The following is a 55,395-nucleotide window of genomic DNA, read 5'->3' as shown; positions in this document are numbered from 1 at the left end:
TCTGCCGCTGCCCTGCTCAACGCCCTGAAGAAGCTCTCCGGCACCGGCGGACACGGGGTCCACCTCATCGCCCAGTCGGCCATCGAGCCCATCCAGACGGTGAAGGTGAAGTATCTGGGCTCCAACAACCCCCGCCTGCACAGCGACGAGGTGCTCATCGCCCTGGCCTCCTCCGCCAACGCGGAGCCCAAGGCCGCCGAGGCCCTGCGCGCCCTGGCCGATCTAAAGGGCTGCCAGGCCCACTGCTCCGTCATCCTGTCTCCGGCGGACGAGATCACCTATCGCAAGCTGGGACTTCAGCTCACCTGCGAGCCCCAGTATCAGACCAACAAACTCTATCACAGATAAGCGCAATGGGGCGCCCGTTGGGAGAAGGATCTCCCAGGGGCGTCCCTCCCCTTTTTTAGGGGGTAAGATTTTCATTGTTTGTCATTCCGAGGAGCGCAGCGACGTGGGAATCCGCAACCCCCGTCCCTTGGCCCCCTTGTGAAAGGGGGCTGGCATCGCCGCAGGCGATGACTGAGGGATTCCGTTTTCAGGACAGCTTTCCTGTGGTCGGAATCCTTCCGTCACGGGCTGCGCCCGTGCCACCTCCCTTTGACAAGGGAGGCTGATGGACGAGAATTGCGGATTGCCGCGTCGGGCTTTGCCCTCCTCGCAATGACAAAATTCCCACCAAGCAATACCAATGTTTCCAATATTCCAATTCTAAAACGGAGGAATCTATATGGCAGTAAAGTATATTTTCGTCACCGGCGGCGTGGTGTCCGGTCTGGGCAAGGGCATCACGGCGGCCAGCCTGGGCCGTCTGCTGAAGCAGCGGGGCCTGCGGGTCAAGGTCCAGAAGCTGGACCCCTATCTCAACGTGGACCCCGGCACCATGAGCCCCTATCAGCACGGCGAGGTGTTCGTCACCGACGACGGGGCGGAGACCGACCTGGACCTGGGCCACTACGAGCGGTTCATTGACGAGAACCTGACCTTCAACTCCTCCGTCTCCTCCGGCAAGGTCTATTGGAACGTGCTCAACCGGGAGCGCCGGGGGGACTATCTGGGTGGCACCGTGCAGATCATCCCCCACATCACCAACGAGATCAAGCGGAACATCTACTCCCTGGACACCCCCGACACCGACGTGGCCATTGTGGAGATCGGCGGCACCGTGGGCGACATCGAGTCCCAGCCCTTCTTAGAGTCCATCCGCCAGGTGGCCGCCGAGCGGGGCCGCCAGAACGTGATGTTCATCCACGTCTCCCTCATCGTCTCCATTCCCGGCACCGGCGAACTGAAGAGCAAGCCCACCCAGCACTCGGCCAAGGAGCTGCTGTCCCTGGGCATCCAGCCCGACGTGATCATCTGCCGCAGCGACGCCCCCGTGCCCCAGGACATCCTGGAGAAGATCTCCCTCTTCTGCAACATCCCCGTGGAGAACGCCATCCCCAACCTGACGGCGGACATCCTCTACGAGGTGCCCCTGATGCTGGAGCGGGAGGGTCTGGCCGATGTGGTGGTCCGCCGCCTGGGACTCATCTGTCACATGCCCGACCTGACTGAATGGGCCACCATGGTCCACCGGGCCAAGCACCCCACCGGCACGGTGGAGATCGCCCTGGTGGGCAAGTATGTGGCCCTTCACGACGCCTATCTCTCCGTGGTGGAGGCCCTGACCCACGGCGGCATCGAGAACCAGCAGAAGGTGAAGATCCGCTGGGTGGACTCCGAGACCGTCACCGACGAGAACGCCGCCCAGCTGCTGGCTGGGGTCGACGGCGTGCTGGTCCCCGGCGGCTTTGGCGACCGGGGCATCGAGGGCAAGATCTCCGCCGTGCGCTTTGCCCGTGAAAACAAGGTCCCCTTCCTGGGCATCTGCCTTGGCATGCAGATGGCCGTGGTGGAGTTTGCCCGCCACGTGTGCGGCATGGCCGACGCCCACTCCAGCGAGCTGTCCCAGACCACCACCCACCCGGTCATCGACCTGATGCCCGACCAGCGCGGGGTCACGGAGAAGGGCGGCACCATGCGCCTGGGTGCCTATCCCTGCCGCATCACCGACCACGACAGCTTTACCTATCGGGCCTACGGCGCCGACGAGATCGCCGAGCGCCACCGCCACCGCTATGAGTTCAACAACGACTACCGCCAGGAGCTGACCCAGGCGGGCCTGAAGCTGGCCGGTCTCTCCCCCGACGAGCGCCTGGTGGAGATCGTGGAGCTGCCCGACCACCCCTGGTTCGTGGGCGTCCAGTTCCACCCGGAGCTGAAGAGCCGCCCCAACAAGGCCCACCCCCTGTTCCGGGAGTTCATCGCCGCCGCCAAGCAGTACCACGGCCAGGAATAACAGACAGCAAAAAGCTCCGCCACCCGGCGGAGCTTTTCGGTTCTACGTCAATAGTTGGGGTAGAGAAAAAGGAAATCGTCTCAAGCAGTGCCAGGAGTACTCTCGGCACTGCTTTTATGTGTGGCAAAACAGGATACGTCTTCTGAAATTATGGAAATTACGCATGCCGAAGCATACACGTTTCAGGACTTTCGTTTTGTTGTTGCAGCCTTCGATGAAGCCGTTTGACCAGGGTACATCCATAGAGTTCAAAATCTCGCGGAACCAGTTGCGATATGCTTTGATACAATCAGAAAATTCTGGTAGGCCCATTGTCTCAGCAGACCGCAGCCAATCGATCAGTTTCGGTTTTCCTGCCGCAGATGATTTGGCGCGTATCACGTCAAGAAACTCATTTTTTAGTCGATATGCGTCCGCAAGTCTGGGCGCGATCTCAAACATAAGAGCCAGCCGCTCCATTTCTTCGTTCGAGAGTTTTGCCATTGGTTTCATCAGAAGACATCTGGATCTCTTGAAGTATTTTCGGAATCTGGCGGAGAGTTTCTTCTGCTCCTTCTTTCTGACACGTTTCATCGCCCAATAGACCTGGCGGATCACATGATACCTGTCCGCGACAATGGCAGCGCCGGGAAAACAGGTTTTGGATACCGCTCGAAAATGAGGATTCATGTCACAGACAAAGTATTTTACACCGGTTTTGGATGGGAATTGTGAGAAATATTTGATAAGATCGTTCTCAAAGCGATTTGGTAAAATATCGACCACTTTGTGCTTTTCAGCATCCACGATAATGCTGTTGTACTTTTCTCCCCCGGAGTTGCCCTTGAATTCGTCGATGGAGAGGACTTCCGGCAATTGGGTCGGCTTAAAGGCGACGTATTTGAAATATCGCGCTGCGGTCGCCCCAGAGACGTTGTAGCGTGCGCCAATTTCTGAAGCGGGTACCAGTTCATGAAACGCACCGATGATCGCAGCGACCAATCGGCTGGTGACTCGGTGGTATCTTGGGAGAAAGAAATTTTTCTCAAAGAAGCGCTTGCCGCATATGCAGCGATAACGCCGCTTACGCAGGTGCAGCAGCGTTTTCCTGCCAAAGGGAACATCCTTGACCGTCTGCATTCGGTAGTCGTGTACACGGTCAGTGAGCGCGCCGCAGGCTGGGCACGGGTGCTTTGTTCTGGGTAATTCGAGGAAAATGTGTACCTCTCCAGAAATGTTTTCAACATTTGTAATAATCGCGTCTTCCAAGTTCAGCAGTTTTGCGGTATAATCTTTGTTGAGCATAGAGATCTTTCCTTTGTTGTGATTGGTGGTACTTTTATGATAAGGGATTTTTCCTCTATGCTCAACTTTTTTCATAATTAAGGGGTCAGGTTCTTCACCTGACCCCAACATTTATTATAGAACCCTTTTTCTGTGCCCGAAGCCTTCCCCTGGGGGAAGGTGGCGCGGCGCAGCCGTGACGGATGAGGGGGACCACGTGGGTGCATCCGTTGTCGACGGGCGGACACGGAGGTCCGCCCCTACACCAGGTTACGATGGCTCTCGTAGGGGCGGACCTCTGTGTCCGCCCACGATGACCACCGCACCCACGATACCCACCCTTATCCGGTCCCTTCGGGACCACCTTCCCCCTGGGAGGGGGAAGGCTCTACTCGTTCTAACGCGAGAACTCACTGCCCTTCGGCGTTCCCCTCATCCGCCCCAGTGTGCGCACTGGGGCACCTTCCCCCAGGGGAAGGCTTATTTTTTACCCCTTGGCGTTCAACCGGTATCCCGCGCCCCACACGGTCTCGATGATGCGGGGCTTGGAGGGGTCATCCTCGATCTTATCCCGGATGCGGCCCACGTGGACGGTGACGGTGGCGCTGTCGCCCACATAGTCAAAGCCCCAGATGGTCTCGAACAGCCGGTCCTTGGAGAAGACGATGTTGGGGTGCTCGGCCAGGAACTTTAAAAGCTCAAACTCCCGGTTGGGCATCTTGATCTCCCGTCCGGCCTTGTACACCTTCCAGCTCTGGGGGTAAATTTCGAGGTCGGCCACCCGGATGACCTGGCCGTTTTCCGCCTTTTGCCCCCCCTGGGTCAGGCGCTGATACCGGGCCAGGTGGGCCTTCACCCGGGCCACCAGCTCCGCCGGGTCAAAGGGCTTGGCCACATAGTCATCCGCCCCCAGGCCAAGGCCCCGGATCTTGTCCACCGACTCCGTCCGGGCGGTGACCATCAGAATGGGCACGTCTATCTTGTCCCGGATGACCCGGCACACGTCATAGCCGCTGCACCCTGGCAGCATCAGGTCCAGCAAAATCAGGTCATAGTCCCCGGTCACCGCCTGGGTGATGGCCATCTGGCCGTTGTCGGTCACCTGGGTCTCAAAGCCCTCGATCTCCAGATAGTCCCGCTCCAGCATGGCGATCTCCGGGTCGTCCTCAACGATCAATATCTTGCTCATGGCCGTTATCCTCCTTCTCTTCTGATTCGGCACGCAGGGGCAGGGAGATGGTGAACACCAGCCCGCCGTCGTTCTGGGCCGTCACGGCGCCCCCGTGGGCCTCCACCACATATTTCACGATATACAGCCCCAGGCCGCTGCCCTCGCCCCCCTGGCTGCGCCTGGCCTGGTCCCCCCGCCAGAACTGCTGGAACAGGTGGGGCAGCTGATCCTCCGGCACGCCCTGGCCGTTGTCGGCAAAGCGGACACAGGCGCGCTCCCCTTCCCGCTTTACCGAAATGTCCAGGACCAGCGGCTCCGCCCCCGCATAGCGCTGGGCGTTCTCCTTCAGGTTGTTCAGCACCCGCAGCAGCTGCTCCTGGTCCAGGCGCACGGGCAGGGGCTCCTCCGCCGGGTGGAAGTTCACCTGACCGCCGGAAGCGGCCAGCTCCTCCCCCGCCTCCCGGGCAAAGCGCCCGGCGAAGGTGCCCAGGTCGTCCTCCACGGGGAACATGGGCAGGTTGCCCGTCTCCAGCCGGGAGAAATACAGCAGCCGCTGGAGCAGCCGCTCCATGTCGCAGGACTTGCGATAGGCGATGTCCAGATACCGCTCTTGCTTCTCCGGCGTGTTGGCCACCCCGTCCCGCATCCCCTTGATATAGCCCTTCACGGAGGTGAGGGGGGTGCGCAGATCGTGGGAGATGCCCGCCACCAGATCGGTGCGGGCCCGCTCATAGGCGGCGTTCTTTTCCCGCTCCTCCAGCAGGTGGCGCTGCATCTGGTCAAAGGCGGCACACACCGAGGTAAACTCGTCCCGGCCCTGATAGGCCACCGGCGTGGACAGGTCCCCCTGCTCCACCCGCTTGGCCCCGGCGGTGAGGGCGTTTACCGGGCGCATGATCTGCCGCAGCTGATACCGGGCAAAGACCACGCTGAACAGCCAGATGACCCCGATGGCCGCCAGGCCGCTGACAAAGACGGAGATAAGCATCACCTCCGCCTGGGGGCGGCGGCCCGCAAAGCCCCCGGGGCCGTCGGGCTGGCCGAAGTGAGGCATGGCCACCAGCAGATAGTCCCCCATCTGGCGGCCCACCAGCACCACGCCGCTGTCCTGGACCACTAAAGTCCCGTCCGCCGGCCAGGAGGCGTTCTCCGTCAGGCGGCTGAAAAAGTCCTGCTGACCCTGGTCCAGACTGGTGGAGACGATCTCCCCGTCCTGGCAGACAACTAAGTCATAGTCCGCCGCCCGCAGCCGCTCCTCCAGAGTGTCCCAGTCCCGGCTGTTCTCGTCCCAGCCGTCCAGAACGCTCTGGACCTGCTGTGAGCGCTCGTCGGCGGCGGGGATGGCCCGCTTCTGATAATAGCCCATCACCACATGGAGCACCCCGCTGTTCACCGCCAGCAGAATGGCCATGGCCGTGACCAGGGCAAAGGTATGAAAGAAAAACAGCTTCTTCTGCATCGTATCCCACCGTTTCGCCCATTACCGGGCCTTGTCTTCTCGTTCTGCCCATATTGTAATGCAAAAGTATAAACGGCGAAACCACAAATTCTAAAATTTCTGAAAACTTCCCACATTCCCGGCGCAAAATGTGGAAAACCCCCGCCCGTTGTTCACAGGCGGGGGTGGGGATATATATAACAAAACGGTTATGTCTGGTGCTCCTGCGCCCCCGGCCCGAAGCGGGCGAAGAACTCCTGGGGGGGCATGGGGCGGCCAAAGTAATAGCCCTGAAGGCGGTCACAGCCCAGGCTTTTCAGCAGCTCGCCCTGCTCTTTTGTCTCGATGCCCTCGGCGATGCAGCCCAGGCCCAGCTTGTGGCACAGGTCGATAAGGGAGCCGATGACGGCCTGCTCCCTGGGGCCGTGGCCCGTTTTCGAGATCAGGCTCCGGTCAATTTTCACCAGGTCCAGCTGGGGCAGATAGAGCATCTCCAAGCAGGAGCACTCCGTGCCCATGTCATCCACGGCCACGGCGATGCCCCGGGCTTTCAGGGCGTTCAGGCGGTCCTCGATGCTCTCCAACTGTAGTCCCCGGGAGGACTCGGTCACCTCGAAAATGAGCTGGCTGTGGTCCACGCCGGTGCGCGTTAAGATGTCATCGATGCGGTCTAAGTAGTCCAGCTCCGCCAGGGTGTTCCGAGACATGTTGCAGGAGAGTTGGAAGCCGGGCCAGTGCTCCCCCACCTCCTTCAGCAGGCGGCAGGACTGCTCCAGCATCTCATAGTCCACCACGGAGATCAGGTTCTCCTCCTCCATCATGTGGACAAATTCAAAGGGGGCGTGGACATTGCCCTCCTCGTCGATCTTCCGCACCAGGGCCTCCGCCCCGATGACCGCCCCCTGCTCCACCCCATACAGGGGCTGGAGATAGACCACGAAATTGCTCTGGCGGAACTCCCGCAGCAGCCCGTCCAGATAGTCCGGGCGGCCCGGACGGCGGGGCCTGCCGTCTCCCCGCATGGCGTATTTCCGCCGCTGGGCATACATCACCTGCTCGGCCTTGTGGATCAGCTCGTTTAAGTCCTCCGTCTCCGACCCCCAGGCGTAGCCAAAGGCGGCCAGGTCCTCCTGGCTGTTCTTCAGTTCCTTTTCCATGGCCCGGCAGGCGGACAGGAAGGAGCGATAGCCCATACCGGGGCAGATCATCACAAATTCGTCCCCGCTGACCCGATAGATCTGCTTTTGGGGGAAGAACCGGCACATGACCTGGCAGGCTTTCAGGATCACCTGGTTGCCATAGGCGTGGCCCAGGTGGTCGTTCACCCACTTCAGGCCGTTGATGTCCAGATAGCCCACGCCGGTGGGCTGCTCCTTGCCCTGTAAGCTGTCGATGGTCTCGTCATAAGACAGGCGGTTGGGCAGGCCGGTGAGGGCGTCGGTATAGCTGTTGGCCAGCAGCCGGGCGTGGAGTTCCCGCTTCTGCACCTCGTCCGAGACGAAATAGGCGATGTGGGTCAGCAGCTCGGTGGACTCCATTCCTCCCTCCGGGTCATCCACCCCAAGAAAGCCATAGAGCTTGTCCTTGCAGAAGATGGGCACCTCGGCCACCGCCCGGATGCCCTGGGCGGAGAGACATTCGTATTCCTCCTGCCGCCCGGGCACGTCCTTCAGGGCCTCGATGCTGTCGATGGTCATCAGCTTGCCCTTCCGGTCCTTCAGCACCTCCAGCCACTGGTGCATGGCCCGCAGGGGCACGGCCTGCAGATTTTGAATTTCTGACGTGACCCCCGGCGCGCACACCTCATAGGTGTTGGTGGCCGTTCCCTTGTCCCAGTCGATGCGGAACACATAGGCCCGGGCCGCCTGATACTGCTGGCGGATGATCTCCAGCACCTGGTCCATGGCGGCGTCAAAGTCGTCAGACAGCACCAGCTTGTCGATGCACTCCACCAGCTTCTGCTCCGTGGCCAGACTCAGCTCCGCCTCGAAGATGTGGGCATAGCGGGACACGTTCACCGCCAGCTCCATGCGGCAGGGGCGGCCATTCACCGTGACGATGCTGTCGTGGAGCAGCAGGTGGCCCGTGCCGGGCAGCTTCCGGTGCCAGGTATAGCGGTGGTCCGGGTCCTCCCGCAGGCGCTGGTTGGTGCAGAAGGCGCATGGCGCGTCAAAGCCCTGAAGATACTCATAGCACTTCACCCCAGGCGTCACCGGGCCATACTGCTTCTTTCCATACCGGTTCACAAATATGATCTCGTGGGTGTCGAGATCGCTGAGATAGACCACCTGGTCGATCTGGTCCAACACATCGTACAGTTCCATGCTTTGCGCTCCCCGCCGCGTTTAAAATTTTTACACGCGCACAGTAATTATAGCACTCAAGGCCAGTGAGTGCAACATTTTTCACCAGGCGCGTATATTTATCCCTAATATCCGGGAATTTTCGCACAAATATGAAAAAATACAAAATAAAAGCCTTCCCCTGGGGGGAAGGTGGCGCGGCGAAGCCATGACGGATGGGGGGGGACCACGGGGGTGCATACGCTGTCGAACGGGCGGACACGGAGGTCCGCCCCTACGGCGTGTTACGATAGCTCTTGTAGGGGCGGACCTCCGTGTCCGCCCGCGATGACCTCCGCACCCAACGAGACCCACCCTCATCCGCCCCCTGCGGGGGCACCTTCCCCCTGGGAGGGGGAAGGCTAGGGGACGAGGGAACGGAATCCTTCCGTCACGGCTTCGCCGTGCCACCTCCCTTTCACAAGGGAGGCTGATGTCCTACACCATTAGGCCCCCTTGTCAAAGGGGGCTGGCATCGCCGCTAGGCGATGACTGGAGGATTCCCACGCAACAGCTCCCAGCCCTTCGGCGTTCCCCTCATCCGCCCCTGCGGGGCACCTTCCCCCAGGGGAAGGCTTTCGGCACAGAAAAACCCCCGAGGCAAACACCTCGGGGGTTTAAAGCTCGTATGGGGAAGAAACTTACTTCAGCTCGACCTTGGCGCCGGCCTCTTCCAGCTTCTTCTTCATCTCCTCGGCCTCGTCCTTGGACACGGCCTCCTTCAGGGTCTTGGGAGCGCCCTCGACCACGCCCTTGGCCTCAGCCAGGCCCAGGCCGGTGATCTCGCGGACAGCCTTGATGACCTTGATCTTGGCAGCGGCGTCGAAGCCAGCCAGGACAACGTCAAACTCGGTCTTCTCCTCAGCGGCCTCAGCGGCAGCGCCGCCGGCGGCGGGAGCGGCCATAGCGGCGGCGGAAACGCCGAACTCCTCCTCCAGAGCCTTAACCAGCTCGGACAGCTCCAGAACGGTCAGGGCCTTCACTTCCTCGATCATAGCGGTGATTTTCTCGCTAGCCATGGTGAAATACCTCCTAAAATTGGTTTTTTTAAAATTTAATGTGCGCTTTTATAAAGCGCCGTGTGCCGGGATAGATTACTCGGCAGCGGGGGCCTCGGCCTCGGCGGGCTCGCCGTTCTTCTCGGCGATGGCCTTCAGGACGATAGCCAGGCTGGTAATGGGAGCCAGCATCATGCCCAGAGCCTGAGCCTGCAGGACCTCCTTGGAGGGCAGCTCGGCCAGAGCCTGGATCTCCTCCAGGGAGATCACCTTGCCGTCCATAAAGCCGCCCTTGATGACGAACTTGTCATTGAGCTGCTTGACGTACTTGTTGACCACGCGCATGGGGGCGATGGGATCGCCGGCGCTGGTGGCCAGAGAAGTGGTGCCGTTGAGCACGTCGTCCAGACCCTCCAGGCCCACGTTGTTCAGAGCAAAACGGACCAGGGTGTTCTTCACCACGCCGTACTGCACCTCGTTCTGGCGCAGCTCGGTACGAAGGGCGGTGTCCTCGGCCACGGTGATACCCTTATAGTCCACCAGCACGCCGCTGGAAGCGTTCTTCAGCTGCTCGGTCAGCGCGGCCACGATGGCCTGCTTCTCGGAAAGAACCTTTGCGTTAGGCATTTTGGATTCACCTCCAACAAAATAAAAATCCTCCGCGTCAAAAGACAGGAGGACAGTACCATTCAAACTATGTCGTTGAATGCACTCTCGGCAGGGATTTACGCCCGGTTAAAGGCACCTGCTGTCTTTGAACGCTAGAATATTCTATCATCCGGGACAGGCTTTGTCAAGCAAAACCTGTCCCGGTGAGAGAAACAAATTTCTGCTCCTGACGCTGTGTCAGGGGCGCTGCTTTATCAAGCTCAGACCAGCTTGGCGCCGTTGATCTTGATGCCGGGGCCCATGGTGGCGGCCACGGTGCAGCTTCTCACATACTGGCCCTTGGAAGCGGAGGGCTTGGCCTTGATGATAGCGCCCATGATGGCGTTAAAGTTCTCAGCCAGCTTCTCAGCACCGAAGGACACCTTGCCGATGGGGCAGTGGATGATGTTGGTCTTATCCAGACGATACTCGACCTTACCGGCCTTGATCTCGTGGATGGCCTTGGTCACATCCATGGTCACGGTGCCGGCCTTGGGGGAGGGCATCAGGCCCTTGGGGCCCAGGACCTTACCCAGACGGCCCACAACGCCCATCATGTCGGGGGTAGCCACGACCACGTCGAAGTCGAACCAGTTCTCCTTCTGGATCTTCTCCACCAGGTCCATCTCGCCAACATAGTCAGCGCCGGCGGCACGGGCCTCGTCAGCCTTGGCGGCCTTGGCGAACACCAGCACGCGCTGGGTCTTGCCGGTGCCGTGGGGCAGGACGATGGCGCCGCGGACCTGCTGGTCAGCGTGGCGGGAGTCAACACCCAGCTTCACGTGCAGCTCGACGGTCTCGTCGAACTTAGCGGTAGCGGTCTCCACGACCAGGCCCATGGCCTCGTTGGCGTCATACTGCGCGTTCTTGTCGATCTTCTTGGCGCTATCCTGATACTTCTTGCCTCTAAACATCTCTAACCCCTCCTTACTCGCCCACGACAACGCCCATGGAGCGGGCAGTACCGGCGATCATGCTCATGGCGGCCTCGATGCTGGCGGCGTTCAGGTCGGGCATCTTGGTCTCAGCGATCTTGCGCACATCTTCCTTGCTGATGGTGGCAACCTTGGTCTTGTTGGGCACACCAGAGCCAGACTCGATGTTGCAGGCCTTCTTGATGAGGACGGCCGCAGGGGGGGTCTTGGTCACAAAGGTGAAGGAGCGGTCGGCGTACACGGTGATGATGACGGGGATGATCATGCCCACGTCGTTCTTGGTGCGCTCGTTAAACTCCTTGGTAAAAGCGGCAATGTTCACGCCGTGCTGGCCCAGGGCAGGACCAACAGGGGGGGCGGGAGTCGCCTTGCCGGCGGGGATCTGAAGCTTTACATATCCAGTTACTTTCTGTGCCACGAAAGAGCACCTCCATTGAAAAAATGTGGTTGGGTTGGGCGTTCTGTGCCCAGTTTGGCGGGACGTTCCTAGCGTCCCTCCCACGTTTCGGCGGGGCATTTACGGCTGCCGCGCCTGTCCTCTTTCTGAAAGAGGACTGCCGGGAAAATCACTCGTTGGCGGGTTCCACCTGGTCCAGCTCCAGCTCCACGGGGGTCTCGCGTCCAAACATAGACACCACCACGCGGACCTTGCTGCGGTCCAGGTCGATCTCCTCCACCGTGCCCAGGAAGGACTCCAGGGCGCCGTCGGTGATCCGAACGGTGTCGCCCTCCTGATAGCTGACCACCACTTCGCGCTTTTCCACGCCCAGGGCGGCCACGTCGGCCTCGGACAGGGGGATGGCCTTGTTGCCCTCGCCCAAAAATCCGGTGACGCCGCGGATGTTCCGCACCACGTGCCAGGTCTCGTCGTTCATGACCATCTTCACCAGCACATAGCCGGGGAACACCTTGCGCTCCACTTCCTTGGGGCCGTTGTCCGTGATCTCGGTCACGGTCTCCAGGGGGATGCTGATCTCGTGGATGAGACTTTGCATCCCGCGGTTTTCCACGTACTTCTCGATGGTCGCCTTCACCGTATTCTCATAGCCGGAATAGGTGTGGACCACATACCAATTCGCATTGTCAGCCATTCCGATTACCTCAGGAGAGTGAGGAGCACGTCGATGGCGCTGCCGGCGATATAATCAAAGATCCAGATGAAGACGCCGACCACGATGACGCAGGCGATGACGATCAGCGTGTTGTTGATGGTCTGCTTGCGGGTGGGCCACTGGACCTTCTTCAGCTCGCTCTTCATATCCTTCAGCCACTTGCCGACGCGGGCGAACAGACCGGGCTTGGCCTTTTTATCGGCCTTCTTGTCCTTCTTCGCCTTGTCGGAACCGGCCTGGGCAGCCTGCTCCAGCTTTTCGTTTTCAGCCATTTGCGTTACCCTTCTTTCCTTACATCCTGAAAGACGCAATTACTTGGTCTCATTGTGGACAGTGTGCTTTCTGCAGAAGGGGCAATACTTGTTCAGCTCAAGACGATCGGGGGTATTCTTCTTGTTCTTCATGGTGTTGTAGTTTCTCTGCTTGCACTCAGAGCACCGAAGGGTGATCTTGATGCGCGCGCCTGCCTTTGCCATTTGTCGGCACCTCCTTTTGGTGTGGCGGTCCCGGGGAACCGCTTCGTTTGGACCGCACACGAACGCCGCCTGAAAAAGCAAAACGCCGGGTCCGGCTCATTGGCCGGACCCAGCGAAACAAACGCAAAAATTGCGTCAGCGCAATACGGTGGGCTCCGGCGATCTGCCTCCCTGTGTCCGTCAAATGCGGGAGGGGGTCATGCGTCAAACACCGTAAAAATGCGCACGACAAAAAAGCCCCTTTCACAGGTACTAAAACTATATCACGCCAAGCCCTTGCCCGTCAAGGGTTTTTTCAATTTTTTTGCGGTTTGCCTTCCCCTGGGGGAAGGTGCCCCCGCAGGGGGCGGATGAGGGGAACGCCGAAGGGCTCCGAGGCCTTACAACGGAATCCCCCCGCCACTTCGTGGCCCTCCCCCCTTTCACAAGGGGGGCTGATGTTACGCTTCATTAGGCCCCCTTGTCAAAGGGGGCTGGCATCGCCGTAAGGCGATGACTGGAGGATTCCGTCGAAAGCACACGGGCTTCGAAAGCCTTCCCCTCATCCGTCACGGGCTTCGCCCGCGCCACCTTCCCCCAGGGGAAGGCTTTTTATATCACTGCGGCAGGGTCAGGTCCCCCTCGCCGATCCAGCCCATTTTACGGAACATCTGGCCGAACAGCCAGCACAGCACGGCGGGCAGGATGAAGCAGATCAGGGCCATGCCCGCCCAGTCCATGGGGGTGATGGCGGCCTTCACGCCGGTGGCCACGTCGTTGACCCACCCGGCGTACACGCCGATCTGGCCCACCAGGCCGCAGGTGCCCATGCCGGAGGCCACGCCGCCGGAGGGGTCGTTCATCTGCAGGTGGAACAGGCAGGTGGCCATGGGCCCGGTGATGGCGGAGGTGAGGATGGCGGGCAGCCAGATGCGGGGGTTCTTCACGATGTTGGGCATCTGGAGCATAGAGGTGCCGATGCCCTGGCTCACCAGGCCGCCCCAGCCGTTCTCCTTAAAGGACAGCACGGCAAAGCCCACCATGTTGGCACAGCAGCCGGCCACCGCCGCGCCCCCGGCCAGACCGGTGAGGGTCAGGGCGGCGCAGATGGCGGCGGAGGAGATGGGCAGGGTCAGGGCGATGCCGATGACCACGGAGACGATGATGCCCATCCAGAAGGGCTGAAGCTCGGTGGCCCAGCGGATCAGCGCGCCGATCTGAGAGGCCGCCTTGCCGATGGCCGGGGCCCACCAGGCAGCCAGGGCCACACCGGCGAAGATGGTCACCAGGGGGGTGACCAGGATGTCTACCTTGGTCTCCTTGGACACCGCCTTGCCCAGCTCAGCGGCGATGATGGCGATGAACAGCACGGCCAGGGGGCCGCCCGCGCCGCCCAGGGTGTTAGAGGCAAAGCCCACCGTGGCCAGGGAGAACAGCACCAGGGGCGGGGCCTGAAGGGCATAGCCGATGGCCACCGCCATGGCCGGGCCGCTCATGGCCGAGGCCAGGCCGCCCACGGTATAGCTGATGGTGTGGTCCCCACTGCCCAGCGTGGCCACCACCTGGGTCAGGAAGGGGATGTGGAACTGGGTGCCGATGGTGTTGATGATGGTCCCGATGAGCAGGGAGCAGAACAGGCCCTGGGCCATGGCCCCCAGGGCATCGATGCCATAGCGCTTGGCGGAGATGACAATGTTTTTTCGCTTGAGAAAGGCTTTCAGCTTCTCCATTTACACACACTCATTTCAAAACATGGTAGACACGTGTCAAGACACATGTCTACCACATTTTACACGCCTATGAAAATTTGTCAAGAGTTTTATTTTGGGGGCGAGGCCCTCTCCGCCCAGTGTGCGCACTGGGCACCTCCCCCACAGGGGGAGGCAAGGGAGACGTTGGGAACGGATTGCCGCGTCGCGTCGCTTCTCGCAATGACAGTAGGGGCCGCTGTCCCCAGCGGCCCTTGGCTATCGGGCGGATGGGGACATCCGCCCCTACTTGGCTCTCCCTGTGGGAGAGCTGGCGCGGCGCAGCCGCGACTGAGAGGGCTGCCCCAGGGGTTTACTTCTCCTCCAGCAAAAACCCCAGCTTACTCAAACTCTCCCGCACCCGGTCATAGGCCTCCTGGCTGGGGCAGGCCACGGTGTGGAGGTGGATGCCCTCGGTGAGCTGGGACAGGGGGGCGGCCTCCTGGCGGCGGCAGCGCTGGACGAACTGGCCCACGTCATAGCGGCTGGAAATTTGCAGCTGGCCGGTGAGCTGGCCATAGATGGGATGCTCCACGATCACGTCCAGCACGGTGCAGCCCTGGTCCACCATGGCGTTCAGCTCCTCCTCCATCTGGTCGGCCCGGTGGCGGCAGGCCAGGGTGCGCACCAGTCCGGCGGCGGGGGCGGGCAGCACATAGCCCCTGGGGGTGGCGGCGATGTCCATCCCCCCCGCCCGCAGCAGGGCGATGTCCCCCACGATGATCTGGCGGCTGACGGAGTGCTCCCGGGCCAAAACGGCGGCGCTCACCGGCCCGCTGGCCTCCTCCAGTCGCCGGGCGATGGCCTGTCTTCTCTCCTGCGCGTCCATATGCGCTCCCCCTTTTGGTGTCAAATGAGATGTCATGACCGAAGTATACCACGCCTCTCCCCCTCAAACAAGAGGGAAAATCCCCGCCGAACTTGTCCCAAGCGCTTGACTTTTTCCACCTGAATCCATACAATAAAGGACACGAGTTTTTTCGATCATTCTTATTTATAAAGGACTGAAATATTTATGGCTCAGAACTCCAACAAGAAGCAGGTGGAGCAGATCACCGACATGGAGGTGGACTTTGCCCAGTGGTACACCGACGTGTGCAAGAAGGCAGAGCTCATCGACTACTCCTCCATCAAGGGTATGTTCATCTATCGCCCCTATGGCTACGCCATCTGGGAGAACATCCAGCACGCCCTGGACCAGAAGTTCAAGGAGACCGGGCACGAGAACGTATACCTGCCCATGCTCATCCCCGAGTCCCTGCTCCAGAAGGAGAAGGACCATGTGGAGGGCTTTGCCCCCGAGTGCGCCTGGGTCACCATGGGCGGCAGCGAAAAGCTGGAGGAGCGCTACTGCATCCGTCCCACCAGCGAGACCCTGTTCTGCGAGCACTATAAAAACGTCATCCACTCCCACCGGGACCTGCCCAAGCTGTATAACCAGTGGTGCTCCGTCCTGCGCTGGGAGAAGACCAGCCGCCCCTTCCTGCGCCACCGGGAGTTCCTGTGGCAGGAGGGCCACACCATGCACGCCACCGCCGAGGAGGCCCGGGAAGAGACCATGCGGATGCTGAACGTCTATGCCGATTTCCTGGAGAACGTGCTGGCCATGCCCGTGGTCCGGGGCCGCAAGACGGATAAGGAGAAGTTCAACGGCGCTGAGGAGACCTATACCGTGGAGTGCATGATGCACGACCGCAAGGCCCTCCAGTCCGGCACCAGCCACTATTTCGGCGACGGCTTTGCCAAGGCTTTTGACATCACCTTCACCGGCAAGGACAACCAGCTCCACCACCCCCACCAGACCAGCTGGGGCGTGTCCACCCGCATGATCGGCGGCATCATCATGACCCACGGCGACAACAACGGCCTGGTCCTGCCCCCCCGCATCGCCCCCATCCAGGCCATGGTCATCCCCGTGGCCATGCACAAGCCCGGCGTGCTGGACGCCGCCGCCGCCCTGCTAAGCCGCCTGAAGGCCGCCGGCGTCCGGGCCCAGATGGATGACAGCGACCAGTCCATGGGCTGGAAGGCCGCCCAGTACGAGATGAAGGGCGTGCCCCTGCGTGTGGAGATCGGCCCCAAGGACATGGAGAAGAACCAGTGCTGCATCTGCCGCCGTGACTCCGGCGAGAAGGTCTTCGTCAGCCTGGACGAGTTGGAGACCAAGGTCCAGGAGCTGTTGGACTCCGTCCACAACGGCCTGTACGAGCGGGCCAAGAAGAACCTGGAGGACCACACCAAGGTGTGCCACACCCTGGACGAGGTGAAGCAGTTCATGGACACCGAGGGCGGCTTTGCCAAGACCATGTGGTGCGGCGAGCTGGACTGCGAGCTGAAGATGAAGGAGCAGGCCGGTGTCACCTCCCGCTGCATGCCCCTGAAGCAGGAGAAGGTGGACGACGTCTGCGTCTGCTGCGGCAAGCCCGCCAAGCACATGATCTACTGGGGCGTGGCCTACTAAGCCTCCCCCTCCCCAACATACGACACACCCCCGGCCCATGTTTGTGAAGTGGGCTGGGCCGCCGCCGCCCTGGCAGCTCTGGCCGTGGCCCTGGCCACCGGCGTCGGCTGGGTGCTGGTGAACCTGTTCTGGTCGGTAATCTATCGCCGCAGCGCGAAACCTACAAAAATCTAAAAGACAGCGGCGCTCCCGTGTGTGGGAACGCCGCTGTTTGTCTTGGTTCAACGCTTAAAGCTGTTCGCCGGGCATCTTCCAGCCCTCGTGGTCGGTGTGGAGCAACTCCTCCGCTTTCTCGCTGAGGGGCGCGCCCAGATACTCCCGGTACAGGGCCTGCACCTGGGGGTTCTCGTGGGAGAAGCGCACAGGGGCGCTCTTGTCCAGGGCGTACAGCCGCTGGCCCCGCTCGCCGTAGAGCTCCTTGTCCTCGCAGCTGATGGGCTGGCCGCCGCCGCCCACGCAGCCGCCGGGGCAGGCCATCACCTCCACAAAGTCATAGTGGACCTTGCCCGCCTTCAGCTGCTCCATCAGGGCCCGGGCATTGCCCAGTCCGCTGACTACGGCGCAGCGCACGGGGATGCCAGCCACCTCGTAGGTGGCCTCCCGCAGGCCGGGGCCGGTACGCACCTGGGCAAAGGCATCGGGGGCCGGGTTCTCCCCGGTGAGGAGATAGGCGGCGGTGCGCAGGGCGGCCTCCATCACGCCGCCGGTGGCCCCGAAGATCACGCCCGCGCCGGTGGCCACGCCCATGGGGCTGTCCAGGGGCTCCTCGGGCAGATATTTGGGGTCCAGCTGGTCGGCCCGGAGCATCCGCACAAACTCCCGGGTGGTCAGCACCCAGTCCACGTCGGGGCCGTGCTGGGTGGCCATGGTGGGCAGCTCGCACTCCGCCTTTTTGGCCACGCAGGGCATGATGGACACGCAGCAGATCTTCTCCGGCTCCACCCCCAGCTTTTGGGCAAACCAGCTCTTGGCCACGCTGCCGAACATCTGCTGGGGGGACTTGGCGCTGGACAGCTGGCCCACCAGCTCGGGGTACTGGCCCTTTAAGAACCGCACCCAGCCGGGGCAGCAGCTGGTGAACATGGGCCACCGGGTCAGGCCGCCGGACTTCAGGCGGTGGAGGAACTCGCTGCCCTCCTCCATAATGGTCAGGTCGGCGGTGAAGTCGGTGTCGAACACATAGTCAAAGCCCAGCCGGCGCAGGGCGGCGGCCATGCGCTCCATGGTGGCCTGCTCCCGGGGCAGACCGAAGGCCTCGCCCCAGGCGGTGCGCACGGCGGGGGCCACCTGGACCACGGTGATCTTGTCCGGGTCGGCCAGGGCGGAGAACACCTCCATGGTGTCGTCCCGCTCCCGCAGGCCGCCGGTGGGGCAGTGGGTGATGCACTGGCCGCACAGGGCGCAGTCCGAGTCCTTCATGACCCGGTTTCCAGACACGTCGATCATGGTGCGTCCGCCGGTGCCGGATACGTCCCAGATGCTCAGCGTCTGCACCTTGTCGCACACCTGGATGCAGCGCATACACTTGATGCACTTGTTATAGTCGTGATACAGGGGGAAGGTGGTGGTCCAGGCCCCCCGCAGGCCCCGGGGCAGCTGGGTCTCATAGTGGACCTTCACGATGCCCAGATCGTTGGCGATGGTCTGCAGCTGGCAGTTGCCGCTGCGCACGCAGGTGGCACACTTGCAGTCGTGCTGGGACAGGATGAGCTCCACGTTGATGCGCCGGGTGGTGCGCACCCGGGGGGAGTTGGTGTGGACCACCATGCCCTCCTTCACCGGGTTGTTGCAGGCGGTCACCATGGCCCGCTCGCCCTCCACCTCCACGCAGCACACGCGGCAGGCGGCGATCTCGTTGATGCCCTTTAAGTAACACAGGTGGGGGATGTGGATGTTGGCCTGGGCGGCCGCCTCCAGAATGGTGGCCCCCTCCTGGGCCTGGACGGTGCGTCCGTCGATGGTCAGCGTTACCATTCCGTGTTCCTCCCTCCCTTAAAGATGCCATAGCCGAAGTGGTCGCAGCGCAGGCAGCGGCCCGCCTCCTGCTGGGCCTCCTCCAGGGTCATGCCCTCCTTCAGCAGGGTAAAGTCACCGCAGTAGCAGTCCAGATGGCGGTTTTTCAGGTTCACCCGGCCGCAGGGGGGCGAGTTGGTCAGGTGGGCGGGAGGGATCTCCACGTCGGTGCGGATCTTGTGGTCAAAGCCCAGATAGGCGTCGATGTTGTCAGCGGCCACTTTACCGGCGGCCACGGCGCGGATCACGGTGGCGGGGCCGGAGACGGCGTCGCCGCCGGCGAACACGTTGTCCAGTCCGGGCACGGCGCTGGTCAGGTCGGCCTGGATGGCCCCCCGCTGGGTGGTCACGCCCACGGCCTCAAAGGGCTTGGCCTCGATGGCCTGGCCGATGGCCACGATGACATAGTCGCAGGGGATGCGGAACTCCGGCGCGTCGGCGGCCACGGGCTTGGGCCGCCCGTCATTGCCATAGGGGCCGATGTGCTGGGGCCGGGTCCACAGGGCGCACACGCAGCCGTTCTCGTCGGCCTCGATGCGGGAGGGGGCCTGAAGGGGCAGGATCTGGCAGCCCTCAGCCATGGCCTCTTCGATCTCCTCGGCCAGGGCGGTCATATCCTCCACCCGGCGGCGATAGACACAGGTGACGCTCTCTGCCCCCAGGCGCAGAGCGGTGCGGGTAGCGTCCATAGACACGTTGCCGCCGCCCACCACGCAGACCTTTTTGCCGGTGAAGTCGGGGGCCTTGCCCTCGCCGATGCCCCGGAGCAGCTCCACGGCGCTGACCACGTTTTTAGAGGTCTCCCCCTCCAGGCCCAGCTTTTTGTCATTGTGGGCGCCGATGGCGATGTAAACCGCGTCAAAGCTGCGCTGGATGTCCGCCATGGTCAGGTCTTTGCCGATGGACACGCCGGTGTGGACGGCGATGCCGGCAGACAAGATATAGTTGATGTCCCGGTCCAGAATGTCCTGGGGCAGGCGATAGTCGGGGATGCCATAGCGCAGCATACCGCCCAGCTTGGGCCGCTGCTCGTACACGGTGACTTTATGGCCCATCAGGGTCAGGTAATAGGCGGCAGTCAGGCCGCCGGGGCCGCCGCCGATGATGGCCACCGTCTTGCCCGTCTCCGGGGCCTTTTCGGGGATGGGGGTGTCCGTGCCGTGGTCCACGGCAAAGCGCTTCAGCCCGCAGATATTCACCGCGTCGTCCACCATACGGCGGCGGCACTGGGCCTCGCAGGGGTGTTCGCACACATAGGCGCAGGCGGAGGGGAAGGGGTTGTCCTTGCGGATGAGCCGCACCGCGTCGCTGTAACGGCCCTCCCGCACCAGGGCCACATAGCCGGGTACGTCCACATGGGCCGGGCAGACGGACACACAGGGGACGGGGTGGCTCAGGGCGCAGATGCACCGGCCGTGAAAAGCGTGCTCCTCAAAATCCTCCCGGAAGCCCCGCACGCCCCTGAGCACCATGTGGGCGGCCTCGTACCCGATGGCGCAGTCGGCGGAATCGGCAATGACCCGGGCGGTGGCCTCGATGAGGTCGATGGTCTCTTTGGTGGCGGTGCGGTCCAGCACCTGCTCGATGAGGTCGGCCAGCTGGCTCAATCCCACCCGGCAGGGCACGCACTTTCCGCAGGTCTGTGCATGACAAAGGCGCAAAAAGTTCAATGACATGTCCACCGGGCAAAGTCCCGGCTGGCTGGCGCTGATGCGCCGGCCCATGTCCCGGCGCAGGCCCCCCAAAACGGTTTGGGCCCGGTCCGGCGTTTCAATGGACAAACGACTCAAGGCAACTCCTCCTCCTGACGCAGCACCGGACGAGGCGCAGGCACCACCCCGTTTCCCCGGCACACATTCTGATTTTGTGTTTTTTGACGGTTTTTTAACAGTTTTTTAATGCGCCCTAATGTAATTGTACAAATGAACTATAGCACCTCCTCCCCCACCTGTCAACCGCCGGAGGCGTGAGAATTGCATTTTTTCATTCATTTTCTTCCGTCAAGTCTCGCCGTCTCGGTTGACAGAACGCCGCCGGGGACAGTATGATAGAAGACAGAGCAAAACCTCGTCTGCGCCCCGGCGCAAATCGGATGAAAAGGGAGGCCCCCGCCATGAAAAAGCCCCTCGCCCTGCTGCTCTCTCTGGTCCTGACAGCCGGTCTGCTGTCCGCCTGTGGAAAGGGGGACTCCCCCGCCGCGTCCTCCTCCATGCCGGATGAGCCGTCCGTCTCCGTCATCGCCCCCGTGGAGGAGCCGGAACCGGAGCCCGAACCCGAGCCCGTCCTGCCCTATACCAACCCCCTCACCGGGGAGGGCAGCGCCGTGGATCTGGCGGGTGCCCGGCCCGTGGCCATTATGCTCAACAACCTGAAAAAGGCCCTGCCCCAGCTGGGGGTGTCCCAGGCCGACCTCATCTATGAGCTGCCCGCCGAGGGGGGCATCACCCGGATGATGGCGGTGTTCCAGTCGGTGGAGGGCGTGGGCGACTTAGGCTCGGTGCGCTCGGCCCGGGATTACTATGTCTCCCTGGCCCGGGGCCACGATGCGGTGTTTCTCCACGCCGGGGGCAGCCCCCAGGCTTACTCCGCCATCAAAAACATGGGCGTCACCGCCCTGGACTGCGTCAACGGCCCCTACGAGGGCACCCTGTTCTGGCGGGACAAGACCCGGAAAAAGACCATGGGCCTGGAGCACTCCGTCCTCACCTCCGGCCAGACCATTCAAAATCTGCTGCCCACCTATGGCATCCGTCTGGAGCATAAAGACGGCTTCTCCTACCCCGTCTCCTTCCTGATGGAGGGGGAGACCGCCTCGGGCGATCCGGCGGAGACCGTGTCCGTGCGCTTTTCCGACTATAAGACCGGCGTGTTCACTTACGACGCCCAGGCCGGGCTTTACCGGGTGTCGGAATACGGCTCGGCCTATGTGGACGGCAACACCGGGGAGCAGGTCCAGGTGAAGAACGTCCTGGTGCTGCGCACCGACGTGTCCGCCATCAAGGGGGACGACAAGGGCCGCCAGTCCGTGCGCACCACGGGCACCGGCTCCGGTCAGCTCTTCTGTGACGGGCGGGTGCAGGACATCACCTGGTCCCGCAGCAGCGACAGCAGCCCCATGACCTATTTAGACGCCGCCGGGAACCCCCTGCGCCTGGGGGTGGGGCCGTCCTACATCAACATCGTGGGCCGCTCTGCCACCGTCACCGTGGGCTGACGGGCCGCTTTACCCAAACCACACACAGATTTTGCGCGTTTTTCCCCTTCCCCGGCTTGCAAACCCCGGGGAAGGGGATTATAATATTTTTAAGCGGCTAAAATAGCGTTGCTGGTCTTAGCCAAAAGTTTTTGCTTGTCTAAGCGGGAAAGGATGTGGGAACCAAATGGAAGGCCGAAGTCGTCACCGGGAGCAGGCGCGCTGCTGCGAGCGGGCGGCGGCAGAGCTGGACGGGCCCCCTTTGTGTCCCCACTCTGTCACCCCCTGAAAAGCGGCACAATATCGGCGAGCATCCTGTCATTGCGAGGAACCCCAACGGGGTGACGTGGCAATCCGTTTCTTCCGTCCACAGACGAGGGGAACGGATTCCCACGTTGCTAAAACGATATTGTCCCGCGGTATTTTTGCGCCCTGCTTCCTTTTCATGAAAGGAAGGAGGAAAAACCCCCATGCACGAAAATTATGACGAGGAGCTGCTGCTGGAGCTGGTGAAGACCAAGCAGTTCCGCGCCCTGCGGGCCCACCTGGACGAGATGAACGAGGTGGACATCGCCGAATTCCTGGACGAGCTGGAGCCCGACCAGCAGGTGGTGGTCTTCCGGCTGCTGCCCAAGGACGTGGCCGCCGACGTGTTCACCTATCTGGAGGACAGCGAGGACCAGGAGAAGATCATCAACGCCCTGAGCGATAAGGAGCTGCGGGAGGTCCTGGACGAGCTCTATCTGGACGACACCGTGGACATCATCGAGGACATGCCCGCCAACATGGTCTCCCGTATCCTGCGCAACACCGACGCCTCCACCCGCAGCCAGATCAACCAGCTGCTGAAATACCCGGAGGACTCCGCCGGTTCCATCATGACCACGGAGTTTATCTATCTCCACCCCAACGCCACCGTGGAGGAGTCCTTCGCCCGCATCCGAAAAGTCGGTCTGGACAAGGAGACGGTGTACACCTGCTATGTCACCCAGAACCGGGTGCTGCTGGGCGTGGTCACGGTAAAGACCCTGCTGCTCTCCCCCTACGAGACCAAGATAAAAGACATCATGGAGACCAACGTCATCTCTGTCACCACCCACGAGGACAAAGAGGACGTGGCCCAGATGTTCTCCAAGTATGACCTGTCCGCCCTGCCCGTGGTGGACGGGGAGAACCGCCTGGTGGGTATCATCACCTTCGACGACGCCATGGACGTTATGGAGGAGGAGGCCACCGAGGACTTCGAGAAGATGGCGGCTATTTTGCCCGGCGACAAGCCCTATCTGAAGACCGGCGTGTTCGAGACCTGGCGCTCCCGCATCCCCTGGCTGCTGATGCTCATGCTGTCGGCCACCTTCAGCGGCATGATCATCACCCACTTTGAAAGCGCCCTGGCCGCCTGCGTGGTGCTCACGTCCTTCATCACCATGCTCTCCGGCACCGGCGGCAACTCCGGCTCCCAGTCGTCGGTAGCCGTCATCCGCGCCCTGTCCCTGGGCGAGGTGGAGTTTTCCGACATGTTGGCCGTGGTGTGGAAAGAGCTGCGCGTGGCCCTGCTGTGCGGCGTGTGTCTGGCGGGGGCCAACTTCGTGAAGATGATGCTGGTGGACCGGATGCTGATGCACAACCCCCAGGTCACCGTGTCCGTGGCCCTGGTGGTCTGTCTGACCCTGATGTGTACCGTGGTCTGCGCCAAGATCGTGGGCTGCACCCTGCCCATGGCGGCAGAGAAGATCGGCATCGACCCCGCCGTCATGGCCGCCCCCTTCATCACTACCGTGGTAGACGCCCTGTCCCTGCTCATCTACTTCGCCATCGCCACCGAGATCTTGGGGCTTTAAATCAAACACAAAAACGCGCCTGCGTGGATTTCCAAGGAAATATCCACACAGGCGCGTTGTTTTGGGGAAAGTTTTAGCCCTCTCAGTCACGGCTGCGCCGTGCCAGCTCTCTCACAGGGAGAGCCAAGGTCAACCTGTCCCCTTCGTCTCCCTTGCCTCCCCCTATGGGGGAGGTGCCCCCGCAGGGGGCGGAGAGGGTTCACTCCACGTCTTGCCAAATTCTACACAATATGCTATAATACACCTAAGCGCTGCTCTGGCGGCGGTTGGTCCCTCCCGGTGGGAGGAGGCCATGCTTCTTGTTCTCCTCCCGACTTTGTAGGGAGGAGGTGATGCAGATGGTCACGTATTCTGATCTGATCCAGATCGGCATTTTGGTCGTTGGTATCATTAACTTGTTTCTGCAAAACAAAAAGAAGTAACCGCCCCTGTCCCACACAGTCCGGCGGTTACTTATGCAACTACGGGAGGGACTAACTCAAACTAGAGCAGCGCCTCTTCTATATTCAGTATAACATGATTTGGAAGTTTGTCAATCCCCCAGCGGCCTGTAAACCGCTGGGGGATCGTTGTTTTTACTTCTCCATCAACTTGACAAACTGCTGGAGCATCACGGCCATTTCGGCACGAGTGGCGCCAGCTGTGGGAGCCAGGGTGTTATTGCCCCGGCCAGACAGAATGCCAGCGTTCACGGCCCAGGTCATGGACTGCCCGGCCCAATCGGAAATGCTGTCGTAGGCGCTGAACTCACGGACAGCCATGCCGCCCTGCGTCGTATCGATACCCTTAAGCTTAGCGTAGCTATAGAGCATGGTCGCCAGCTGCTCCCGGGTGATATTCACCTCGGGCATCGTCCCGTCGGACACGCCGTTAGCCTTGGCCCAATTCATGGCCTTCTCGTACCAGGTAGCCCCGCCAGTCACGTCCTGGCCATCCATGCGGGCCAGGATGGTCATCAGCATGGCGCGGGTGGTGTTCTGGCTGCCGCCAAACAGATTCTCGCCAATCCCGGACATCAGGCCACGCTGGGCCACAAAGTCCGCCGCGTCGGCGTACCAGCTGTTTTCGGGCACGTCCACGAAGGTGGTCTTGCTGGGCTGGTCGGGCTTGACTTCGCTCTTCACAAAGGTCGCCTTCACATCCACCTTGCTGTCGGGCATGGTGAAACTGAACTTGCCGTCGCCCTTGTCGGTGACAGTGATGCTGTTGCCCTTGCTGTCGGTGACGGTGATCTTGTCGATCTTGTAACCGGCGTCGGGCTTCACGGTGATAGTCACAGTGTCGCCCTTCTTGGCGGTGGTGCCGTTGTTCACGGTGACGCTGCCGTTATCCGCCTTAGGGGTAGACACGGCGTAGCTGTTGTTGCGGCTACCGCCGCCGCCACCGGAAGAGGTGGACTGGTAGGTCACGGCCACGTCGCAGGTATCGGAGGCCGTCTTATAGTTGGTACTCTCAACATAAGTAGCAGTGAACGTATACTTCTCACTGCTGTTGGGCAGGGTGGCGGTAAAAGTGCCGTTCTCCTTGTTCAGCGTGATGTCCACGTCCTTGTCGCAGGAAACGTCCACCGTGCCCTCCTCAGGCTCAGTGATAACGGTCAAAACCACGTCGCCACCGCCGGTCAGGGTCTCCTTGTCGGCGGAGATGGTGATGGTGAGGGTGGCCTGGGCGATCTTCACGGTCAAGTCGCCGGTCACGTCGTTATAGTTGTCCTTCGTGGCCTTGTAGTAAACGGTGTACTCGCCAGCGTCGGTGTAGGCGGGGTTCGTCTCGCTGTAGTTCTTCCCGTCCTCGGAATAGGTCACAGTCGCACCCTCCGCCGTCACCGTGACGGAGTGGGGCTGACCGTCATAGGTGCCGTCGTAGGCCTCCGTGGCCACGGTGAAGTCGGCTTTGTCGATGGTCAGGGTCATGGTCGTGGATACTTCCGCGCCGCCGACGGTGATCTTCAGGTTATAGGTCCCGGCGTTGATAGGCTCGACCTCGGTTCCATTCTGGACATAGGTCACAGACAGCTTGTCAGACTTCCAACTATCACTGTAGGTTACATCGATAGCCTTGGCCTGGCCGTCATAGACCAGGTTCTCGGGCAGGGTCAGGGTGGCGGTGCCGAACACGTGGCCGCAGTCGTGGCAGGTTTCGGTGATGACATTGCCGGAGGCGGTGTAGGCCTTGGTGTTGTCGTGCTTGCACTCCACCCAATTGGCGTAGTAAGACTGATTATTGGCCGCATCCGTCACTTTGTTGCCCGAATAATCAGCTTTTTCATACCAGCCGTCAAAAATGCCGTCGATCTTGCTTACTGTCGCCAGTTTGCCCTTTTCACAGTTCAGGACTTCCGCGCCCTCACCGGCAGCCGCATAAGCACAGGGATGCCCGCTTGTGCGCTTGTCTTTTAGTGCGGTCAGAGCATCCGAATCTTTGACATAGAATACCGTGAACTGTTTCGTGTCGGTACTCCAATACACAAAAGAGTCGCTCGTTAAATTCGAGAAATCCGACATATTTGTTAATACAACCGCCGCAAGCAGGGGGTTATTAGTAATCGTATTTCCGCCAATCGTCGGTGCAACGGTCCCTTCAAACACGATCTTCTTCAGGTTTACATTATTAGCAAAGCCATATTGGTCGATTCTTGTAACGCTTGCAGGGACAAAAACTTCCGTAAGTCCAGTTTTGTCAAACGCAAATTGTCCAATCGTCGTCAGCTGCGTTCCAAACTGGATATTCTCAAGACTGCTGCATCCCTGGAACGCCTCTCTCCCAATCGTCGAAACAGCATCAAAGCCGTCCACCGTCTTAAGATCGGTACACTCCCAAAACGCCTTTTCTCCAATCTCAGTTACCTTATCACTGAGGTCAACCGTTTCCAATGCGGTACACCGGCAGAACATAAAACCCGGAATCGCTACGTCACTCTTTACCACGACCTTTTTCAGTGTGGTATTTGGCGTTCCTTTCCCAGAGGAATCGCCCAGAACGCTCTGCTCCAGGACTGTCAGAGATTCAGGGAACACGAGTTCTTCCAGACTTCTGCACTCCTGAAGTGCGCCCAGGCGGATTGCAGTGAGTCCTTCAGGAAATTCCAGGTTTTTCAGTGCATAGCATTTTGCAAAGGTATAGATACCAATTTCCCTCACCTTATTTCCTGCGAAAAATACACTTTCCAATTTTCCGCATCCATAGAAAGCACTATATCCCATCGTGCTGACATTCGCAGGGATCGTCACTTCGGTAATCGCCGTAAAGCAAAACGCACCGATGCCGATTTCCGTCAAGCTGTCCGGCAGCTCGATCTCAGTCACAGCAGTCAGCCCGTTGAAGGAGTCAGAACCAATCGCCGTGATGCCTTCCTCGATCACGATTTTCGTAATGCTGTCGATATAGCTTTGCCACGGACGATTCAGCATACAATTTGCCTTTTCACAGGTAGTATCGCCGTCATGGGCTTCCGCTCCGCAGTGCATCCCATCGTCCGCTGAACCATGGTCTTTCCAGTCTGCCGTGGCTCCTGTGCCGGAAATGGTCAGGGTGTCCCCGTCCAGCGTCCAAGTAGCATTCTCACCACAAGAACCAGTCAAAACCTCTTGATTTTCCCCAGGGACAACCTCGCTGCCCTCATCGGCCTGGGTGGTCGGGGTAGTCAAATCCTCCCCCACCGGCTCCTCATCGGCAAAGGCCATCGGGGTCATGGACAATAAAATTGTCGCCGACAGGAGACTTGCCAATAATCGTTTCTTCATACTCGCTTCCTCCTATAAAAAGTTCTGAAAAAATATAAAAAGACCCATTCCCGGCACGAAACTATTCCGTGTCGGAAATGGGTCTTTTCATCCCAATATTTAAATTCAGGCAACAAAAAGCGGCAGAGAAGTTATTTACTGCTCTGCCGTCAGTATATGGGCGCGGCGCTGCCAGTGGCGGTAGGCGGGTGGTCCCTCCCAGTGGGAGGAGCTACATACTTCTTGTTCTCCTCCCTTTTCCGGGAGGAGGTGATAGACATGGTGACATATTCCGATCTCATTCTGATCGGCCAGCTCATCGTAGCGGTCCTGAATCTGTTCGTCCATATCTATAACAATAAAAAGAAGTAACCGCTAACGCTCCCAAGCCAACGGTTACTTCTTGTAATCCGCGAGGGACACCCGTCTACCGGCAGCGCCCTCTCTTATTTACAGTATAACATGATTTGGTAAATTGTCAATCCCCCGGTTCGCCGGGGGATCTTTTTGTCTCACAGCCCCAGGCCGTAGATCCGGTTGGCGTTGTGGAAAAATACCTTCTCCCAATACACCTCGGGCACGATGCCCTGGATGAAGCGGATGTACTCCCCTAGGTTGACGATGGGCCAGTCGGTGCCGTACATCACGTCGTCCCACTGGCAGATGGCGGTGAGCCAGGTGCGCAGCAGCCCGGCGTAGCCCGCCTGGACCCGGAAATATTCGTCCAGGTCCACCCGGCCCTCCAGCAGGCCGGACAGGTCGGTGGCCACGTTTGGATTCTTCTCTACTACTGCGGCGGCGCTCTCTAAAAAGGGGTTGCCGAAGTGGCACATGACAAATCTCGTCTTAGGGTGGTCGGCGGCCACCTCGTCCAGGGCGAGGGGGTGGCAATATTTCAGGTGGGCCCGGGAGAAGGCGGTCAGACCCATGTGGATGGCCACCGGCTTATCATACCGGGCGGCCAGGTCATAGATGGGCTGATAGCAGTCGTCAGACAGCCAGATGCGGTTATAGCCGGGGTAGAGCTTCACCCCGCAGCAGTTGTCCCGCTTTAAGTGCTCCTCCACCTGGTCGGGCAGATCCGCAGGGATATTCCGCCCCCGGTCCAGCACCAGGCTGTCCAGCCCCACGCAGTAGTGGAACAGGTCGGCGGGATAGTCGTGCTTTCCCGTCTCCAGACTGTGGTTGCCCATGACCACCCCATGGACCATGCCCAGCTGGCCATAGACCTGGCGCAGGTGGTCCACGCTGTTGTGGTGGCCCACGCCCTGGGCGGTCTGCTCGGCCCAGTCCTCCTGGGGAAAGAGATGCAGATGGGCGTCAATGATCTTCATAGTCCGGCTCCTTTCAGGATATAAGAAAAAACCCGTTCCCTTGGGAACGGGTTTTGAAGCGCGGAATTACACCAGCTGGATGATAGCCATCTCGGCGGCGTCGCCGCGGCGGGGCCCGATGCGGACGATGCGGGTGTAGCCGCCGTTCCGGTCGGCGTACTTGGGACCGATCTCCTTGAACAGCTTGTTGGCCACATCCTCCTTGGTGATGAAGCCCAGGGCCTGACGATAGGACACCAGGGTGTTGTCCTTGGCCAGGGTGATCATCTTCTTGGCCACGGGAGCAACCTCCTTGGCGCGGGTGAGGGTGGTCTTGATCTGGCCGTTCTCCAGCAGATAGGTGACCATAGCGCGGAGCATAGCCTTGCGGTGATCGCTGGTGCGGCCCAGCTTACGATTCTTCAGAGACATAGTAAACTCTCCTTCGACCTCGCGTGGCGAGATCCAACTTCAAATTCGTTCAGTTCGGCTGAAACCAGCCGGGGACGCCCGAAGCCGGGACGGCGGAGCGCCGCAGAGCAGAGCGGAACGTTACATACCTCTGCCCCTGTCCCCATAAAACCCGCGGGGCGCTTAAAAGGCCCCGGGCGTTTTAGTTGTTGCTGTCGTCGCTGGCCAGGGACAGGCCCATCAGCGCCAGCTTGTTGATGACCTCTTCCAGAGACTTGCGGCCCAGGTTGCGGACCTTCATCATCTCTTCCTCCGTCTTGGAGATCAGGTCCTCCACCGTGTTGATGTTGGCCCGCTTCAGACAGTTGTAAGAGCGCACGGACAGATCCATGTCGTCGATGGTCATCTCCATGATCTTGCTGGTCTGGTTCTTGGCCTTCTCCACCACCGTGGACTTGTTGCCCATGGTCTCGGACAGGTCGGTAAACAGGGTGAAGTGGTCGCACAGGATGCGGGCACCCAAGGAGACAGCATCTCTGGCGTCAATGGTACCGTTGGTCCATACCTCCAGGGTCAGCTTGTCATAGTCGGTGGCGTCGCCCACACGGGTGTTTTCCACGGTGTAGTTCACCTTGCGCACGGGGGAGTAGATGGAGTCTACGGGGATCACGCCGATGACGGTCTGAGCGTTCTTGTTCTTATCGGCGGAGACATAGCCCCGGCCGTGGGACAGGGTCAGCTCCATGGACAGGGTGGCGTCGGGGCCCAGGGTGGCGATGTGGAGGTCGGGATTCAGGATCTCCACGTCGGCGTCGGCCTTGATGTCGCCAGCCGTCACCTTGCAGGCGCCGGAGGCCTCGATGTGAACAGTCTTCACGCCCTCGCAATACAGCTTGGCGATGATGCTCTTCACATTCAGGACGATCTCGGTCACGTCCTCCTTCACACCGGGGATGGTGGTAAACTCATGCTGGACACCGGCGATCTTGATGGAGGTCACCGCGGTGCCAGGCAGAGAGGACAACAGGATACGGCGCAGGGAGTTGCCCAGGGTGGTGCCATAGCCTCGCTCCAGGGGCTCTACGACGTACTTGCCATAGGATGCGTCACCGGGATTTTCCACGCATTCGATGCGGGGCTTTTCGATTTCTACCATATGCTAGGATACCCTCCTTTTCTCGGCGGCGCGCTGGCCGCCTCATTCAGCTCACCAATATCTGAGGGTCTAAGTCTGTTGTGCCGAGCCTCTTCAGCCAGGCCGAAGAGGCTCGGCTACAGAAATTACTTAGAATACAGCTCGACGATGAGGTGCTCTTCCACGGGGAAGTCGATGTCGTCCCGGGCGGGCATGGCAGCGACGGTGCCCTGGAGGGTGTTCTTGTCGCGGGTCAGCCACTTGGGCAGGTTGACCACGGGGGCGTCCTCGCCCAGCAGGCGCTTGAACTTGACGGAAGCGCGGCTCTTCTCCCGGACCTCGATCACGTCACCGGGCTTGACCAGGTAAGAGGGGATGTCCACGCGCTGGCCGTTCACGGTAAAGTGGCCGTGGGTGGTCAGCTGACGGGCCTCGCGGCGGGTCTGGGCAAAGCCCAGGCGATACACCACGTTGTCCAGGCGGCGCTCGATCAGGGTCAGCAGATTCTCGCCGGTCTTGCCCTGCATACGGGCAGCCTTCTCGTAATACATACGGAACTGCTTCTCCATGATGCCGTAGACAAACTTGACCTTCTGCTTCTCGGTCAGCTGCATGGCGTACTCAGACTGCTTCTTGCGCATCTGACCCTTGGGGTTGCGGTTGGTGTCCTTCTTGGCATAGCCCATGGCGGCGGGGGACAGGTTCAGAGCCTTGCACCGCTTGGCGATGGGCTGCATGTTTCTAGCCATCTGTCAAAAACCTCCTTCTCAGATCAGACGCGGCGGCGCTTCGGGGGACGGCAGCCGTTGTGGGGGACGGGGGTCACGTCCTTGATCATGGTGACCTCCAGGCCCACGGCCTGCAGCGCCCGGATGGCGGCCTCACGGCCGGCGCCGGGGCCCTTCACGAAGACCTCGACGGTCTTCAGGCCATACTCCATCGCAGCCTTGGCGGCCGTCTCAGCGGCAGTCTGCGCGGCGAAGGGGGTGGACTTACGGGAACCACGGAAACCCAGACCGCCGGAGCTGGCCCAGGACAGGGCGTTGCCCTGCGCGTCAGTGACGGTGACCATGGTGTTGTTGAAAGAAGAGCGGATATGCACCTGGCCCTTCTCGACATTCTTGCGCTCGCGGCGCTTGCGGACAACTTTCTTGCCCTTAGTGGTGTTAGCAGCAGCCATTGCTTATCCCTCCTTACTTCTTCTTGTTGGCGACGGTACGCTTGGGACCCTTGCGGGTACGGGCGTTGGTCTTGCTCCGCTGACCGCGGACGGGCAGGCCCTTGCGGTGGCGGATACCACGATAGCAGCCGATCTCGGTCAGCCGCTTGATGTCCATCGCCACGTTCCGGCGCAGGTCGCCCTCCACCGTATACTCGTGACCGATGATCTCGCGCAGCTTGGCCTCGTCCTCCTCGGACAGGTCCTTCACGCGAACGTCGGGGCTGATCCCAGCCTCGGCCAGGATCTTGTTGGCGCTGGTGCGCCCAATGCCGTAGATATAAGTGAGGCCGATCTCAATTCTCTTCTCTCTCGGCAGGTCAATACCGGCAATACGAGCCATTTATTACAGCACCTCCAATTAACCTTGTCTCTGCTTATGCTTGGGGTTTTCGCAAATTACCATGACTTTGCCCTTGCGCTTAATGACTTTGCACTTCTCGCACATGGGCTTCACGGACGGTCTTACTTTCATTGTTGAAACCTCCTGATGAATGCCTTACGGCCCCTCGTCGTCGCGGGCTCCGTATCGCTCGCTTCGGCCTTGCGGCCAAAGCTCGTTCACTACGCCCGCTCCTCCTCTCCGACTGAAACCCGCTTCGCTGGGCTTTCAGTCGGGTGGCGGCCTTTGGCCGCCTGGGGTGGAGCGTCGGGCGTACCCGGAAAGGCAAGGCTTTCCGGGAGAGCTCCGGCGATTCGGTCGTTGATAGTTACCGTAGACGCCGCGCTTTGGCGGCCATTTGAATTACTTAGAACGCCAGGTGATACGACCCCGGGTGAGGTCATAGGGTGACATCTGCACCGTCACCTTGTCTCCGGGCAAGATGCGGATGAAGTTCATGCGCAGCTTGCCGGAAATATGTGCCAGGATAATGTGGCCGTTTCCAATATCCACATGGAAGGTAGTATTGGGAAGGGATTCCGTGACGACTCCCTCCAGCTCGATCATATCGTCCTTAGCCAAACGTGATTCCTCCCTTGAAGGCGGCCAGCGCCTGTCTCAGTTCCCGGTCTGACGCCGGTTTTCCTTGTTGCAGCTTCTGGATGACGGGGTGGTCAAACTCCTGATGGAGCAGACGCACGTGGCGGAGCTTTTTGGCCTTGGGACGGGCGGCCTTTCGGCGCTTCCCGTCGGCCAGCAACAGCCGTCCGTCGGCGGTCTGACCCACCACGAAGAACACATCCCCGCTGTCTCGTCCGGCTGTCGCCTGGACGATGCGGCCCGTGCCGTCAGACATAGGCTCCATCCTCAGTAACTGTGAGGACTTCCGGTTCCCCGTCAGTGATCAGGATACTGTTTTCATAGTGCGCGGTGAGAGAGCCGTCCAGGGACACGGTGGTCCACTTGTCGGCGAGCACCTTCACCTGCCAGTCGCCTGCGCACACCATGGGCTCCACAGCGATGGTCATGCCCGGCAACAGCCGGGGACCGTGGCCCGCAGGGCCATAGTTGCGCACCTCGGGGGGCTCGTGGAGCTTGGCGCCCACGCCATGTCCCACAAAGTCCCGGACCACAGAGAAGCCGTTGGCCTCTACATAGGCCTGGACCGCGTGGCCGATGTCAGACACCCGGCAGCCCTTGCGGGCATTCTTGATGCCCTCCCAAAAGCTCTGCTGGGTGACCTTGATCAGCCGCATGGCCTCGTCGCTCACCTGGCCGCAGGGGTAGGTGGCGGCGCAGTCGCCGTGGAAGCCGCCGATGTAGGCGCCCACGTCCACGCTGACGATGTCGCCCTCCTTCAGCTTCCGGGGGCCGGGGATGCCGTGGATGACCTCCTCGTTGATGGAGATGCAGGCCGAACCGGGGAACCCGCCGTAACCCAGGAAAGAGGGCTTGGCTCCGTGGCTTTCGATGAAACGGCGCACCGCCGTGTCGATCTCGTGGGTCGTCACGCCGGGGCGGATCATAGACCCGGCCAGGGCGCGGGCCTGGGCGGTGATACGCCCGGCCTTGCGCATGGCCTGGATCTCACGATCCGACTTTAAAGAGATCATTTCCAATCCCATCAGATACCCAGCGCCTCCATGATGACCTTGGTGGTGGCCTCAATGGTGGGCTGATTGTCCACGGGGACCAGAACGCCCTTCTTCTCGTAATAGCCCTTCAGGGGCTCGGTCTCCTGGTGATAGACCTTCAGGCGGTTGCGCACGGTCTCCACCTTGTCGTCGTCCCGCTGAATGAGTGCGCCGCCGCAGGCATCGCACACGCCCTCCTGCTTGGGGGGCTTGGACTTGACGTGGAAGGGGGCTCCGCAGGCGGAGCACACCCGGCGGCCGCCCATGCGCTCCTCGATCTCGCTGTCGGAGATCTCGATGGAGACCACATGGTCAAACACGATGCCGGCCTTGTCCAGGGCCTCGGCCTGGGGCAGGGTGCGGGGCACGCCGTCCAGGATAAAGCCCTTGGCACAGTCGGGCTTCTCCAGCCGCTCGGCCACGATGCCGATGATCACGGAATCGGGGACCAGCTTGCCCGCGTCCATATAGGACTTGGCCTGAAGGCCCACGGGGGTGCCCTCCTTGATGGCGGCGCGGAGGATGTTGCCGGTAGAGATGGTCGGGATGCCCAGCTTGGCGCTGAGGATCTCAGCCTGAGTACCCTTGCCGGCGCCGGGGGCGCCCAGCATGATAAGCTTCATTCCCATTCTCTCCAACTCCTTTTACTCCAAAAAGCCCTTATAGTGCCGCATCAGCATCTGAGCCTCCATCTGCTTCACGGTCTCCAGGGCCACGCCCACCACGATGATGACGGAGGTACCGCCGATGGCCAGGGAGTGGTAACCGAAGATATTGCCCGTGATGATGGGCGCGATGGCCACAACAGACAGATACAGCGCACCGAACATGGTGATCTTGTTCAGAACCTTGGTGATAAAATCGGCGGTGGGCTTGCCGGGACGGAAGCCGGGGATAAAGCCGCCGTTCTTCTTCAGGTTGTTGGAGACCTCCACGGGGTTGAACTGCATGGTGGCATAGAAATAGCTGAAGCCCACGATCAGCAGGAAATACAGGATGCTGTAGAAGGGCTTGCTGGTGTCGAACAGACGCATCAGCACGCTGTTCTGCGTGGTCCATCCGGCAAAGGCGCCGATGGTGGCAGGCAGAGCAGCGATAGACTGGGCGAAGATGATGGGCATGACGCCGGACATGTTCACCTTCATGGGGATGTGGGTGGACTGACCACCGTACATCTTCCGTCCAACCACCCGCTTGGCATACTGCACAGGCAGGCGGCGCTCGGCGTTGGAGATGAACACGATAAAGACCACCAGGGCCAGCATACCGATGACGATCACGGGGATCATCCAGGGGGCCAGGGCCATGGACAGCTGGGCCTTCGCCTGAGTGGCGGAGTAACCGGCAGCGGTCAGGGTCTCCTCGGACATGGTGCCATTCTTCACAGCGGACCAGATGGTCACGCCGCTGACACAGTCGCTGATCATGCGGGGGAAGCGGGACACGATGCCCGCAAACAGGATGATGGAAATGCCGTTGCCCACACCGAACTCGGTGATCTGCTCGCCCAGCCACATCAGGAAGGCGGAGCCGGCGGTGAAGGACAGGACGATCACCAGGGCGACCCAAACGCCATTGAGAGAGGAGGACTCGATCAGGCCGTAGCTCTTGATGAGGGAGTAGTAGCCGAAGCCCTGGAGCAGGGCGATGGCCACGGTGGCATAGCGGGTGATGGAGGCGATCTTCTTCCGGCCCTCCTCGCCGCCCTCCTTGGCCAGCCGCTCCAGAGCGGGGATGGCCACGGTCAGCAGCTGGATGATGATGGAGCTGTTGATATAGGGCTGGATGGACAGGGCAAAGATCGTGGCCATGGAGAAGGCGGAGCCGCTCATGGCGTTCATCAGACCCAGGATGGTGCCGCTCTGGGTCTGCAGATGCTGCTCCAGAGTGGCGGAATCGATATAGGGGACAGGGATTGCAGAGCCCAGGCGGAAGATCAGCAGCGCAAAGACGGTAAAGAGCATCTTTTTGCGCAGCTCAGGCACAGCCCAGGCATTGCGGATGGTCTGGATCATGGTCAGACCACCTCCACCTTACCACCTGCAGCTTCGATTTTTTCCTTGGCGGAGGCGGAGAAGGCGGAGGCCTGAACGGTCAGCTTCTTGGTGATGCTGCCGTTGCCCAGGATCTTAACGCCATACTCGCACTTGGAGAGGATGCCCTTCTCCAGCAGAGCCTTGGCGTCCACCACAGCGCCGTCCTCGAACTTGTCCAGGACAGAGACGTTGATGGCCTCCAGGGGCTTGGCAAAAATGTTGTGGAAACCGCGCTTGGGCAGGCGGCGGGCCAGAGGCATCTGGCCGCCCTCAAAACCAACGCGGACGCCGCCGCCGGAACGGGCCCACTGGCCCTTCTGGCCACGACCACCGGTCTTGCCGTTGCCGGAACCGGCGCCGCGGCCCTTGCGGTAAGCCTTGGTGTTGGAGCCGGCGGCAGGGGAAAGTTCATGCAGATTCATGTCTCGCGCCTCCTTTTAGTTTTCCTCGGTGACCTGGAGCAGGTAGCCGATGTGGGCGATCTTGCCGCGGGTAGCCTCGTTGTCGGGCTGCACGGTGGTATCGCCGATCTTGCGGAGGCCCAGGGCCGCGGCGGTCGCCTTGTGCTTGGCGATCCGGCCGTTCAGGCTCTTGACCAGCTTGATATTCAAATTAGCCATTGTAAAAGCCCTCCTTAACCCACGATCTCTTCCACGCTCTTGCCGCGGATACGGGCGACCTCTTCGGGGCTGCGCAGAGCCTTCAGGCCCTCAAAGGCAGCGGAGACCACGTTCTGCGGATTGTTGGAGCGCAGGCACTTGGTACGGATGTCCTTGATGCCGATGGCTTCCATCACGGCACGGACGGGACCGCCGGCGATAACGCCGGTACCGGGGGCAGCGGGCTTCATCAGCACGCGGCCGGCGCCGAACTCACCGATCACCTCGTGGGGGATGGTGGTGCCGGACAGGGTCACGGTGATCATATTCTTCTTGGCGTCCTCGATGCCCTTGCGGATGGCCTCGGGCACCTCGGCGGCCTTGCCCAGGCCGAAGCCCACGCGGCCCTTCTCGTCGCCCACGACCATGAGGGCGGAGAACTTGTTCACACGACCGCCCTTGACGGTCTTGGATACGCGGTTCAGATAGACCAGCTTCTCAACGAACTCGCTGGGCTCTCTCTCAAATCTAGCCATTTGTGTCTCCTCCTCTCTTAGAACTGCAGGCCGCCCTCGCGGGCGCCCTCGGCCAGAGCCTTCACGCGGCCGTGATACACATAGCCGCCGCGGTCGAAGACCACATTCTCAATGCCCTTGGCCTTGGCACGCTCAGCCACGTTCATGCCAACCTGCTTGGCGGCATCGGACTTGGTGCCTTCCACGTTGAAGTCCTTCTCCAGGGAGGAAGCAGAGACCAGGGTCACGCCGTTGACGTCGTCGATGATCTGGGCGTAGATGTTGGTCGCGCTGCGGAACACATTCAAACGGGGACGCTCGGGCGTGCCGGAAATCTTCGCACGCACACGCTTATGACGCTTGATGCGCTGGGAACGAGTATCGGGTCTGTTGATCATAATGGCACACCTCCTTCTTACTTCTTGGCGCCGGTCTTACCAGCCTTGCGGCGGATGACCTCGTCAGTATACTTGATGCCCTTGCCCTTATAAGGCTCGGGGGGACGCTTCTCCCGCACTTCGGCGGCGAACTGACCCACCTGCTGCTTGTCGCAGCCCAGGATCACGATCTTGTTGGCGCTGGGGACCTCGATGGAGATACCGGGGACCTCCTCCACGATGACCTGGTGGGAGAAGCCCAGGTTCATCACCAGCTTGTTGCCCTCCTTGGCCACACGATAGCCGACGCCGTTCACGTCCAGCTCCTTCTTAAAGCCCTCGGTGACACCCAGGACCATGTTGTGGATCAGGGTGCGGGTCAGGCCGTGCAGGGCACGGTTCTCCTTGGCGTCGTTGGGACGGGTCACGTGCAGCACGCCATCCTCCACAGCGATAGCCATGTTGGGGTTGAACTGCTGGGTCAGGGAGCCCTTGGGGCCCTTGACGGTGACCACGTTGTTGTCCTCTACCTTAATTTCCACGCCGGCGGGGACGGTGATAGGCGCTCTACCAATTCTGCTCATTCCTATACCCTCCTTACCAGACAAATGCCAGGACTTCGCCGCCGACATGGGCCTGACGGGCCTTCTTGTCGGTCATGACGCCCTTGGAAGTGGACACGATGGCGATACCCAGGCCACGCAGGACCTTGGGCAGCTCCTCAGCGCCGGCATACACCCGCAGGCCGGGCTTGGAGACGCGGCGCAGGCCGGAGATGACCTTCTCCTTGCCGGGGCCGTACTTCAGGGTCACGCGGATAACGCCCTGAGTCCCGTCGTCGATCAGCTGGAAGTTCTTGATATAGCCCTCATCCAGCAGGATCTGCGCAATGGACTTCTTCATGTTGGACGCGGGGACGTCCACGGTGTCATGCTTGGCGTTGTTCGCGTTGCGGATACGGGTCAGCATATCCGCAATGGGATCGGTGATTTGCATGAGTTTTACCTCCTATTTCAGATTACCGGCCCGGAAATAGACCGGTACAGGCGGCAAGGTATCGGGAATTAGGTGCTTTCCCGACCTGTTGGCCGTCTTTGCGCCTGGTTGGGGCAGGCGCGGTATCAAAAACCGCAAAGCGGAATTTGAACAAAGGGAACGGCTTGTCTTCTTCCCACGGACGGGGCGCGGCTCACGCGCCGGTCTCCGGCACAGATGATTCATAAAAGGAAGGGGACAAGGCTGGCCGACACACACGGGGGCGTGGCCGGACCGGGGGATTTTGCGCACTCACGGCAGCGTGGAGGGATGTTGAATTGACCCCTCGGCGCAAAATCGATTTATTATACCCCATAAAAAAGAAAAAAGCAAGGCCTTTTCAGCCTCGCACACACGAACACGTGGAAAGATTATTCCTGGAAGGGACCTGAACAGGTCCCTTCCAGGAATGAAAAGCACTTACCAGGAAGCCTTCTTCACGCCGGGGATCTGGCCCTTATAGGCCAGCTCGCGGAAGCAGATACGGCAGATGCCGTAGTTGCGCAGATAGGCGTGGGGACGGCCGCACAGCTTGCAGCGGTTGTAGCGGCGGCTGGAGAACTTGGGCTCAGCCTGCTGCTTCAGGATCATAGACTTTTTCGCCATAACTCATTCTCCTCCTTAGCGGCCGGCAAAGGGAGCGCCGATCTGCTTGAGCAGCTCACGGGCCTCCTCGTCGGTCTGGGCGGTGGTGCACATCACGATGTCCATGCCGCGGATCTTGTCGATCTTGTCGTACTCGATCTCGGGGAAGATCAGCTGCTCCTTGATGCCCAGGGCATAGTTGCCGCGGCCATCGAAGGAGTCGGCGGAAATGCCGCGGAAATCGCGGACGCGGGGCAGGGCCACGTTGAACAGGCGGTCCAGGAACTCCCACATCTTGTTGCCGCGCAGGGTGACCTTCGCGCCGATGGGCATGCCCTCACGGAGCTTGAAGTTAGCCACGGACTTCTTGGCGTGGGTGATCACGGCCTTCTGGCCGGTGATGGTGGTCAGGTCGTTGACCACGGCGTCCAGGACCTTGGCGTTCTCGCGGGCCTCGCTGCAGCCGACGTTGACCACGATCTTCTCCAGACGGGGGATCTGCATGGTGGACTTATAGCCGAACTTCTGCATCAGAGCAGGAGCGACTTCGTCCTGATACAGCTTCTTCAGGTTGGGCGTGTTAGCCATTTCGATTCACTCCTCCTCTCTCAGATCTCAGCGCCGCACTTCTTGCAGACGCTGACCTTCTTGCCATCGGCCAGCAGCTTGTGAGCGGGCCGGGTAGCCTTGTTGCACTTGGGGCAGACGCGCTGCACCTTGCAGGCGTACAGGGGGGCTTCCTTCTGGATGATGCCGCCCTGGTCGCCCTGACGGCGGGGCTTGGTGTGGCGGGAGACCATGTTGATCTTCTCCACCACGACCTTGCGCTCCTTGGGCATGACCTCCAGGACCTTGCCCTGCTTGCCCTTGTCCTTACCGGAGAGGACGACGACCACGTCGTCCTTCTTGATGTTCATCTTGATCATGTTTCATTGCCCTCCCTTACAGCACTTCGGGAGCCAGGGACAGGATCTTCATATAATCCTTGTCGCGCAGCTCGCGGGCGACGGGCCCAAAGATACGGGTGCCGCGGGGGTTCTTGTCCTCCTTGATGAGGACGGCGGCGTTGTCGTCGAACCGGACATAGGAGCCGTCCGCGCGGCGCACACCCCGAGAGGTACGGACGATAACGGCCTTGACGACCTCGCCCTTCTTCACAGTGCCGCCGGGCTGAGCCTTGCGCACAGAAGCCACAACAACATCGCCGATGTTGCCGAACTTGCGCTTAGAGCCGCCCAGAACACGGATGGTCTTGATCTCCTTGGCGCCGGTGTTGTCGGCAACCTTCAGATAGCTTTCCTGCTGAATCATACCGACACCTCCTTACTTCGCCTTCTCGATGATCTCAACCACGCGCCACCGCTTGTCCTTAGACAGGGGGCGGGTCTCCATGACCTTGACGCGGTCGCCCACGCCACACTGGTTGAGCTCGTCGTGAGCCTTCAGCTTATAGGTTCTCTTCACGATCTTCTTGTACAGAGGATGGGCCACGCGGTCGGCGATGGCGACCACAACGGTCTTGTCCATCTTGTCCGAAACCACCAGGCCGACTCTGGTCTTGCGAGAAGAAGTTCTGTTTTCCATTGTCTAGTCCTCCTCTTAGCGGCCGGCGAGCTGCTGCTCGCGGATGATGGTTTTGACCCGGGCGATGTCCTTCTTGACCTCAGCGATGCGGATGGGGTTATCCAGCTGGTTGGTGGCGTGCTGGAGGCGCAGGTTGAACAGGTCCTTCTTCAGGTCCTGCAGCTTGGTCTGAAGCTCTTCGCCAGACATCTTACGAACTTCGTTAGCCTTCATTACGCTTCACCACCCTTCTCGGTCTCTTCACGCTGAACGATCTTGCACTTGACGGGCAGCTTGTGGCTGGCCAGTCGCAGAGCCTCGCGGGCGACATCCTCGGAGACGCCGGCGATCTCAAACATCACGCGGCCGGGCTTGACCACGGCCACCCAGTACTCGGGGGAGCCCTTACCGGAACCCATGCGGGTCTCGGCAGGCTTCTCGGTCACGGGCTTATCGGGGAAGATCTTGATCCACACCTTACCGCCACGCTTGGTGTAACGGGTCATGGCGATACGGGCGGCCTCGATCTGGTTGCTGGTGATCCAGGCGGGCTCGGTAGCCTGCAGGCCGAACTCACCGTAAGTCACGGTGTTGCCGCGGCTGGCCTTGCCCTTCATGCGTCCACGGTGGACGCGGCGATACTTTACGCGCTTAGGCAGCAGCATTACTGAGCGCCTCCTTCCTTAGGGGTATTGGCCTGACCGGCGGGGCGGGGGCCACGGTTGTTGTTATAGCCCTGACCGGCGGGGCGGGGACCGCGGTTGAAGCCGCCCTCACGGCGGTCGCGGTTGAAGCCACGGCGATCACCGTCGCGGCGGTCGCGGCGGGGACGGCGCTCCTGATAGGGCTTGCTGGTGTCCAGGGTGCGGGGGGTGGTGCGCAGGGCCTGAGTCAGGACCTCGCCCTTATAGATCCACACCTTCACGCCGATGCGGCCATAGGTGGTAGCGGCCTCGGCGAAACCATAGTCGATGTCGGCACGCAGGGTCTGCAGGGGAATGGTGCCGTCGTGATAGTGCTCGGTGCGGGCGATCTCAGCGCCGCCCAGACGGCCGCCGCAGGAGACCTTGATGCCCTTGGCGCCGGCGCGCATGGCCCGGCCCATGGAGTTCTTCATGGCGCGGCGGAAACCGATGCGCTTCTCCAGCTGCTGGGCGATGTTCTCGGCCACCAGCTGAGCGTTGGTATCGGTGTCGCGGACCTCAACGATCTTCAGGTCCACAGGCTTGCCGGTCAGCTTGACCAGCTGAGCCTCCACCTTCTTGATGTCCTCGCCGCCCTTGCCGATGACCACGCCGGGACGGGCGCAGTGCAGGTAAACGCGGACCTTGGCGTTGTCCCGCTCGATCTCGATCTTGGGGATGCCAGCGCCGTAGAGGGTCTTCTTAAGATAGTCACGGATCTTCTTGTCCTCAACCAGCAGATCGCCCACCTTTTCGTTGGCGGCGTACCAGCGGGAGTCCCAATCCTTGATGACACCCACGCGAAGGCCGTGGGGATTAACTTTCTGTCCCATATTGTTCCTCCTCCCTTAGCGCTCGCTCACGGCGATGGTGACATGAGAAGTGCGCTTGTTGATGCGGTACGCACGACCCTGGGCCCGGGGCATGATGCGCTTGATGATGGGGCCGGGGTTGGCGTAGCAGGTGCTGACATACAGCTTCTCAGGGTCCATCTGGTGGTTGTTCTCCGCGTTGGCGGCGGCGCTCTTCAGCAGCTTGAGCACGGGCTCAGAGGCGGCCTTGGGGGTCTGCAGCAGGATGGCGGTAGCAGTACCCACATCCTTGCCCCGGATCAGGTCCAGGACGATCTTCACCTTACGGGGAGAGATCCGCAGATACTTCAGATTTGCAACAGCTTCCATCGTCTCTCTCCTCCTTACTTACCGGTCTTGCTGCCCGCGTGACCCTTAAAGGTGCGGGTGGGCACGAACTCGCCCAGCTTGTGACCGACCATGTCCTCGGTGACATAGACGGGCACGTGCTTGCGGCCATCGTGCACAGCAAAGGTGTGTCCAACGAAGGAGGGGAAGATGGTGGAGGCGCGGCTCCAGGTCTTCAGGACCTTCTTCTCGTTCTTGGCGTTCATTTCATCGACCCGCTTCAGCAGCTCGGGGGCGCAAAAGGGGCCTTTCTTAATGCTTCTGCTCATCTTTTACTGCCTCCTTACTTGGCGTTGCGGCGCTTGACGATGAACTTATCGGTGCGGTTCTTCGTCTTGCGGGTCTTGTAACCCAGGGCGGGCTTGCCCCAGGGGGTGACAGGGCCGGGACGGCCGACAGGGCTCTTGCCCTCGCCGCCGCCGTGGGGGTGGTCATTGGGGTTCATGACGGAGCCACGCACGGTGGGACGCCAGCCCATGTGACGCTTGCGGCCAGCCTTACCCAGCTGGATGTTGGCCCAGTCGGTGTTGCCGACCTGGCCGATGGTGGCCTTGCAGTTCTCACGGATATAACGGACCTCGCCGGAAGGCAGACGGACCTGAGCCATGCCGTTCTCCTTGGCCATCAGCTGAGCGGCCACGCCGGCGGCGCGGACCAGCTGAGCGCCCTTACCGGGGTACAGCTCGATGTTGTGGATCATCTCGCCCACAGGAATGTTGGCGATGGGCAGGCAGTTGCCGGGCAGGATGTCGGCGTCGGCGCCGGTCATGATGATGTGACCGGCCTTCAGGCCGTTGGGGGCCAGGATATAGCGGCGCTCGCCGTCCTCATACTCGATCAGGGCGATGTTGGCGGAGCGGTTGGGGTCATACTGCAGATTGACCACAGTGGCCTTGCCGTCCTTGTCGCGCTTGAAGTCGATGACGCGGTACTTCTGCCGGTTGCCGCCGCCGTGGTGGCGGACGGTGATGCGGCCATAGCTGTTGCGGCCGGCGTGCTTCTTCAGCACCTCAGTCAGGCTGCGCTCGGGCTTGGCCTTCTTGTCGATCCCCTCGAAGGCGGACACAGTCATGTGACGGCGGGAGGGGGTTGTGGGCTTATAAGTCTTAATAGCCATTTCTCAATTCCTCCTTACACCATACCCTCGAAGAACTCGATGGTCTTGGAATCGGCGGTCAGGGTGACCATAGCCTTCTTCCAGTTGGCACGGCGGCCAGCGGGGCGGTTGCCCATGCGCTTGGCCTTGCCCTGCATGTTCAGGGTGTTCACCTTGGCGACCTTTACGCCGAAGATCTCCTCGATGGCCTTGGCGATCTCGATCTTGTTGGCGGTCTTGGCCACCTCGAAGGTGTAGCGCTTCATCTCAGTCTGCTCCATGGACTGCTCGGTGATGATGGGGCGCTTGATGATATCATAAGCAGTGGTAGCCATTACGCATACACCTCCTCGATGATCGCCAGAGCGGCCTTGTCGATGACCAGCTGCTTGGCGTTGACAATGTCATAGACGCTGAGGATCTTGGCGGTGGTGGTGACCACGCCGGGGATGTTCCGGGTGGACTTGACCACAACGTCGTTCACCTCAGGGGTGATGACAACAGCCTTGGTGACGCCGGCGGCGTCCAGGAACTGCTTGACGGGCTTGGTCTTGATGGCGTCCAGCTTCAGCTCGTCCACCACCACGATGGCGCCCTCGGCAGCCTTAGCAGACAGAGCGGACTTCAGCGCCAGGCGCTTCACCTTCTTATTCAGGGTGTAGCTGTAGTCGCGGGGCTTGGGGGCAAACACGATGCCGCCGTGGGTCCACTGGGGAGCACGGGTAGAGCCCTGACGGGCGTGACCGGTGCCCTTCTGACGCCAGGGCTTCTTGCCGCCGCCGGAAACCTCGGCGCGGGTCAGAGCACTCTGAGTGCCCTGACGGCAGTTGGCCAGGTGGTTCTTGACCACCTCGTGGACCACGACCTGGTTGGGCTCGATCCCGAACACAGCCTCGGAGAGCTCGATCTCGCCGACCTGCTGACCGGCCATGTTGAACACGTTCGCTTTAGGCATGACTCAATCTCTCCTTTCCTTACTTGTTGCGGGCGGAAGCCTTCTGCGGGTTGACGCGGGCAGAGGCCTTCTGCGGGTTGTTGCTGATGCCGGCGGCACCCTTCTTCTCGGCGTTGTGCTTGACGGTGTTCTTCACGAAGACCACGCCGCCCTTGGGGCCGGGGATGGCGCCGCGCACGGCGATGAGGCCCAGCTCGGTGTCCACCTTGACCACGTCCAGGTTCAGGACGGTGACCTGCTCGTTGCCCATCTGGCCGGCGCCGATCTTGCCCTTGAAGATGCGGGCGGGGTCAGTGCCGGAACCCATGGAACCGGCGTGACGGTGAACAGGACCAGTACCGTGGGTCTCCTTCAGGCGGCTGGCACCGTGGCGCTTGATAACGCCCTGGTAGCCGTGGCCCTTGCTGATGCCGGTCACGTCCACGAAGTCGCCGGCGGCGAACACGTCAGCGTTCAGCTTGTCGCCGACCTCGTACTTGCTGCAATCCTCCAGAGGGAACTCCTTGAGCACCTTCTGGAACTCCTCGATGCCGGCCTTCTTCTGGTGGCCCAGCTCGGGCTTGGTGAGCTTGCGCTCGGGGACGGTCTCATAACCCAGCTGAATGGCGTCGTAGCCATCCTTCTCGGCGGTCTTCTTCTGCACCACGGTGCAGGGGCCGGCCTTGATCAGGGTGACGGGCACCACATGGCCGGCTTCATCGAAGATCTGGGTCATGCCGATCTTTTTGCCGATGATCGCTTTCTGCATTTGGATTTCCTCCTTGAAAGGTTATTGGTCGGTCGAGTTGGCCGTCTCTTCCCATTGGGCTGGGAGGGAGCCATTGCTCGGACGACTTGACCCGCCCATCTCAAAAACGCGATGGGCAGCGGGTTCAACGAATTTGTTACACGGACGCTGCCGTGTGCCACTTTGGAAAATCTCCTCTTCCGAATCATTCAGATTTTTTCGCCAGACAAGGCGCGCCGTCGCAGACAGTACCGTGTGTACGGCAAGGCGGCGCAACGCCGTATGGCGGAAAAAGATGAGTGATTACAGCTTGATCTCGATCTCCACGCCGGCCGGCAGCTCCAGGGACATCAGAGCCTCCACAGTCTTGGGGGAGGGCTTCACAACGTCGATGAGGCGCTTGTGGGTGCGGCGCTCAAACTGCTCGCGGCTGTCCTTGTACTTGTGGACGGCACGCAGGATGGTGACGACTTCCTTCTTGGTGGGCAGGGGAATGGGGCCGGAGACGGTGGCGCCGGTGCGCTTGGCGGTCTCCACGATCTTCTCAGCGCTCTGGTCGATGAGCTGGTGATCATAGGCCTTCAGGCGAATGCGGATCATTTCTTTCTGAGCTGCCATTTGGATGTTTCCTCCTTAAATCATACGAAGTTGACTTTGTGTCTTGCTGTCGCGCTCCGTACGGTGAGAGCTGCGTCCACGTTACCGTGCGTATCACTCCCGGGCACGAAAAAACCGGCGCATAGCAGGCCGGTCCTCTCCCTGCCGGGGCGATATACGCCGTGGCACGGATCTCTCAGCCGCCCGATCATACGGACATACTCCGCGGAAGTTACCTCATCTCTGAGCAATCTCCCGCATCATCGCAGACTGTGCCCTTACAGGCACCTCGTTATGATACAACAACATCCCCGTGTGTGTCAAGCACATTTTTTCAAAAAGCCAACATTTCTCCCCGAATCAGCGCTTTGCTCCCTATGTCCCGGGAAATTCGGCCGGCCTTTGGCGAAAAGTGCTGCGCTCCTCGCAATGACGGCGCAAAGTAGGGGCCGCTGTCCCCAGCGGCCCCCTGTACTCAGTTAAACTTATAGATCTTTCTCGCCAGGCGGTACAGCCCCACGGACAGTCTCCGGCCCTGATAGCCGGGGAAGGCGGTGAAGGCGGACACGGCCCGGTATTTCATCTTGTGGTACAGGCCGGAGTCCACCGTGCGCAGATACTCCCACAGCTGGGTGCGCTTGCCCAGAGACTCGGGGGTGTTCTCAATGACCAAAAAGATGGAGGAGATGGCCATCATCATGGCCAGATAGCTCATCATATACCGACCCAGTTTGTTGTGCTCGGCACAGACCTTGCGCAGGTCGTGGGAGCGGATCATGTGATAGGTGACCCGCAGCTGCTGGTCCACCCGGGTGACCATCACCTTCTCGTTCACCGACTGGTCGGCCCGGCCGATGAAATAGCGGTACAGGTCCACATCCAGATAATAGATGTTCTTCACATAGGGCAGGGGCTGATAGACAAAGATGTTGTCTACATAGAAGGTATGTTTGGGCAGTTCTAAGTCGCAGTCCCGCAGCAGCTGGGTGCGATAGATGACCGAGTGCATCAGCAGATACTGGGATGGACGGAAGCGCCCGATCTGGTCCCAGCCGAACACCTTGTTTCTGGGGAACACGTTGCGATAGTCCATCACCCGCTGGGTGTTGTCCTCCACATGCTCATAGACATAGTTGCACACCATCATGTCCACCAGCCTGTCGTCCCGGACGAACTGGCGCAGCTTGTCCAGGGCCTTGTGCAGGGAGGGCACATCCACCCAGTCGTCAGAGTCCACTACCTTATAGTAAATGCCCCGGGCGTTGCGGATGCCCTGGTTCACGCCCTCGCCGTGGCCGCCGTTCTCCTGGTGGATGGCCCGGACGATGTCGGGGTACTGCTCCTGATACCGGTCGCAGATGGCCGGGGTCTCGTCTTTGGTGGAGCCGTCGTCCACCAGAATGATCTCAATGTCGTCGCCCCCCTGGAGCAGGGTGTCCACGCAGTGCTCCATATAGGCCGCCGAGTTGTAACAGGGGACGGCAAAGGTGATCAGCTTATCCATGTCGTTCTCTCCTCAAATTTTTTCGGACGCCGCGCCCCCATTGGGCGCTTATGGAATCCCTCAGTCATCGCCTGCGGCGATGCCAGCCCCCTTTCACAAGGGGGCCAAAGTGGAAAAATTTCAAAGCCGCTCCGCCAGGTCCAGGGCCCGGGCGGCGATGGCGTCCATGTTGTAATACTGGTATTCCGCCAGGCGGCCCAGCAGGTGCAGGTTGCCAAAGCGCTCCGCCAGACCGCGGTACTGCTCATACAGGGCCCGGTTGGCCGGGTTGATGATGGCGTAATAGGGGATCTCCCCCAGAATGCCGCCATAGGCCTTGGAGTATTCCTTCACGATGGTGGTCTTGTCGGGCAGGACCTGACCGGTGAGGTGCTTGAATTCCGTGATGCGGGTATACTCCCGGTCCACGGTGTAGTTCACCGTGCCATAGCCCTGAAAATCGTCCTGGTCCAATGTCTCGAACTGGAAATTCAGCGTCCGATAGGGCAGGGGGCCGAAGCGGAACTTAAACAGCTCGTCGGCCTGGCCGGTGTAGATCACCTGACCGGCAAAGGGCTCTCCGTCCACCTTCAGCGCGTCTCCGGACACGTCCAGCCGCTCCAGGGCGTCGCAGCCCAGCTCCACGGTGATGTTGGGGTGGGCCAGCATCCGCTCGAACATGGGGGTATAGCCCTCCAGGGGCATACCCTGATAGGCGTCCTGGAAATACCGGTCGTCCCGGGACAGGAACACGGGCACCCGGGCGGTGGTGGCCGGGTCGATGTCCTCCGGCTTCTGGCCCCACTGCTTCATGGTGTAGTGGACGAAGACGTGCTCATAGACATAGTCGGCCAGGGCGGAGATCTCCGGGTCGGCGTTCTGCCGCAGCTCCAGAATGGTCACTTTCTTCTCCGGGCCATAGGCCGCGATGAGCTTGTCCCCCAGGCGCTTGCCCTCTTCAAGGCCGAAGGCCGTCTCCAGAGAGGTCAGGTTAAAGGGCACGGGATAGGTCATCCGCCCGCCCTTGTCGTCGGGGATGTTGGCGATGACCCGGTGGCGATAGTCCCGCCACTGGGTGAAGCGGGACAGCCAGTCGAACACCCGCTTGTCGTTGGTGTGGAAGATGTGGGGGCCATACTGGTGGATCAGGACGCCCGCCTGGTCGGGCCGGTCATAGGCGTTGCCCGCCACGTGGTCCCGGCGCTCCAGCACCAGCACCCGGCGGCCCTTCTCCGCCAGCGCCCGGGCCGTGACCGCTCCGGCATAGCCCGCGCCCACCACCAGCGCGTCAAATGTCTGTTTCAATCTTGTCTGCCGCCTTTCCGCGCCGGAACTGCATCCCGGCGGTGATCTGCATTTATGCATTAGGTTTAAGTGGAGCCTAGTATATCACACTTTTGTGAAAAAAGGAATTAAATTTCCTTGAAGATTGTGGAGATATTCCCCCGGCACCCTCCACTTTTTCCTTGACATTCCCCCGGGATGCGGATAAGATAATAGGGCAAATACCGACATATGCGCGGATGAGGACAAGTAACCCCTCCCGCTCCCGAACAGAGAGCCGCCGTTTGGTGCAAGGCGGACGGGAGCCAAGGGGCGAAGATCACCTCGGAGCAGAGGGCTGAAGATCTCAGTAAGCCCCTCCGGCAGCCCCCGTTACCGGGCAAACCTTGAGTGGCCGTCTGACTTCAGGCGGCAATAAGAGTGGTACCGCAGAGGAGTTTACGCCTTTGTCTCTTACATCGTAGGAGACAGGGGCGTTTTTTGTTGCCGCGTCTGCCGTCGGCGGGCGGACACAGAGGTCCGCCCCTACAAACAGCCTACGTGACACGCCGTAGGGGCCGACCTCCGTGTCGGCCCGTCGATGACCGCCGCACCCCCGTGGTCCCCCTCATCCGTCACGGCTTCGCCGCGCCACCTTCTCCCCTGCGGGGCGAAGGCTTATTTACGTGCATCATAACCTTATATTATATAAACAAGGAGAACGGACATGGATTACAACAAGACCATCAACCTGCCCAAGACCGACTTCCCCATGCGGGCCGGTCTGCCCAACCGGGAGCCTGGGATGCTCCAGCGCTGGAACGACATGGACCTCTATCACGAGCTGCTGAAGAAGAACGAGGGCAAGCCCCGCTTCGCCCTGCACGACGGCCCCCCCTTCTCCAACGGCAGCCTGCACATGGGTCACGCCCTGAACAAGTCCATCAAGGACTTCATCACCCGCTCCTATGCCATGCGGGGCTACTACACCCCCTATATCCCCGGCTGGGACAACCACGGCATGCCCATCGAGAGCGCCATCATCAAGCAGAACAAGCTCAACCGCAAGGCCATGTCCGTGCCCGAGTTCCGCACCGCCTGCCACGAGTTCGCCCAGCACTATATCGACGTGCAGATGGAGGGCTTCAAGCGCATCGGCGTTCTGGGCGACTGGGAGCACCCCTATAAGACCATGGACCCCGGCTTCGAGGCCGAGGAGGTCAAGGTCTTCGGCAAGATGTACGCCAAGGGCTATATCTACAAGGGCCTGAAGCCCGTGTACTGGTGCTATCACGACGAGACCGCCCTGGCCGAGGCGGAGATCGAGTATCAGGACGACCCCTGCACCACCGTGTATGTGAAGTTCCCCATGCACGATGATCAGGGCAAGCTGAGCCACCTGGACAAGAGCAAGCTGAACTTCGTCATCTGGACCACCACCATCTGGACCCTGCCCGGCAACCTGGCCATCGCCCTCCACCCCAGCGAGAGCTATGCCGTCGTGAAGAACAGCGAAAACGGCGAGATGTATATCATGGCCGAGGCCCTGGTGGAGAAGGTGATGCAGGTGGCCGGCATCGCCGACTACTCCATCGTGGAGACCCACGAGGGCGCCTTCTTCGAGAACATGCTGGCCGACCACCCCTTCCTGCCCAAGACTTCCCGCCTGGTGCTGGCCGACTATGTCACCATGGACTCCGGCACCGGCTGCGTCCACACCGCCCCCGGCTTCGGCGCGGACGACTATCAGACCTGCCGCCGCTATAACATGGACATGGTGGTCCCCGTGGATGACCGCGGCCGCCACACCGACTACGCCGGAAAATACGCCGGTCTGCGGGTGGAGGAGTCCAACCCCATCATCCTGGCCGACATGAAGGAGTCCGGTGCCCTGCTGGCCAGCGAGGAGATCGTCCACAGCTATCCCCACTGCTGGCGCTGCAAACACCCCATCATCTTCCGGGCCACCCCCCAGTGGTTCTGCTCCGTGGACTCCTTCAAGGACGAGGCCTGCGCCGCCTGCGATGACGTGCGCTGGGTCCCCGGCTGGGGCATTGACCGGATGAAGAGCATGATCCGGGAGCGGGCCGACTGGTGCATTTCCCGTCAGCGCCGCTGGGGCCTGCCCATCCCCGTGTTCTACTGCGCCGACTGCGGCAAGCCCATCTGCAACGACGAGACCATCGCCGCCGTCAGCAAGCTCTTCGGTGAGAAGGGCTCCAACGCCTGGTACGAGATGGAGGCCGCCGATATCCTGCCCCAGGGCTTCACCTGCCCCCACTGCGGCAAGAGCACCGGCTTCACCAAGGAGGAGGACACCCTGGACGGCTGGTTCGACTCCGGCTCCACCCACTTCGCCTCCATGAAGAAGGACCAGGGCTTCTGGCCCGCCACCATGTATCTGGAGGGCCTGGACCAGTATCGCGGCTGGTTCCAGTCCAGCCTGCTCACCGCTGTGGGCGCTTTCGGCCAGGGCGCGCCCTTTAAGGAGTGCGTCACCCACGGCTGGACCGTGGACGGCGAGGGCCGTGCCATGCACAAGTCCCTGGGCAACGGCGTGGACCCCGCCGACATCTTCAAGAAGTACGGCGCGGACCTGCTGCGCCTGTGGGCCGGTTCCGCCGACTACCACGTGGACGTGCGCTGCTCCGACGCCATCTTCAAGCAGCTCAGCCAGAACTATCTGAAGTTCCGCAACACCGCCCGCTACTGCCTGGGCAACCTGGCCGGGTTCGACCCCGACCATCTGGTGGCCCCCCAGGATATGCTGGAGCTGGACCGCTGGGCCGTCACCAAGCTCAACGAGCTGACGCAGCAGTGCTTCGCCGCCTATGACAACTACGAGTTCCATGTGGTCTCCCACGCCGTCAACGACTTCTGCGTGGTGGAGCTGTCCAGCTTCTATCTGGACATCATCAAGGACCGCCTGTACTGCGAGGAGACCGACGGCCTGGCCCGCCGCTCCGCCCAGACCGCCCTGTGGCTCATCCTGGACACCATCACCAAGCTGTTCGCCCCCATCCTGGCCTTCACCTGCGACGAGATCTGGCAGGCCATGCCCCACAAGACCGGCGACGACGCCCGGAACGTGGTCCTGAACGAGATGAACCAGCCCTTCGCCGACTATGCCCTGGACGAGGCCGCCATGGCCAAGTGGGACAAGATCATCTCCGTCCGCACCGCCGTGAACGCCGCCCTGGAGAGCGCCCGGAACGAGAAGAAGATCGGCAAGAGCCTGGAGGCCCAGGTCTCCGTCACCGTCCCCGCCGAGGACGCCTTCCTGGCCGAGATGAACGCCGACGAGCTGGCCGACCTGTTCATCGTCTCCCAGGCCGCCCTCACCGTGGGCAGCGAGCTGTCCGTCTCCGTCTCCCCCGCCCAGGGTGAGAAGTGCCAGCGCTGCTGGAAGCACCACCCCCTGGTGGGCTCCGACGCCAAGCACCCCGCCCTGTGCCCCCGCTGCGCCAAGGTGGTCGCCGCCCTGAACATCGAGGAGTAAGCCCCCAACTTTATACAGACTCCAGCCGCCGCCCGTTCTGTCCGGGCGGCGGCTTTTTCTATGCAAACTCCACAACGGCCCCCAAATAATTTCATACTCTATTTCACTAGTGCGCGGATATACAGAACCTGTTTTTTCTGGTATACTAAGACCACCTTTCGGAAAAGGGTAATTTGTGCAAATCTTTTCTCCCGGCGTGTCTTCGTTCCCCGCCGTTGGCGGGGAACACAAGGCCTGATCGGGGGAAGCATATTAAGGAGTGTGTCAAAATGGAAAACTACACTGTCCTCGTCCCTCCCTACACGGTGGGGCCCGAGGCGTACCGGAGCATCCCGGAGTATTGCCGGGTCTATGGGACCACCGCGGTGGTCATCGGCGGGAAAAAGGCCATGGCCGCCGCCCACGATAAGCTGCTTGCCGCAGTGGACGGCAGCGAGATCGCCATCTCCGGGTTCTTCCATTTTGGCACAGAGTGTACCTTTTCCGCCGCCCATGCCCTGGAGACAGAGCCAGCCATCCAAAACGCGGACATGATCTTCGCCGTGGGCGGGGGCAAGGCGGTGGACACCGCCAAGCTGGTGGCCCTGGACCTGAACAAGCCCTTCTTCACCTTCCCCACCATCGCCTCCAACTGCGCGGCCTCCTCCGCCCTGGCCATCGTCTATAACGAGGACGGCAGCTTCTGCGACTTTGTCCACTTCCTCCAGTCGGCCAAGCACGTCTTTCTGGACACGGATATCATGGCCCAGGCCCCCATCCGCTTCCTGTGGGCGGGCATCGGCGACACCTATGCCAAGTTCTATGAGGTCAGCATCTCCGCCCGTGGAGAGCAGCTGGAGCAGTTCAGGGCCGCAGGGGTCACCCTGTGCCGCATGTGTCTGGACACCATGCGGGAGCACGGGGCCAGCGCGCTGGAGGCCAACCGGGCCGGGCAGTCCACCTATGACCTGGAGCAGGTGGTGCTGACCATCGTCATCACCACGGGCTGGGTGTCCATGCTGGTGGCCCGGGATCACACCATGGACTATAACGGCGGCGTGGCCCACGCCTTTTACTATGGCCTGTGCAGCCTGCCCGGCTTTGCCGACGACGAAAAGCGGCTCCACGGCGTGGTGGTGGCCCTGGGGGTGCTCATGCTCCTGCTGGTGGACGGCAGAGAGGGGGAGTGCCGCCAGCTCCAGGACTTCAACCGCACGGTGAACCTGCCCACCTGTCTTCAGGACGTGGACATCACCGTGGACGACGTCCGCCGCGCCGCCCCCGAGATCCTCCGGGACGCCGATCTGGAGCACTACCCCTATCAGGTGACAGAAGACATGCTGGTCCGGGCCGCGGAGAAATTGGCGAGCTGACCCTCTCCGCCCCCTTCGGGGGCACCTCCCCCACAGGGGGAGGCAAGGGGCACAGTTCCAAAGGTACGGTCTTGGCTCCCCCTGTGGGGGAGCTGGCACGGCGTAGCCGTGACTGAGAGGGCCTCCCCCGGAATTTCCACGAAAATGTGTTTTTTCCCTTTACAGCCGGGCAGAATTATGATATAGTAGCCCAGCATGATAATTGCGTTTTCATGCCCACCCTCCTCGTTGCGGGACACGGCCCGGGCTACAGTCCGGGGCTTCACCCACCTGCTACGCGGAAGATCGGGCAAACAAACATGAAAGGTGGAAATTTCCCATGATCCGTAAGGACGAAAAGACGGCCGTTATCCTGGCCAACCGCACCCACGAGAACGACACTGGCTCCCCCGAGGTCCAGATCGCCATCCTGTCCGCCCGCATTGCCGAGCTGACCGAGCACCTGAAGGTGCACATCCACGACAACCACAGCCGCCGCGGCCTGTACAAGATGATCGGTAAGCGCCGCAAGCTGCTGGATTATCTGATGGCCAAGGACATCGAGCGTTACCGCGCCATCATCGCCAAGCTGGGCATCCGTAAGTAAGTTTTGTGTCTCATAGGGCAGCGCGCCTATCGTGCTGCCCTATGTTCACATCCTGCGCCATTTTACCACCGCCGGAGCGACCCGCTTTTTTAGCAGTTGGACCTGGGCCGCGGCCTTTGCCGCGACGTGGCTCCAAGTGCTAAAGGGTCGGCGCGCTCCGGTGGACCACAGGAAAAGGAGTGTTTTTATGTCGACTATTATCAAGCACAAGCAGTTCCCCAAGAACAAGAAGTGGACCATGGACCTGTGCGGCCGTCCCCTGACCATCGAGGTGGGCAAGGTGGCCGAGCTGGCCAACGCCGCCGCCATGGTCACCTATGGCGAGACCACCGTGATGGTGGCCGTCACCGTGGCCCCCCGTCCCCGTGACGGCGTGGATTTCTTCCCCCTGTCCGTGGACTTTGAGGAGAAGCTGTACGCCGTGGGCCGCATCCCCGGCTCCTTCATGCGCCGTGAGGGCCGCCCCTCTCTGCCCGCCGTGCTGGCCAGCCGCCTGATCGACCGGCCCATGCGCCCCCTGTTCCCCTATGACTTCCGCAACGACGTGTGCATCACCTGCACCGTGATGAGCGTGGACTACGACTGCTCTCCCGAGGTGGCCGCCATGATCGGCGCTTCCGCCTGCGTCAGCTATTCCGAGATCCCCTTCGCCGGCCCCATCGGCTGCCTGGAGGTGGGCTATGTGGACGGCCAGATCGTCCTGAACCCCAACCAGGAGCAGCGCAAGACCTCCCGCATGGATGTCACCGTGGCCGCCACCCGGGAGAAGGTGGTCATGATCGAGGCCGGTGCCGACGAGATCCCCGACGAGATCATGTACGCCGGCATCGTGAAGGCCCACGAGGAGATCCGCAAGCAGATCGACCTCATCGACCAGATCGTCGCCGAGATCGGCAAGCCCAAGATGGAGTACGAGCACGCCCAGTTCAATCAGGAGCTGTTCGACAAGATCACCACCGAGTTCATGGACGAGGCCAAGGCCGCCATGGACACCGACGACAAGAACGTGCGCGAGGAGCGCTGGAACGCCATGATCGACCACTGGCACGAGAAGTATCTGGAGGAGTATCCCGATATGGATCAGTACCTGGAGGAGTTCACCTATAAGTTCCAGAAGAAGATCGTCAAGGCCTGGCTGCTGGAGGGCCACCGCGTGGATGGCCGCGCCAAGAACGAGATCCGTCCTCTGGCCGCCGAGGTCGGGCGCATGCTGCCCCGCGTCCACGGCTCCGGCCTGTTCACCCGCGGCCAGACCCAGGTCCCTGTCCGTGGCCACCCTGAACACCCTGTCCGCCGCCCAGAAGCTGGACACCATCTGAGGAAGAGGACGGGAGGCGCTGTCCGCACCACTACGACTTCCCCCCCTACTCCGTGGGCGAGGCCGAGGCTCCCCGTTCCACCAACCGTCGTGGTACAGCCACGGCACTCTGGCCGAGCGCGCTCTGGTGCCCGTGCTGCCCAGCGTGGACGAGT

Annotated in this window: 60 protein-coding genes, 1 pseudogene and 2 other annotated features (1 of these 63 only partly in view); of the genes and pseudogenes, 10 read left to right on the top strand and 51 right to left on the bottom strand. The window is 61.1% G+C overall.

The features are described from left to right. On the top strand, positions 1–348 hold the 3' portion of the coding sequence (locus tag ACSAMP_RS05060) for a DUF1846 domain-containing protein (protein WP_441796754.1). Its footprint begins 1,140 nt before the window's first position; only the last 348 of its 1,488 coding nucleotides appear in the window; the start codon falls outside the window, past its left edge; the stop codon is at positions 346–348. Between the two features lie 379 nt (positions 349–727). Next, on the top strand, positions 728–2,338 hold the full coding sequence (locus ACSAMP_RS05055) for a CTP synthase (protein ID WP_457799730.1): 1,611 nt from the start codon (positions 728–730) through the stop codon (positions 2,336–2,338). A gap of 114 nt (positions 2,339–2,452) precedes the next feature. Here the strand turns inward: ACSAMP_RS05055 and ACSAMP_RS05050 are convergent, their stop codons facing one another. The 13 genes from ACSAMP_RS05050 to ACSAMP_RS04990 form a co-directional block, all read right to left on the bottom strand. Then, on the bottom strand, positions 2,453–3,622 hold the full coding sequence (locus ACSAMP_RS05050; RefSeq protein WP_457799729.1) for an ISL3 family transposase: 1,170 nt from the start codon (positions 3,620–3,622) through the stop codon (positions 2,453–2,455). Positions 3,623–4,088: 466 nt separating this feature from the next. Beyond that, complete coding sequence (locus tag ACSAMP_RS05045) at positions 4,089–4,790, bottom strand: response regulator transcription factor (RefSeq protein ID WP_457799728.1); 702 nt, start codon at positions 4,788–4,790, stop codon at positions 4,089–4,091. Next, a complete protein-coding gene (locus tag ACSAMP_RS05040; RefSeq protein WP_457799727.1) occupies positions 4,768–6,231 on the bottom strand; it encodes a HAMP domain-containing sensor histidine kinase in 1,464 nt (487 codons plus the stop codon). Before ACSAMP_RS05040 ends, ACSAMP_RS05045 begins: the two co-directional genes overlap by 23 nt. Before the next feature lie 188 nt (positions 6,232–6,419). Next, a complete protein-coding gene (locus tag ACSAMP_RS05035; RefSeq protein WP_457799726.1) occupies positions 6,420–8,534 on the bottom strand; it encodes an EAL domain-containing protein in 2,115 nt (704 codons plus the stop codon). 659 nt (positions 8,535–9,193) lie between these two features. After that, positions 9,194–9,571, bottom strand: a complete 378-nt coding sequence (gene rplL / locus ACSAMP_RS05030) for a 50S ribosomal protein L7/L12 (protein WP_147563125.1) — start codon at positions 9,569–9,571, stop codon at positions 9,194–9,196. A gap of 75 nt (positions 9,572–9,646) precedes the next feature. Further along, the gene (rplJ, locus tag ACSAMP_RS05025) at positions 9,647–10,177 is read right to left on the bottom strand and encodes a 50S ribosomal protein L10 (protein ID WP_441796758.1); all 531 of its coding nucleotides are present in this window, start codon (positions 10,175–10,177) and stop codon (positions 9,647–9,649) included. 13 nt (positions 10,178–10,190) lie between these two features. Next, positions 10,191–10,326: a sequence feature (ribosomal protein L10 leader region), on the bottom strand. 93 nt (positions 10,327–10,419) lie between these two features. Further along, positions 10,420–11,112, bottom strand: a complete 693-nt coding sequence (gene rplA / locus ACSAMP_RS05020) for a 50S ribosomal protein L1 (protein WP_441796759.1) — start codon at positions 11,110–11,112, stop codon at positions 10,420–10,422. A gap of 13 nt (positions 11,113–11,125) precedes the next feature. Next, entirely contained in the window at positions 11,126–11,551 is a 426-nt protein-coding gene (rplK, locus tag ACSAMP_RS05015; protein WP_087287566.1) for a 50S ribosomal protein L11, read from the bottom strand. Positions 11,552–11,699: 148 nt separating this feature from the next. After that, positions 11,700–12,224, bottom strand: coding sequence for a transcription termination/antitermination protein NusG (gene nusG / locus ACSAMP_RS05010; RefSeq protein WP_302670986.1), 525 nt, complete (start codon positions 12,222–12,224; stop codon positions 11,700–11,702). A 5-nt stretch (positions 12,225–12,229) separates the two neighbouring features. After that, positions 12,230–12,517, bottom strand: coding sequence for a preprotein translocase subunit SecE (secE, locus tag ACSAMP_RS05005; RefSeq protein ID WP_457799725.1), 288 nt, complete (start codon positions 12,515–12,517; stop codon positions 12,230–12,232). Positions 12,518–12,556: 39 nt separating this feature from the next. Next, positions 12,557–12,721, bottom strand: coding sequence for a 50S ribosomal protein L33 (rpmG, locus tag ACSAMP_RS05000; protein WP_147563131.1), 165 nt, complete (start codon positions 12,719–12,721; stop codon positions 12,557–12,559). 596 nt (positions 12,722–13,317) lie between these two features. Further along, positions 13,318–14,430 carry a PTS sugar transporter subunit IIC gene (locus tag ACSAMP_RS04995; RefSeq protein ID WP_441796761.1) on the bottom strand — a complete coding sequence of 371 codons (1,113 nt, stop codon included), beginning with the start codon at positions 14,428–14,430 and terminating at the stop codon, positions 13,318–13,320. Positions 14,431–14,761: 331 nt separating this feature from the next. Further along, entirely contained in the window at positions 14,762–15,277 is a 516-nt protein-coding gene (locus ACSAMP_RS04990) for a transcription repressor NadR (RefSeq protein WP_238044850.1), read from the bottom strand. Between the two features lie 186 nt (positions 15,278–15,463). Between ACSAMP_RS04990 and proS the strand changes: the two genes are divergently transcribed. Both proS and ACSAMP_RS04980 read left to right on the top strand, forming a co-directional pair. Then, positions 15,464–16,909 (top strand): proline--tRNA ligase, encoded by a 1,446-nt coding sequence (gene proS, locus ACSAMP_RS04985; protein ID WP_457799724.1) that lies wholly within the window; start codon positions 15,464–15,466, stop codon positions 16,907–16,909. Between the two features lie 48 nt (positions 16,910–16,957). Continuing rightward, the gene (locus ACSAMP_RS04980) at positions 16,958–17,083 is read left to right on the top strand and encodes a hypothetical protein (protein ID WP_457799723.1); all 126 of its coding nucleotides are present in this window, start codon (positions 16,958–16,960) and stop codon (positions 17,081–17,083) included. A gap of 54 nt (positions 17,084–17,137) precedes the next feature. On the opposite strand, the gene ACSAMP_RS04975 is transcribed toward ACSAMP_RS04980, so the two are convergent. Next, complete coding sequence (locus ACSAMP_RS04975) at positions 17,138–18,883, bottom strand: NADH-dependent [FeFe] hydrogenase, group A6 (RefSeq protein WP_457799722.1); 1,746 nt, start codon at positions 18,881–18,883, stop codon at positions 17,138–17,140. Further along, entirely contained in the window at positions 18,877–20,712 is a 1,836-nt protein-coding gene (locus ACSAMP_RS04970; RefSeq protein ID WP_457799721.1) for an NAD(P)-binding protein, read from the bottom strand. Before ACSAMP_RS04970 ends, ACSAMP_RS04975 begins: the two co-directional genes overlap by 7 nt. 323 nt (positions 20,713–21,035) lie before the next feature. Between ACSAMP_RS04970 and ACSAMP_RS04965 the strand changes: the two genes are divergently transcribed. Both ACSAMP_RS04965 and mgtE read left to right on the top strand, forming a co-directional pair. Beyond that, entirely contained in the window at positions 21,036–22,136 is a 1,101-nt protein-coding gene (locus tag ACSAMP_RS04965) for a DUF3048 domain-containing protein (protein WP_457799720.1), read from the top strand. A gap of 449 nt (positions 22,137–22,585) precedes the next feature. After that, the gene (mgtE, locus tag ACSAMP_RS04960; RefSeq protein ID WP_441796767.1) at positions 22,586–23,956 is read left to right on the top strand and encodes a magnesium transporter; all 1,371 of its coding nucleotides are present in this window, start codon (positions 22,586–22,588) and stop codon (positions 23,954–23,956) included. A 575-nt stretch (positions 23,957–24,531) separates the two neighbouring features. Here the strand turns inward: mgtE and ACSAMP_RS04955 are convergent. The 36 genes from ACSAMP_RS04955 to glf all read right to left on the bottom strand — a co-directional run bounded on the left by ACSAMP_RS04955 (position 24,532) and on the right by glf (position 48,527). Next, positions 24,532–27,699: a leucine-rich repeat protein gene (locus ACSAMP_RS04955; RefSeq protein WP_457799719.1), complete on the bottom strand. Its 3,168-nt coding sequence runs from the start codon at positions 27,697–27,699 to the stop codon at positions 24,532–24,534. Positions 27,700–28,190: 491 nt separating this feature from the next. After that, on the bottom strand, positions 28,191–29,012 hold the full coding sequence (locus tag ACSAMP_RS04950; protein WP_457799718.1) for an amidohydrolase family protein: 822 nt from the start codon (positions 29,010–29,012) through the stop codon (positions 28,191–28,193). Positions 29,013–29,078: 66 nt separating this feature from the next. Continuing rightward, positions 29,079–29,423 carry a 50S ribosomal protein L17 gene (gene rplQ, locus ACSAMP_RS04945; protein WP_457799717.1) on the bottom strand — a complete coding sequence of 115 codons (345 nt, stop codon included), beginning with the start codon at positions 29,421–29,423 and terminating at the stop codon, positions 29,079–29,081. A 181-nt stretch (positions 29,424–29,604) separates the two neighbouring features. Next, positions 29,605–30,558 carry a DNA-directed RNA polymerase subunit alpha gene (locus tag ACSAMP_RS04940; protein WP_457799716.1) on the bottom strand — a complete coding sequence of 318 codons (954 nt, stop codon included), beginning with the start codon at positions 30,556–30,558 and terminating at the stop codon, positions 29,605–29,607. 125 nt (positions 30,559–30,683) lie between these two features. Further along, positions 30,684–31,286, bottom strand: coding sequence for a 30S ribosomal protein S4 (rpsD, locus tag ACSAMP_RS04935; RefSeq protein WP_441796771.1), 603 nt, complete (start codon positions 31,284–31,286; stop codon positions 30,684–30,686). A 23-nt stretch (positions 31,287–31,309) separates the two neighbouring features. After that, positions 31,310–31,717: a 30S ribosomal protein S11 gene (rpsK, locus tag ACSAMP_RS04930; RefSeq protein ID WP_147563691.1), complete on the bottom strand. Its 408-nt coding sequence runs from the start codon at positions 31,715–31,717 to the stop codon at positions 31,310–31,312. Between the two features lie 13 nt (positions 31,718–31,730). Continuing rightward, positions 31,731–32,099, bottom strand: coding sequence for a 30S ribosomal protein S13 (rpsM, locus tag ACSAMP_RS04925; protein ID WP_147563690.1), 369 nt, complete (start codon positions 32,097–32,099; stop codon positions 31,731–31,733). A gap of 18 nt (positions 32,100–32,117) precedes the next feature. Next, a complete protein-coding gene (gene rpmJ, locus ACSAMP_RS04920) occupies positions 32,118–32,231 on the bottom strand; it encodes a 50S ribosomal protein L36 (RefSeq protein ID WP_008982609.1) in 114 nt (37 codons plus the stop codon). Between the two features lie 270 nt (positions 32,232–32,501). Next, positions 32,502–32,720, bottom strand: coding sequence for a translation initiation factor IF-1 (gene infA / locus ACSAMP_RS04915; protein ID WP_020989775.1), 219 nt, complete (start codon positions 32,718–32,720; stop codon positions 32,502–32,504). Beyond that, positions 32,713–32,994 (bottom strand): hypothetical protein, encoded by a 282-nt coding sequence (locus ACSAMP_RS04910; RefSeq protein ID WP_441796772.1) that lies wholly within the window; start codon positions 32,992–32,994, stop codon positions 32,713–32,715. Before ACSAMP_RS04910 ends, infA begins: the two co-directional genes overlap by 8 nt. Next, complete coding sequence (gene map, locus ACSAMP_RS04905) at positions 32,987–33,751, bottom strand: type I methionyl aminopeptidase (protein WP_441796806.1); 765 nt, start codon at positions 33,749–33,751, stop codon at positions 32,987–32,989. Before map ends, ACSAMP_RS04910 begins: the two co-directional genes overlap by 8 nt. A gap of 11 nt (positions 33,752–33,762) precedes the next feature. After that, entirely contained in the window at positions 33,763–34,395 is a 633-nt protein-coding gene (locus ACSAMP_RS04900; RefSeq protein ID WP_457799843.1) for an adenylate kinase, read from the bottom strand. Between the two features lie 21 nt (positions 34,396–34,416). Further along, the gene (secY, locus tag ACSAMP_RS04895; protein WP_457799715.1) at positions 34,417–35,787 is read right to left on the bottom strand and encodes a preprotein translocase subunit SecY; all 1,371 of its coding nucleotides are present in this window, start codon (positions 35,785–35,787) and stop codon (positions 34,417–34,419) included. Positions 35,788–35,789: 2 nt separating this feature from the next. Continuing rightward, positions 35,790–36,230: a 50S ribosomal protein L15 gene (gene rplO / locus ACSAMP_RS04890; protein WP_147563687.1), complete on the bottom strand. Its 441-nt coding sequence runs from the start codon at positions 36,228–36,230 to the stop codon at positions 35,790–35,792. A gap of 15 nt (positions 36,231–36,245) precedes the next feature. Continuing rightward, on the bottom strand, positions 36,246–36,428 hold the full coding sequence (rpmD, locus tag ACSAMP_RS04885) for a 50S ribosomal protein L30 (protein ID WP_441796775.1): 183 nt from the start codon (positions 36,426–36,428) through the stop codon (positions 36,246–36,248). Between the two features lie 14 nt (positions 36,429–36,442). After that, on the bottom strand, positions 36,443–36,943 hold the full coding sequence (gene rpsE / locus ACSAMP_RS04880) for a 30S ribosomal protein S5 (RefSeq protein WP_087395871.1): 501 nt from the start codon (positions 36,941–36,943) through the stop codon (positions 36,443–36,445). A gap of 17 nt (positions 36,944–36,960) precedes the next feature. Then, complete coding sequence (rplR, locus tag ACSAMP_RS04875; protein WP_147563685.1) at positions 36,961–37,320, bottom strand: 50S ribosomal protein L18; 360 nt, start codon at positions 37,318–37,320, stop codon at positions 36,961–36,963. A gap of 17 nt (positions 37,321–37,337) precedes the next feature. Then, positions 37,338–37,883, bottom strand: a complete 546-nt coding sequence (gene rplF, locus ACSAMP_RS04870; RefSeq protein ID WP_441796776.1) for a 50S ribosomal protein L6 — start codon at positions 37,881–37,883, stop codon at positions 37,338–37,340. A gap of 13 nt (positions 37,884–37,896) precedes the next feature. Continuing rightward, positions 37,897–38,295, bottom strand: a complete 399-nt coding sequence (rpsH, locus tag ACSAMP_RS04865) for a 30S ribosomal protein S8 (RefSeq protein WP_147563683.1) — start codon at positions 38,293–38,295, stop codon at positions 37,897–37,899. 459 nt (positions 38,296–38,754) lie between these two features. Continuing rightward, positions 38,755–38,940 (bottom strand): type Z 30S ribosomal protein S14, encoded by a 186-nt coding sequence (locus tag ACSAMP_RS04860; RefSeq protein WP_147563682.1) that lies wholly within the window; start codon positions 38,938–38,940, stop codon positions 38,755–38,757. Between the two features lie 15 nt (positions 38,941–38,955). Then, on the bottom strand, positions 38,956–39,507 hold the full coding sequence (gene rplE, locus ACSAMP_RS04855) for a 50S ribosomal protein L5 (protein ID WP_441796777.1): 552 nt from the start codon (positions 39,505–39,507) through the stop codon (positions 38,956–38,958). Positions 39,508–39,527: 20 nt separating this feature from the next. Further along, positions 39,528–39,845, bottom strand: coding sequence for a 50S ribosomal protein L24 (gene rplX / locus ACSAMP_RS04850; RefSeq protein ID WP_441796778.1), 318 nt, complete (start codon positions 39,843–39,845; stop codon positions 39,528–39,530). Positions 39,846–39,861: 16 nt separating this feature from the next. Continuing rightward, positions 39,862–40,230 carry a 50S ribosomal protein L14 gene (rplN, locus tag ACSAMP_RS04845; RefSeq protein ID WP_087395882.1) on the bottom strand — a complete coding sequence of 123 codons (369 nt, stop codon included), beginning with the start codon at positions 40,228–40,230 and terminating at the stop codon, positions 39,862–39,864. Between the two features lie 12 nt (positions 40,231–40,242). Further along, on the bottom strand, positions 40,243–40,503 hold the full coding sequence (gene rpsQ, locus ACSAMP_RS04840; protein ID WP_147563679.1) for a 30S ribosomal protein S17: 261 nt from the start codon (positions 40,501–40,503) through the stop codon (positions 40,243–40,245). 15 nt (positions 40,504–40,518) lie between these two features. Beyond that, entirely contained in the window at positions 40,519–40,716 is a 198-nt protein-coding gene (gene rpmC / locus ACSAMP_RS04835) for a 50S ribosomal protein L29 (protein WP_147563678.1), read from the bottom strand. Next, positions 40,716–41,147, bottom strand: coding sequence for a 50S ribosomal protein L16 (rplP, locus tag ACSAMP_RS04830; protein WP_441796779.1), 432 nt, complete (start codon positions 41,145–41,147; stop codon positions 40,716–40,718). Before rplP ends, rpmC begins: the two co-directional genes overlap by 1 nt. Continuing rightward, positions 41,147–41,998: a 30S ribosomal protein S3 gene (gene rpsC / locus ACSAMP_RS04825; RefSeq protein WP_441796780.1), complete on the bottom strand. Its 852-nt coding sequence runs from the start codon at positions 41,996–41,998 to the stop codon at positions 41,147–41,149. Before rpsC ends, rplP begins: the two co-directional genes overlap by 1 nt. Before the next feature lie 15 nt (positions 41,999–42,013). Further along, on the bottom strand, positions 42,014–42,346 hold the full coding sequence (gene rplV, locus ACSAMP_RS04820; RefSeq protein ID WP_147563675.1) for a 50S ribosomal protein L22: 333 nt from the start codon (positions 42,344–42,346) through the stop codon (positions 42,014–42,016). A gap of 14 nt (positions 42,347–42,360) precedes the next feature. Next, positions 42,361–42,633, bottom strand: a complete 273-nt coding sequence (gene rpsS, locus ACSAMP_RS04815; RefSeq protein ID WP_118641848.1) for a 30S ribosomal protein S19 — start codon at positions 42,631–42,633, stop codon at positions 42,361–42,363. 14 nt (positions 42,634–42,647) lie between these two features. Beyond that, positions 42,648–43,481, bottom strand: a complete 834-nt coding sequence (gene rplB, locus ACSAMP_RS04810; protein WP_441796782.1) for a 50S ribosomal protein L2 — start codon at positions 43,479–43,481, stop codon at positions 42,648–42,650. A gap of 14 nt (positions 43,482–43,495) precedes the next feature. After that, positions 43,496–43,795: a 50S ribosomal protein L23 gene (rplW, locus tag ACSAMP_RS04805; RefSeq protein ID WP_147563673.1), complete on the bottom strand. Its 300-nt coding sequence runs from the start codon at positions 43,793–43,795 to the stop codon at positions 43,496–43,498. Then, positions 43,795–44,415, bottom strand: a complete 621-nt coding sequence (gene rplD, locus ACSAMP_RS04800; RefSeq protein WP_441796783.1) for a 50S ribosomal protein L4 — start codon at positions 44,413–44,415, stop codon at positions 43,795–43,797. The genes rplW and rplD overlap by 1 nt, the downstream gene beginning before the upstream one ends. 19 nt (positions 44,416–44,434) lie before the next feature. Next, a complete protein-coding gene (gene rplC / locus ACSAMP_RS04795; RefSeq protein ID WP_457799714.1) occupies positions 44,435–45,163 on the bottom strand; it encodes a 50S ribosomal protein L3 in 729 nt (242 codons plus the stop codon). A 282-nt stretch (positions 45,164–45,445) separates the two neighbouring features. After that, positions 45,446–45,760 carry a 30S ribosomal protein S10 gene (rpsJ, locus tag ACSAMP_RS04790; protein ID WP_008982635.1) on the bottom strand — a complete coding sequence of 105 codons (315 nt, stop codon included), beginning with the start codon at positions 45,758–45,760 and terminating at the stop codon, positions 45,446–45,448. A gap of 454 nt (positions 45,761–46,214) precedes the next feature. Then, positions 46,215–47,243 carry a glycosyltransferase gene (locus tag ACSAMP_RS04785; protein WP_457799713.1) on the bottom strand — a complete coding sequence of 343 codons (1,029 nt, stop codon included), beginning with the start codon at positions 47,241–47,243 and terminating at the stop codon, positions 46,215–46,217. 120 nt (positions 47,244–47,363) lie between these two features. Further along, positions 47,364–48,527, bottom strand: a complete 1,164-nt coding sequence (gene glf, locus ACSAMP_RS04780) for a UDP-galactopyranose mutase (RefSeq protein ID WP_457799712.1) — start codon at positions 48,525–48,527, stop codon at positions 47,364–47,366. A 206-nt stretch (positions 48,528–48,733) separates the two neighbouring features. Continuing rightward, positions 48,734–48,963, top strand: a binding site (T-box leader). Between the two features lie 249 nt (positions 48,964–49,212). Between glf and ileS the strand changes: the two genes are divergently transcribed. From ileS to ACSAMP_RS04760, 4 genes and pseudogenes are all read left to right on the top strand, one after another. Beyond that, the gene (ileS, locus tag ACSAMP_RS04775; protein WP_457799711.1) at positions 49,213–51,984 is read left to right on the top strand and encodes an isoleucine--tRNA ligase; all 2,772 of its coding nucleotides are present in this window, start codon (positions 49,213–49,215) and stop codon (positions 51,982–51,984) included. A 269-nt stretch (positions 51,985–52,253) separates the two neighbouring features. Next, entirely contained in the window at positions 52,254–53,336 is a 1,083-nt protein-coding gene (locus ACSAMP_RS04770) for an iron-containing alcohol dehydrogenase family protein (RefSeq protein ID WP_457799710.1), read from the top strand. 319 nt (positions 53,337–53,655) lie between these two features. Continuing rightward, positions 53,656–53,922: a 30S ribosomal protein S15 gene (gene rpsO / locus ACSAMP_RS04765; protein ID WP_441796790.1), complete on the top strand. Its 267-nt coding sequence runs from the start codon at positions 53,656–53,658 to the stop codon at positions 53,920–53,922. Positions 53,923–54,109: 187 nt separating this feature from the next. Further along, a pseudogene (locus ACSAMP_RS04760) lies at positions 54,110–55,395 on the top strand (hypothetical protein); the annotation flags it as partial.

This window comes from Flintibacter sp. SJQ-8, from assembly GCF_054108085.1.
The sequence above is the reverse complement of the archived record's forward strand: the minus strand, read 5'-3'. Positions and strand labels throughout refer to the sequence as shown.

Bases quoted from the DNA above. Each gene is read 5' to 3' on its own strand.
- ACSAMP_RS05055 (WP_457799730.1), top strand. From the start codon at position 728: ATGGCAGTAAAGTATATTTTCGTCACCGGCGGCGTGGTGTCCGGTCTG.
- ACSAMP_RS05050 (WP_457799729.1), bottom strand. From the start codon at position 3,622: ATGCTCAACAAAGATTATACCGCAAAACTGCTGAACTTGGAAGACGCG.
- ACSAMP_RS05045 (WP_457799728.1), bottom strand. From the start codon at position 4,790: ATGAGCAAGATATTGATCGTTGAGGACGACCCGGAGATCGCCATGCTG.
- ACSAMP_RS05040 (WP_457799727.1), bottom strand. From the start codon at position 6,231: ATGCAGAAGAAGCTGTTTTTCTTTCATACCTTTGCCCTGGTCACGGCC.
- ACSAMP_RS05035 (WP_457799726.1), bottom strand. From the start codon at position 8,534: ATGGAACTGTACGATGTGTTGGACCAGATCGACCAGGTGGTCTATCTC.
- rplL (WP_147563125.1), bottom strand. From the start codon at position 9,571: ATGGCTAGCGAGAAAATCACCGCTATGATCGAGGAAGTGAAGGCCCTG.
- rplJ (WP_441796758.1), bottom strand. From the start codon at position 10,177: ATGCCTAACGCAAAGGTTCTTTCCGAGAAGCAGGCCATCGTGGCCGCG.
- rplA (WP_441796759.1), bottom strand. From the start codon at position 11,112: ATGTTTAGAGGCAAGAAGTATCAGGATAGCGCCAAGAAGATCGACAAG.
- nusG (WP_302670986.1), bottom strand. From the start codon at position 12,224: ATGGCTGACAATGCGAATTGGTATGTGGTCCACACCTATTCCGGCTAT.
- secE (WP_457799725.1), bottom strand. From the start codon at position 12,517: ATGGCTGAAAACGAAAAGCTGGAGCAGGCTGCCCAGGCCGGTTCCGAC.
- rpmG (WP_147563131.1), bottom strand. From the start codon at position 12,721: ATGGCAAAGGCAGGCGCGCGCATCAAGATCACCCTTCGGTGCTCTGAG.
- ACSAMP_RS04995 (WP_441796761.1), bottom strand. From the start codon at position 14,430: ATGGAGAAGCTGAAAGCCTTTCTCAAGCGAAAAAACATTGTCATCTCC.
- ACSAMP_RS04990 (WP_238044850.1), bottom strand. From the start codon at position 15,277: ATGGACGCGCAGGAGAGAAGACAGGCCATCGCCCGGCGACTGGAGGAG.
- proS (WP_457799724.1), top strand. From the start codon at position 15,464: ATGGCTCAGAACTCCAACAAGAAGCAGGTGGAGCAGATCACCGACATG.
- ACSAMP_RS04975 (WP_457799722.1), bottom strand. From the start codon at position 18,883: ATGGTAACGCTGACCATCGACGGACGCACCGTCCAGGCCCAGGAGGGG.
- ACSAMP_RS04965 (WP_457799720.1), top strand. From the start codon at position 21,036: ATGAAAAAGCCCCTCGCCCTGCTGCTCTCTCTGGTCCTGACAGCCGGT.
- mgtE (WP_441796767.1), top strand. From the start codon at position 22,586: ATGCACGAAAATTATGACGAGGAGCTGCTGCTGGAGCTGGTGAAGACC.
- ACSAMP_RS04955 (WP_457799719.1), bottom strand. From the start codon at position 27,699: ATGAAGAAACGATTATTGGCAAGTCTCCTGTCGGCGACAATTTTATTG.
- ACSAMP_RS04950 (WP_457799718.1), bottom strand. From the start codon at position 29,012: ATGAAGATCATTGACGCCCATCTGCATCTCTTTCCCCAGGAGGACTGG.
- rplQ (WP_457799717.1), bottom strand. From the start codon at position 29,423: ATGTCTCTGAAGAATCGTAAGCTGGGCCGCACCAGCGATCACCGCAAG.
- ACSAMP_RS04940 (WP_457799716.1), bottom strand. From the start codon at position 30,558: ATGGTAGAAATCGAAAAGCCCCGCATCGAATGCGTGGAAAATCCCGGT.
- rpsD (WP_441796771.1), bottom strand. From the start codon at position 31,286: ATGGCTAGAAACATGCAGCCCATCGCCAAGCGGTGCAAGGCTCTGAAC.
- rpsK (WP_147563691.1), bottom strand. From the start codon at position 31,717: ATGGCTGCTGCTAACACCACTAAGGGCAAGAAAGTTGTCCGCAAGCGC.
- rpsM (WP_147563690.1), bottom strand. From the start codon at position 32,099: ATGGCTCGTATTGCCGGTATTGACCTGCCGAGAGAGAAGAGAATTGAG.
- rpmJ (WP_008982609.1), bottom strand. From the start codon at position 32,231: ATGAAAGTAAGACCGTCCGTGAAGCCCATGTGCGAGAAGTGCAAAGTC.
- ACSAMP_RS04910 (WP_441796772.1), bottom strand. From the start codon at position 32,994: ATGTCTGACGGCACGGGCCGCATCGTCCAGGCGACAGCCGGACGAGAC.
- map (WP_441796806.1), bottom strand. From the start codon at position 33,751: ATGATCTCTTTAAAGTCGGATCGTGAGATCCAGGCCATGCGCAAGGCC.
- ACSAMP_RS04900 (WP_457799843.1), bottom strand. From the start codon at position 34,395: ATGAAGCTTATCATGCTGGGCGCCCCCGGCGCCGGCAAGGGTACTCAG.
- secY (WP_457799715.1), bottom strand. From the start codon at position 35,787: ATGATCCAGACCATCCGCAATGCCTGGGCTGTGCCTGAGCTGCGCAAA.
- rplO (WP_147563687.1), bottom strand. From the start codon at position 36,230: ATGAATCTGCATGAACTTTCCCCTGCCGCCGGCTCCAACACCAAGGCT.
- rpmD (WP_441796775.1), bottom strand. From the start codon at position 36,428: ATGGCTAATTTGAATATCAAGCTGGTCAAGAGCCTGAACGGCCGGATC.
- rpsE (WP_087395871.1), bottom strand. From the start codon at position 36,943: ATGGCTAGATTTGAGAGAGAGCCCAGCGAGTTCGTTGAGAAGCTGGTC.
- rplR (WP_147563685.1), bottom strand. From the start codon at position 37,320: ATGATCAACAGACCCGATACTCGTTCCCAGCGCATCAAGCGTCATAAG.
- rplF (WP_441796776.1), bottom strand. From the start codon at position 37,883: ATGAGCAGAATTGGTAGAGCGCCTATCACCGTCCCCGCCGGCGTGGAA.
- rpsH (WP_147563683.1), bottom strand. From the start codon at position 38,295: ATGCAAATCACCGATCCCATTGCGGATATGCTGACCCGTATCCGCAAC.
- ACSAMP_RS04860 (WP_147563682.1), bottom strand. From the start codon at position 38,940: ATGGCGAAAAAGTCTATGATCCTGAAGCAGCAGGCTGAGCCCAAGTTC.
- rplE (WP_441796777.1), bottom strand. From the start codon at position 39,507: ATGGCTAACACGCCCAACCTGAAGAAGCTGTATCAGGACGAAGTCGCT.
- rplX (WP_441796778.1), bottom strand. From the start codon at position 39,845: ATGATCAAGATGAACATCAAGAAGGACGACGTGGTCGTCGTCCTCTCC.
- rplN (WP_087395882.1), bottom strand. From the start codon at position 40,230: ATGATTCAGCAGGAAAGCTATCTGAAGGTTGCCGACAACACCGGCGCC.
- rpsQ (WP_147563679.1), bottom strand. From the start codon at position 40,503: ATGGAAAACAGAACTTCTTCTCGCAAGACCAGAGTCGGCCTGGTGGTT.
- rpmC (WP_147563678.1), bottom strand. From the start codon at position 40,716: ATGAAGGCTAACGAAGTTCGTAAGATGTCTGGCGAAGAGCTTCAGACC.
- rplP (WP_441796779.1), bottom strand. From the start codon at position 41,147: ATGCTGCTGCCTAAGCGCGTAAAGTATCGCCGCGTCCACCGTGGACGC.
- rpsC (WP_441796780.1), bottom strand. From the start codon at position 41,998: ATGGGACAGAAAGTTAATCCCCACGGCCTTCGCGTGGGTGTCATCAAG.
- rplV (WP_147563675.1), bottom strand. From the start codon at position 42,346: ATGGAAGCTGTTGCAAATCTGAAGTATCTGCGGATCTCTCCCCGTAAG.
- rpsS (WP_118641848.1), bottom strand. From the start codon at position 42,633: ATGAGCAGAAGCATTAAGAAAGGCCCCTTTTGCGCCCCCGAGCTGCTG.
- rplB (WP_441796782.1), bottom strand. From the start codon at position 43,481: ATGGCTATTAAGACTTATAAGCCCACAACCCCCTCCCGCCGTCACATG.
- rplW (WP_147563673.1), bottom strand. From the start codon at position 43,795: ATGGCTACCACTGCTTATGATATCATCAAGCGCCCCATCATCACCGAG.
- rplD (WP_441796783.1), bottom strand. From the start codon at position 44,415: ATGCCTAAAGCGAACGTGTTCAACATGGCCGGTCAGCAGGTCGGCGAG.
- rplC (WP_457799714.1), bottom strand. From the start codon at position 45,163: ATGCAGAAAGCGATCATCGGCAAAAAGATCGGCATGACCCAGATCTTC.
- rpsJ (WP_008982635.1), bottom strand. From the start codon at position 45,760: ATGGCAGCTCAGAAAGAAATGATCCGCATTCGCCTGAAGGCCTATGAT.
- ACSAMP_RS04785 (WP_457799713.1), bottom strand. From the start codon at position 47,243: ATGGATAAGCTGATCACCTTTGCCGTCCCCTGTTACAACTCGGCGGCC.
- ileS (WP_457799711.1), top strand. From the start codon at position 49,213: ATGGATTACAACAAGACCATCAACCTGCCCAAGACCGACTTCCCCATG.
- ACSAMP_RS04770 (WP_457799710.1), top strand. From the start codon at position 52,254: ATGGAAAACTACACTGTCCTCGTCCCTCCCTACACGGTGGGGCCCGAG.
- rpsO (WP_441796790.1), top strand. From the start codon at position 53,656: ATGATCCGTAAGGACGAAAAGACGGCCGTTATCCTGGCCAACCGCACC.